Consider the following 54,332-nt stretch of genomic DNA (forward strand, 5'->3'; position numbering starts at 1 on the left):
GGTGGAACAGCAACTGCCCTCCCGAGCGGGCGAACGGCAGATAACCGAGCTCGTCGAGCACGATCAGGTCGAGCCGCGACAGCTGCGCCGCCAGGGTCCCGCCTTTGCCGATCCGGGTCTCCTCTTCGAGGCGTGTCACCAAAGCAAGTCGGACCCCATCAGGCCATTAAGGGTGGACGGGGCGGAAATGGGGGGCTAACCTGACGCTAGTTGAGCTAAATACGCCCTTCGATTTAGCACAAAGATTAGCACACTAGCGCAAAACTGCTTGAATTTCTCAGGATTTTCAGTATCTTGTGGTAGTCGCTATCTGACTCAAAATCGAGTTCCGCAAGGAGTGCTGGTTCGAGTCCGGCCAGGGGCACCATTCTCGCATCGCTGGCGGATGCTGGGGGGAGAAGCGTTCACCGTGGCCATCATCGAACCGGCGGCGGTGCCCGCATCCGCGCGGCGCGGCCGCCTTTATAGCCAGCTCTATTTTCAGGTGCTCGTCGCGATCGTGGCGGGGGTGCTGGTGGGCGTGCTCTGGCCGGAGACGGGCGCGGCGCTGAAGCCGCTGGGCGATGCGTTCATCAAACTGGTGAAGATGATCATCGCGCCGCTGATCTTCCTGACCATCGTCACCGGGATTGCCGGTATGGGCGAGCTTCGGTCGGTGGGGCGGGTTGCGGGCAAATCCTTCGCCTATTTCCTCTTCTTCTCGACGCTTGCGCTGGTGGTCGGGCTGGTTGTCGCCAATGTCGTGCAGCCGGGCGCAGGCATGAATATCGACCCGGCCACGCTCGACCCCCAGTCAGTCAGCGATTATTCGGCAAAGGCGCACGATCAGACGCTTGTCGGCTTCCTGCTCAATATCATTCCGTCCACCTTCACGGGCGCCCTCGCCGGCGGCGAGATTTTGCAGGTGCTGTTCGTTGCGATCCTGTTCGGCATCTCGCTTTCGCTGATCGGCGAGCGCGGCGCGCCGGCGCTCGCCGTGCTTCAGTCGCTGTCGGCCGCTTTCTTCCGACTGGTGGCGATCCTGATGCGCGCCGCGCCGATCGGTGCGTTCGGCGCGATGGCCTTCACGATCGGCAAGCACGGGGTTGCCAGCCTTGCTAATCTCGCCGCGCTGCTGGCGACTTTCTATCTTACCTCGGCCTTGTTCATATTCGTCGTTCTGGGCGCCGTCGCGGCGTGGAACGGATTTTCGATCCTTCGGCTGATCCGCTATCTGCGCGCCGAGCTGTTGCTGGTGCTTGGCACGTCGTCGTCCGAAGCGGCGCTCCCCAGCCTGATGGAGAAGATGGAGGCCGCCGGCTGTCCCAAGGCCGTCGTCGGGCTGGTCGTCCCAACCGGATATAGTTTCAACCTCGACGGCACCAACATCTATATGACGCTGGCGGCGCTGTTCATCGCGCAGGCGACGGGTGTCGAATTGTCGCTTGGCGATCAATTGCTGCTGCTCGGCGTGGCGATGCTGAGTTCGAAGGGCGCGGCTGGTGTCACCGGTGCGGGGTTCATCACGCTGGCGGCGACGCTGTCGGTCGTCCCGGCCGTTCCCGTGGCAGGCATGGCGCTGATCCTCGGGATCGACCGATTCATGAGCGAGTGCCGGTCGATCACCAACTTCATCGGCAATGCCGTCGCGACGGTCGTTATCGCGCGCTGGGAAGGCGGCCTCGATCGCGAGGCGCTTCGGCTGGCGCTCGACCCGCAACCGGCGAGGGAGCATCGCTGACGTCTTGCGGTGCGCGGCACCGCTGTGCGCGGCCGGACGATTTCACCGATTTTGCATTTAATCCTGCCGATTTGGCACCGTTAAAATATGCAAATTGAGAAATTTATTCATACTCGACAGGCATGCCGGTTTCAGGATTGGCCCGACATGTTGAGAAGCGATTAACTACGGGCCGCGATGACATTGAGTAACAAGCGAAATTTTGATATGAAACACTGTCTCTATTTGGACTCGTTGTAGTTAGACGATGATATATTCACGGTCCCCCGGCGTTGCTCCGAATGAGGATGGCATGAAGAAACCGCTTGTTTCCAGTGCAGCGATAGAGCCGGCCGTCGGTTCGGACGGCGATCGGCGCGGTTCGGACCGTTATCGGACCGTCTGGCGGATCGCGAAGGTCAAGCGCGACGGCGATTTCGGGCTCTGGCGCGTGCGCAACATGTCGGATCGCGGGATGATGCTGGCGGCCGACGTGCCGATTTCGGTCGGTGAACAGCTGGAAATTGCACTGTCGGACGCGGTCGTGGTGTGCGGCAAGGTCGTCTGGTCCGAAGGGGGGCGCTGCGGCGTCGCCTTCGATCAGGAGGTCGATGTCGCCGATGTCCTGAAGCGGTTGGCCGCCGAACAGCGCGCGAGCGGCTATCGCCAGCCGCGCGTGCCGGTGCATACGCTGGCGCAGGTGATCACCGACGAGGGTACGAGCCAGATCGAACTGGCGGATTTGTCACAAAGCGGGGCCGGCTTTGTACATGACGGCTTGCTGGAAGTCGGCAAGGAGCTTGAACTGGTGCTTGCCGGGGACATCCGCCGCAAGGCCATCGTGCGCTGGGCACGGGGCAATCGCGGCGGACTGTGGCTGACCCAGCCGCTCGACCGCACCGATCTGGAAAGCATTCGCCGCTTCCAGAATTGAGCCTCAGGCTGCCCCTTTCACGATCTTCGCCCAGGGGTTGAGGTCGGGTTCGGCGATTTTGGACAGCGTGTTCCGGTCGCGATGCTGGAAGATGTCGTCGCGGCCTTTGACCGCTAGCATCGTGTCCGACACATAGCTCCACGACCCGTCCTCATGAAAGTCGATCGTCAGTTCGTAGCGATCGGTACGGAAGGCGAGATCGAGAAATGTCGTCGAACAGATGCCATATTCGGTCTGTCCCCGCTCGGCCTTGACGACGAGGCGTTTCGCGTCGGGTTTGGCGTGACCCGCCGCGATCGCGATCTGGCCGCGCGGAATGGCCAATGTCTGTAGAATCAGGCCCGTCGATGCCTCGTACAGCCAATAGCCCACCTGATCGTGGAAGGTGATGTCTTCTTCCCGCGTGTTGATGTGAACATGGTAGCGCAGGCCATAAAATAGCTGCGGCCCGTTGGCTTGCGGGTCGATCGGTTGCATCTCGATCCGCTCGTAATATTTGCGTGTCTCGGGGCCGTCGGCCTTGGGATTGACGTCGATGCCGCGCTCACCCTCCCAGATTCCCGCAAGCCGGCGCAGCGGCCCGAGGTTGGCGAGCGTTTCGGGATCGACGTCCTCGGGTTCGGTAAAGATGTCGTCGGGTAGTTCCATCGCATTCCCCCTCGATAGCGATCAGATATCTTCGACCAGCCGCCCGTAAAGTTGCGGCCGACGATCGCGGAAAAAGCCCATGCCGGCGCGATGCTTCGCTGCGCGGTCGAGATCGATCTCCTCGACAAGGACGCCCGTTTCGGCAGCACCGAACGCCTGCGTCAGATCGCCCCACTCGTCGGTGATGAAGCTGTGGCCATAGAAATTCGCATCGCCCTCTGCGCCGATCCGGTTGGCGGCGATCACCGGCATGCAGTTCGAGACGCTATGCCCCTGCATCGCGCGGCGCCACATGCGGCTGGTGTCGAGGTCCGCGTCATAGGGCTCGCTGCCGATCGCGGTCGGATAGAAGAGCAATTCGGCGCCCATCAGCGCCATCGCGCGCGCGCATTCGGGATACCATTGGTCCCAGCAGACGCCGACGCCGATCCGGGCGCCGAACAGGTCCCACACCTTGAAGCCTGTGTTGCCGGGGCGGAAATAATATTTTTCCTCATACCCCGGACCATCGGGGATGTGGCTCTTGCGATAGGTGCCCATGATATCCCCATCGGGGCCGATCATTGCCAGCGTGTTGTAATAGTGCGGGCCGTCCTTTTCGAAGAAGCTGGTCGGGATCGCGACCCTCAGCTTCGCGGCGAGCGCCTGCATCGCGACGACACTGGGATGCTCGGCCGTCGGGCGCGCGGACGCGAACAGCGCCTCGTCCTCGATCTGACAAAAATAGGGTCCTTCGAACAACTCGGGCGGAAGGATGATTTGCGCGCCCTTCGCCGCTGCGTTCTCGACGAGCACAGTCACGGCCTCGATATTCGGATGAACAGGGCCGGGCAGGGGAAGCTGCAATGCGGCGACGGTGATGGTGCGGGTCATGGGGCGGATATAGGCGAGACCGGGCTTCTTGCCAGCCCCAAAGCAGAAGTCGATCTTCCACGTGCGTCATCCAGGCCTTCGCCCGGATGATGGTCGTTTTAGCCCGGAAGTTGCTGGCTGGAGCAATGAAAGCTGCCGCCGCCGACGATAATGCCGCGCGCGGGCACGCCGACGGCACGGCGGTCGGGAAAGAGCGCGGCGAGCGTCTCGACCGCCAGTCGATCATTGGCGACGCCATAGGTAGGGACGACCACGGTCGTGTTGCCGATGTAGAAATTCATATAGCTCGCGGCGACCAGTTCGCCGTCGATTTCGACGCGGCCGGGCGAGGGTAGATCGACAATCTCGACCTCGCCAAACGCCGCCGTCCGCGTGCGCGCGTCGGCATAGATGGCCGCATTGGGATCATCGCTGCCCGTCGCAAGCGGGACCGCGAGCCGGCCCTCGCCGACGAAGCGCGCGAGATTGTCGACGTGACCATCGGTATGGTCGCCGACCAGCCCGTTGCCCAGCCACAACAGCCGGTCGATCCCCAGCGACTGGTGCAGCCTGACCGCGATATCCTCGCGCGTCAGCGTCGGGTTGCGGTTGGTATTGAGCAGGCATTCCTCCGTCGTGACACAGAGGCCGGTGCCGTCGACGTCGATGCCGCCGCCTTCCAGCACCCAATCCTGATCGTCGACGGGAAGGCCCGACCCGGCAGCGAGCGCGGCGCCGACCTCCTGATCGCCCGGCATGACGAACTTTTCGCCCCACCAGTTGAATTCGAAATTGCGGGCGCGGCGTGCCGCGCCCGTGCCCGCGATGATCGGCCCCGTGTCGCGCAGCCAGATGTCGCCGAGCGGCTGGATCAGGATGCGCACGCCCGAATCGACGAGCGCGGCGGCAATATCCGCCTGTGCGTCGTCGTTGACGACCAGCCGCACCTCTTCGCCGCGGCCGCCATCGTGGACGGCGTTGGCGAAGGCGGCGATGTCGGCGCGGGCAGCGTCTATCTGTCCCGCCCACTCATCCCGGAGGTGCGGGAAGCCGATCCACACCGCTTCGTGCGGCGCCCATTCGGCAGGCATGCGCAGCGTCATGGGCGCCTGGTCTTTGGCTATTTCGCCGGGCGCGATTTGTCGCGCGCGGCCCGGAACTCGTCGCCGGCGTTCCAGTTCGGCCATGCGTCGGTCGATGCAAGCATGCGGCCGGCGGCGTAGAAAAGTTTCAGGTCGGCGAGCATGCCGTCCCAATTCTTGATCGCTTCATATTCGTCGGCGGGCGCGTGATAGCGGTTCTTCTCATAGTCTTCCGACGCCTTCTTGCCGGCTTCCTTGCCGCCATCGACCAGGTCTTCGCCAGCGCCGAAGTTGAAGAAGGGCACGCCGAGCTTGGCAAAGCTGAAGTGATCCGAACGATAGTAGAAACCCTTTTCAGGCGTCGGCTCGTCCACGATCGTGACGTTGGCCGCCTTGGCGATCTTTTCGAGATAGACATCCAGTTCCGACTTGCCGCGGCCGACGACGACGATGTCCTTCGCGGGACCGTTCGGATTGAGCGAATCCATGTTCACGCCGCCGACGGTCTGGGCGAGCGGGAAGATCGGGTTTTCGGCGTAATATTTCGAACCGAGCAGGCCCGATTCCTCGGCCGTGACCGCAAGGAAGACAACGCTGCGGTCGGGCGCGCCGGCCTTCTGATAAGCCTGCGCCAGCGTCACCAGTCCGGCGATGCCGCTCGCATTGTCGACGGCGCCGTTGCAGATATCGTCGCCGTTCACGGGCGTGCAGCGGCCGAGGTGATCCCAATGACCGGTATAGAGCACATATTCGTCCGGACGCTTGGTGCCCGGCAGCACGCCGACGACGTTGCGCGACATCTTCTTCGAAATTTCGTTGTCGAAGCTCAGCGATGCCTTCACGCCGGTCAGCGCCACCGGCTTGAAGCCTTTCTTGCCAGCGGCAGCGCGCAGCTTGTCGAAATCCTGACCGGCGCTCGCGAACAATTCCTTCGCTTTGGACAGCTGGATCCAGCCGTTGGCGGCGGTTTCCTTGGCGCCGCCATCCTTGGTCTCCGCAAGGTAATTGGCGCCCGTGTTGCTGCTTTCGACGACGTTCCAGCCATAAGCGGCGGGTTCGGTGTCGTGGACGATCAGCACGGCCGCTGCGCCCTGCCGCGCGGCTTCCTCATATTTATACGACCAGCGCCCATAATAGGTCATGGCGCGACCGTTGAATTCGCCCTTGGTTTCCTTGGTCTGCCAGTCGGGGTCGTTGACGAGGACGACCACTGTCTTTCCCTTCACGTCGAGTCCGGCATAGTCATTCCAGCCTTTTTCAGGGGCGTTGATGCCGTAACCGACGAAGACGACGTCGCTGTCCTTGATGACGGTCCGCGGCTGCACGCGATAGCTGTTGGCGACATAGTCCGTCGCATATTGCAGCGTGACCGGTGCCTTGCCGCCGGTGAAGGTAAGCGGCGTCGCGTTCTTCGGCGTGATCTCGACAAGCGGCACATCCTGCGTCCACTTGCCATTGTTGCCAGGCTTCAGCCCTGCTTCCTCGAACTTCTTGATCAGATAGGCGACGGTCTTTTCCTCGCCTGCCGTGCCGGGGGCGCGGCCCTCATAGGCATCCGATGACAGCTCCTTCGTGACGTCCTGCAGCGTCTGGAGCGACAGTTCGGGGAACTGGACCTCGGGAAGCGAAGCCGCGTCAGGCGCGGCGGCTTTTTCGCCGCCACTGCATGCGGCGACGGACAGAAGGACCGCGACAGCCGCGGTGGTTCGGGGGAAGCGAAGCATGAAATTTCCTTGGCTCATCGTGTTCGATGGCGAGGCTTGTGCCAGACCGTTTCCGATGAAACAAGATTGGCGTCATGCCCCGGTTGGAGTGGGCCGGGCGACCGCCACGAAACCGCCACGATAAAGGGAGGCAGCGAGGCTGCCTCCCTTTCGATCCGTGCGATGATCCTGCGATCAGGCGTAGTTCGGACGAAGCATCGGCTTCCGGCGCCGCAAGAGCCCCCCCATCAGGCCGAAGCCGAGGAAGAACATCAGCCAGGTCGTCGGTTCGGGAACCGCGGCCGCGGTGGGAGCCGCGAACGGCTGGAAGTTGGCGTCGACGACGCCCTTGCTGCCCAGGTTGACGACGAGATTGTCCGCAGCGCCGTGGAACGTGCCGTTCCAGCCGCTGCCGACGCCGATTTCGATACGTTTGATCACCGTGTTGGCGTCGAGGTCGATCGTCGACTTGCCGCCGGCGGTAAACACGCCGCCGTTCATATAGTCTTCGAGCGTCTTGTTATAGACGGGGACTTCGCTTCCGGTCCGCTGATAGAAATATCCGTCGGTGATGTCGGCGTGAATCCAGTTGTCCGGCGTCACCGTCACGCCGTTATAGACGGCTTCCCAGATCAGATATCCGGTCTGCTGCAAGCCGAAAAGCCCGCTGTAGGTGAAGGCGAGACGGATGACCGGCGCGAAATGGGCGGTCGCCGTCGAGCTGGAGTCGCGGAAGAAGTCGAACGAAATGCCGTTGCCCGCAACGATGTCGCCAAGCGTTACGTTTGTCAGATTATAGGTAAAGTCGGCTTTGCCGGCTGCGGCGGTCGTATTGAATTCGAGCGAGCCGGTCTGGCCTGCACCGCCGGGAATATAGGTGTCGGTAATGGCCACGCTGCCCCGGCTGTTGACGTTCGCGGGCTGCCATCCGTTCAAGTTGCCCGGCAGGATTTCGGTCGCCAGCGCGGAGGCCGGCAGCGCTGCTGCGAGCAGGAAAGGTGCAGCGATCAAAGCGAATTTATTCATGATTCCCCCAGCTTAAATTGCGACCTGCCGCCGCCTAGGGGTTAACAATTCTTTCGTCAAACCTAACAAAAGTTCAGAATCGCTTAACCTGTTTCATTTTGAGGCAGACCGACCGGTGGCATCGGCGGAAGTGTGGATGGCATTCCAGCCGCTCCCGCCACGAACATCTTGGAACGAAGCAGGCGAGTTGGCTTCGGCAAATGATTATCCGGCGCGATTTCCGTCGCGGCGTTTCGCACCACTAGGGTTTCAAAACTGCTTGATAATTCCGAGAGCATGATCAGTTTGCGTGTTGAAAACTGAGACGGGGACGCAGGATGATTTCGGGAAAACACGCCATCTGGAGCACGGTGGCAGCTTTGGGCATGGCTTTCGTCCCTGCTGGTGGCGCGCAGGCGCAGGACAAGGACAATGCGGCGCGGTTCGGAGCGCTTGAATCGATTCTGGATGTCAGCTTGTCACCCGACGGCAAACAGCTGGCGTTTATCGAGCAGGGCGTGAAGCGAATGCGCCGTCTTTATGTCGTCGATACGACGGAAGGCGCCCGGCCGCGGCAGATTTTGTCGAGCGACGGAGGGGCGGGGGGCAATCTGAGCTGGTGCGGCTGGGTGACGGCGACCCGGCTTGCGTGCCAGACGTTCGCGCGCGCCCAGGTCGCCGGCGACATCTATGGCGCGACGAACATCATTGCCCTCGATGCGGCGGGCGGAAATCTCAAGGTTCTCAGCAACCGCCGAAACAGCCGTTCGCTCTATTCCGATTTTCGTGGTGGCAGCGTGCTCGATTGGTCGGCATCGGACAATGGGTCGCTGCTGATGACGCGCAGCTATGTTCCCGAGTATGATACGGGGACAAGAATCGCCAGTCGCAGGGAAGGTCTGGGAGTCGATCAAATCGATTCCGTAACAGGGGCTTCGCATCGTGTGGAGGTCCCCAACGACGACGCGATTTTCTATCTTTCCGACGGCCATGGACAGGTCCGCCTGATGGCGACCCAGTCGTGGATGGGCAGCGGTCAGATAAACCCGATCATCCACTTTCTTTATCGTCCGAAAGGCGGAGGAAACTGGAAACCGCTGTCGGATTACGACGTTGCCAGTGAAAAGGGATTTGAGCCGCTCGCGATCGACCCGTCTACCGACCGCGTATTCGGTTTCGACCGCGTGGACGGGCGCAAGGCCGTGGTGGCGATGCCGCTCGATGGCAGCGGCGCGGCGACGACCATCTATGCGCATCCTGAGGTCGATGTCGATGACATCATTCGGATCGGTCGCAACGGCCGGATCGTTGGCGTTTCCTTCGCCACCGACAAGCGTGTTTCGGTGATGACGGACCCTGCGATGGAGCGGATGACCGAGGCGTTGTCAAAGGCGCTTGGAGGAAAGCAGATATTGATCTCCGATGCCTCGGCCGATGAGAGCAAATATCTTGTCCGCGCGAGTTCCGACACCGACCCTGGGCAATATTTCCTCTTCGATCCAAAGGCGAAAATACTGCGGCCGTTGCTTGGTGAGCGTGATGCGCTTGCTTCGCTGACGCTCTCGCCAGTCCAGCCCATCAACTATCCGGCTGCGGATGGCACGATGATACCAGGCTACCTGACGCTGCCGCCTGGTCGCAGTGACGCGAAAGGACTGCCCGCTATCGTCATGCCGCATGGTGGGCCGTCCGCCCGCGACGAGTGGGGTTTCGACTGGATGGCGCAATATTTCGCGCAAAGCGGCTATGCGGTGCTGCAGCCCAATTTCCGCGGTTCGTCGGGCTATGGCGATGCCTGGTATCAGAAGAACGGCTTTCAATCGTGGCGCACTGCGATCGGCGACGTCACCGACGCGGGGCGATGGCTGGTTTCCGCGCAACAGGGGGCTGACCCGGCAAAGCTGTCGATCGTCGGTTGGTCATACGGTGGCTACGCCGCGCTTCAGTCCGGCGTACTGGCCCCCGATTTGTTCAAGGCGATCGTGGCCATCGCACCCGTCACCGATCTGGATCAGTTGAAACGCGAGGAGGCCAGCAAGGGCGGCGGAGAGATCAACGCACGCTTCATCGGCTCCGGCCCCCACATCAAGGAAGGCTCACCGGCCCAGAATGCGGAAGCGATCAAGGTCCCCGTCCTGATGTTCCACGGGAGTTTCGATCAGAATGTCGATATCGCGCAATCGCGAACGATGAAGCGCGCGCTCGATGCGAAGGGCAAGCGCGCCGAATTGATCGAGTATCCCGAGCTGGCGCACAGTCTGGAAACGGGCGAGGCGCGAACGGATATGTTGCGCAAGATATCGGCCTTCCTGCCGCACTGAAACGAAAAGGGGCGGCCCGTTTCCGGACCGCCCCTTTGAAATATGATGTTGAATCCGATCAGCGCGAATAGAATTCCACGACGAGGTTCGGTTCCATCTTCACGGGATAGGGCACTTCATCCAGCGTCGGAACGCGAACGAAGGTCGACTTGGTGCCGTCGATCGCCAGATATTCGGGCAGATCGCGCTCGGGCAGGCTCTGCGCTTCGGCAACCAGCGCCATTTCCTGCGCCTTCTTGCCCAGGGTGACTTCGTCGCCCGGCTTCACGAGGCGGCTCGCGATGTTGCACTTCACGCCGTTCACATAGACGTGGCCGTGGCTGACGAGCTGGCGCGCCGAGAAGATGGTCGGCGTGAACTTCGAGCGATAGACCACTGCGTCGAGGCGGCGCTCCAGCAGACCGATCAGGTTCTGACCGGTGTCGCCCTTCATGCGCGAGGCTTCGAAATAGTTCTTCTTGAACTGCTTTTCGGTGATGTCGCCGTAATAGCCCTTCAGCTTCTGCTTCGCGCGGAGCTGGATGCCGAAATCCGACATCTTGCCCTTGCGGCGCTGGCCGTGCTGGCCCGGGCCATATTCGCGGCGGTTGACGGGGCTCTTCGGGCGACCCCAGATATTCTCGCCCATGCGGCGGTCGAGTTTATACTTGGCGCTCTGGCGCTTCGACATTGTCGTCTCCAATTTGCTGTGTGCCGAAGGATTTCGGCGGTTCCCGGGTCGCACCACATGGGCATGCGCCATGTGCGACCGCCGCTTCACCGGGGTGCGGGGTCCATTGCGAAGGCGCGCGGTTAGACGGGAAGCTGCACGAAGTCAAGCCCGTGGCCCGATGCTGGACGAAGCGAAAAAAGCCGTTAAAGGCAGCGCGCATGACCGCACCCAAATTGCCCCAAGACTGTGAAACGATGCGCGACGTGCGCGCCGGAGTCGATCAGGTCGATCGTGAGTTGGTCGCGATCCTTGCCCGCCGCTTCGGCTATATGGACGCCGCCGCCCGCATCAAGCCCGACCGCGAAAGCGTTCGCGACGAAGCGCGCAAAGCCGAGGTGCTCGACAACGTCGCGCGCGAAGCCGAGGAGGCGGGGCTGGAGCCCGCGCGATTGCGTGCGGTCTGGAACGAACTGGTCGAACAGTCGATCGCGTATGAGGTCGTTCGCTGGGACCGCCTGCGCACAGGCGGCTGATCGCGCCTAATTTGTCGCGCCGCCTTGCGGCTTGTTGCTGTCGGAATTCGCGACTTCGCCCTTGGTCGGCGATGGTTCGACGACCGTGCGGCACACCTTTTTGGGTACCGTGCTGCCGGTCATCTCGATCTTTTGGCAGACTTTTTTCGGCTTCGCCGGCTTGGCCGGCTGGGTTGTCGGGGTGCTATCGGGCGCAGTCGCGCTCGCGACCGCAAGGGTCAATGAAAGTGCAGTAAGCAGCATGAAAATGCTCCAAAAGAGATGGGATCAGACGTCACACGTCCGAACTGGCGCTGTCGGATAACGACGCCTCGTCATAGAATCGCTGAGACGTGCCGGATTCAGTTACCGCCCTTGAACCGGACATCGCCACGAAAATTGGAATCCTGATTGTTCCATTCTTCCTGGGTCTTGCAGATCTTTTTGCGCATGCGTGAACCGGTGTGTTCGTCTTCACGGCAGATTTTTGGGGGTTTGGGCGGTTTGGCGCTCTCAGTCGTCGGTACCGGGGTCGAAGAAGAATCCGGCGCTGCAGCGGACAGTAGAAGCGCGAAGGCGAGCGAAAGCATCATATTCTCCAAAGTCAGATGGGCGCTCGTTATCGCGATCGAGGCGTTCTGCCAAGTGCGGTGACGATTCCGTGCATCATCCTGATATCATTGTGCGACCAACCGGCTTTGGTGAGCATGGTCCGAAGCGTTCGTAGCGTCGCTTCCGTGCGGTCTTCCGGAAAGAAATAGCCGGCAGTGTCCAGATCACGAACGAAATGCTGGATGAGTGCTTCCAACTCGGCATGCGGGGCCGGAGGGTCGAGCGGCGCATCGGGCGGACTCGCCAGCGCGACGCCCTTCGACCATTCATAGGCCATCAGGATCACCGCCTGCGCCAAGTTGAGCGATCCGAATTCGGGATTGATCGGCACCGTGACAATCTTGTGCGCGAGCGCCACGTCGTCCGTCTCGAGCCCCGAACGTTCGGGGCCGAACACATAGGCCGAACGACCGGCGTCCGCGTGCACCTCTTGCGCGGCAGCTTCCGGCGTAAGCACGGGTTTGCTGACACCGCGTTTGCGGACCGTGGTTGCATAGATCGTCGTGCAATCGGTAACCGCGTCGGCCAGCGTATCGAACAGGGTGGCGCGGGCGAGCACGACGTCGGCGCCCGACGCGGCCGGGCCGGCGTCAGGGTTGGGCCAGCCGTCGCGCGGCGCGACCAGGCGCAGCTCGGTCAGCCCGAAGTTGAGCATCGCGCGCGCAGCCTTGCCGATATTTTCGCCAAGCTGCGGCCGAACGAGGACGATGACGGGGGGAGGGGCTTTGTTCGCCAAGGATCAGTTCTTATGTGCGGCCTCGGTAATCGAGGACGCAAATTCCTCGAAATCCTTGGCTTCGGTGAAATCGCGATAGACGCTCGCGAAGCGGATATAAGCGACATTGTCGAAGCCCTTGAGCGCTTCCATCACCATCGCCCCGATCTGCGCGGCCTGCACCTCGTTGTCCCCCGAGGTTTCGAGCTGGCGCTGGATGCCCGACACCAGCCGTTCGATGCGGGCGCCGTCGATCGGGCGTTTCCGGCACGCGATCTGGACGCTGCGCATCAGCTTCTCGCGGTCGAACGGCTCGCGTCCGCCGCCTGCCTTCAGGACGGCCACGTCACGGAGCTGGATGCGCTCAAAGGTCGTGAAGCGCGCACCGCAATCCTCGCACTGGCGACGACGGCGGATGGCGGCGCCATCCTCCGTCGGCCGGCTGTCCTTCACCTGACTGTCTTCATGGCCGCAATAAGGACAACGCATGGATCAGCGTTTCACCCGCGTATAAAGGGCGATCGCCGCCCCCGCGAACAGCCCGACCGGCCAGCTGACGACTGGAAGCACGGCCCCCGCGATCGCACCGACGACGCCGCCGGTCAGCACAGGGCGCGTCGACGGGTGGTCCATTCCCTGCTTGCCCATCGCCTTGACCTCTTCGATCGTCAGCTCGACAAGTGTCGGTTCTTCGGGGGTTTGGCGCGCCATTTCCCTTATCCCTGATAGATCGGGAAGCGTTGGCACAGCGTGCGCACGCGGCCGCGGACATTCGCTTCGACATCGGCGTCGCCCTGTTCGCCCTTGTCGCGCAGCGCCTCAAGAACGTCGGCGACCATGTCGCCGATTTCCTCGAACTCGGCGACACCGAAGCCGCGCGTGGTGCCTGCGGGCGAGCCGACGCGAATGCCGCTGGTCTTGACCGGCGGCAACGGATCGAAAGGAACACCGTTCTTGTTGCAGGTGATGGCGCTCCGCTCGAGCGCTTCGTCGGCATCGCGGCCGGTGATGCCGAGCGGGCGAAGGTCGATCAGCGCGAGGTGCGTGTCGGTGCCCCCCGCGACGACATCGGCACCGCGCGCCTTCAGGCGGTTCGCCAGCGCCTGCGCATTGGCGATCGTCGCTTTCGCATAGTGCTTGAACTCGGGACGCAGCGCTTCGCCGAACGCGACGGCCTTCGCGGCGATGACATGCATCAACGGGCCGCCTTGCAGGCCCGGGAAGACAGCCGAGTTGATCCGCTTGGCGATGGCTTCGTCGTTGGTCAGGATCATGCCCCCGCGTGGGCCGCGCAACGTCTTGTGCGTCGTGGTGGTCACGACATGGGCATGTTCCATCGGCGAGGGGTGCGCGCCGCCGGCGACGAGGCCCGCGAAATGGGCCATGTCGACCATCAGCAACGCGCCGACGTCATCGGCGATCGCACGGAACCGCGCGAAGTCGAGCGTGCGGGGATAGGCAGAGCCGCCGGCGATGATCAGCGCCGGGCGATGCTCCTTCGCCAGCGCCTCCACCTGATCGAAATCGACGAGGTGATCGTCGGCGCGGACGCCATATTGTACCGCGTTGAACCATTTGCCCGAGAGGGCGGGCGCCGCGCCATGGGTCAGGTGACCGCCGGCGTCGAGGCTCATCCCGAGGATCGTTGCGCCCGGCTTAGTCAGCGCCAGCATCACGGCGCCGTTGGCCTGTGCGCCCGAATGCGGCTGGACGTTGGCATAGCCGCAGTCGAACAATTGTTTCGCGCGGTCGATCGCCAGCGTTTCGACCTCGTCCGACGGCGCGCAGCCCTGATAATAGCGCTTGCCGGGGTAACCCTCGGCATATTTGTTCGTGAAGACCGATCCCTGCGCCTCCAGCACCGCCTTCGAGACGATGTTTTCCGACGCGATCAGTTCGATCTGATACTGCTCCCGCTCCATTTCATGCTTCATCGCGGCGGCAACGGCCGGGTCGGTCGCGGCGACGCCATCGGTGAAATAGCCGGCCGATTTGATGGGCTTGTCGAGCGTTTCGGTGGTCATCGGCTGATCTCCAGTTGGGGCGGGTTGGAAAGCTTGTCGACGCGGCGCGCATGGCGGTCGCCGGCGAAGTCGGTGGTCAGAAAGGCGGCTATGCAGGCTTTCGCCATGTCGATGCCGGTCAGGCGGGCACCCAGCGCAAGGACGTTCGCGTCATTATGCTCACGCGAAAGCCTTGCCGACAGCGGTTCGGATACGAGCGCGCAGCGGCAGGCCGGGTTTCGATTGACCGAGATCGAGATGCCGATACCCGAACCGCACAGCGCGACGCCGCGTTCGGCGCTGCCGTCGGCAATGGCGGACGCGAGGCGATAGCCATAATCGGGATAATCGACGCTTTCGGGACCATTGGTGCCCAGATCGGCAACATCATGCCCCTCGGCACGCAACCAGTCGGCGAGCACGGCTTTCAGCTCGTAAGCAGCATGGTCAGAGGCAATCGCGATGCGCATCGGCGCGGCTCCCGCAGATCAAAGGGAATCGATGAGCGCGCTTTAGGCGAAGCTTTCAGGATTGACCATAAGCGAGGTGGCAAATTTGTGCCGTCAGCGATAAGGCGACGGCATGTCTGATACGATCATGTCCGTGCTGATGCTGGCCGGCGTCGCGCTGACCGGCGGGGCGATCTATATCTTCCGGACCGGCGACCGGAAACGCGCGTTGCTGATGCTGGTCGCGGCGCTGGTGATGTTCGCCAACCTCGCCATCTGGTTGGTCCCGACACAGTAGAAAGATCCTCCCCGCGGTGCAGCCGTGGGAGGGGGGCCGTCGCCGCAGGCGATAGTGGAGCGGCGGCAAGATCGCGCCATGCCCCTCCGTCAGCCCTTCGGGCTGCCACCTCCCCATGGCTGCGCCACGGGGAGGGTAGAGTGGCTAGCGGATCGGCGAGTCGGGTGCGAGCCGCATATCCAGATAGTTATCGAGCGACTTCATCAACTGGTCGAGCTCATGCTCGAAGAAATGATTGGCGCGCGGGATCTCGTCGTGATGGATCGTGATGCCCTTTTGCGTGCGCAGTTTATCGACCAGCTTCTGGATCGCGGCCGGGGGGACGATCTCGTCCTGACCACCCGCGACGATGATGCCAGACGACGGGCAGGGCGCGAGGAAGCTGAAATCATACATGTTGGCCGGCGGTGCGACCGACAGGAAGCCGCGAATCTCGGGGCGGCGCATCAAAAGCTGCATGCCGATCCAGGCGCCGAAGCTGAAACCCGCGACCCAGGTCGTCTGTGCCTCGGGATGGATCGACTGCACCCAGTCAAGCGCCGAGGCAGCGTCGCTGAGTTCGCCGATGCCGTTGTCGAACGTGCCCTGGCTGCGGCCCACGCCGCGAAAGTTGAAACGCAGCACCGCGAAACCGCGCGCGACGAAGCTTTTGTACATCGCCTGGGTGATGCGGTCGTTCATCGTGCCGCCACCCTGCGGATGCGGATGCAGGATCAGCGCGACCGGCGCGCGCGGGCGCGGCGGGGGCGAAAAACGGCCTTCGATGCGGCCCTCGGGACCGGGGAAAATGACGTCGGGCATGGGCGCACCTCTTATCTTTTTTGAGCTCAAGGCCGAATCGCCGGCTGGCGGGGTGGCGGAGCGAAGCGGCGCCTATACAGAGAACAGGTCTCGACTTGCAACTTTTGCGAATCGTTCGCAATAATGGGCTGTTTGACCGGCGTTCGCGATCGCCGATCCGGTCCGGGATGACGACCAGTCCGCGCGGTCATACGGGCATCGCTCGACACCAACGGGATTAGCGGGCAAATGCCGCGAATGATCTACCTCGACTATCAGGCGACGACGCCGCTTGCCCCGGAGGCGCGCGAAGCGATGCTGCGCTGGCTGGCGGGGCCGGGCGAGGGAGAAGGTTTCGCCAATCCGTCGAGCACCCACAAGGGAGGGCGCGCCGCCGCCGCCGCCGTCGAGGTGGCGCGCGATCAGGTCGCGGCGTTGCTGCCGAAGGGCGGACGTGTGTTCTTTACATCGGGCGCGACCGAGGCGCTCAACTGGGCGTTGTTCCGCGGCGCACAGGCAAAGCCCGGCGGGGTCGCGGGGCTCAGCATCGAACATGCCGCCTCGCTGCAATGCCTCGAACGGTTGAATGCGGCGATCCTGCCCGTGGATAGCAAGGGCGTGGCCCTGCCGCCCGATGCCGCGCTGATTCCCGAAAACGGTCTCGTCGCGACGATGTTGGTGAACAACGAGGTCGGGACGATCCAGCCTGTCGCGGACTTCGCCGCCGCCGCGCATGCCAGGAACAGCCTGCTGCTCTGCGACGCGGTGCAGGGCTATGGCCGCGTCGCCATTCCCGACGCGGCCGACCTGATCGCAATCTCGGCGCACAAGATCCACGGGCCAAAGGGCATCGGCGCGCTCTGGGTTCGCGACGGCGTCGATCTGGAACCGCTGATGTTGGGCGGCGCGCAGGAACAGGGAATGCGATCGGGGACCGTATCCCCGGCACTCTGCGCCGGTTTCGGGGCCGCCGCAGCGCTGGCGGCCGAGCGTTTCGATGCGGATGCCGCGCATGTCGAGCGCCTGTGGTCGCTCGCGGAGGAAATGCTGCCCGAATGGACGCTCAATGGCGCGGCGCACCCGCGCTATCGCGGCAACTTCAATGTCCGGCGCGAGGGGGTGAACGGCCTTCGCCTGATGTCCGACGCCCGCAATGTCGCCTTCTCGCTCGGGAGCGCGTGTGGTAGCGGATCGGGCAAGGTCAGCCACGTGCTGCGCGCGTTGGGGGTCAGCGAAGCCGACGCACGCGCCTCGATCCGTCTGGGTTGGGGGCGCTATACGAGCGAAGCGGAGCTCCGCGACGGATTGAACGCGATCAAGGATGCGGCGCGGCTGCAGGGAGTGAATTGAGTGCGCGTCACCTTCGTTCATGCTGACGGCAAGGGGTGTACCGAAGCGGAGGTGGCGCCCGGCGACATTCTCCTCGATGTGGCGCAAGCACAGCTCATGCCGCTCGAAGGAACGTGCGAAGGCCAGATGGCCTGCTCCACCTGCCATGTCATCGTCGCCAAAGAGGATTTCGACCGCTTGCCGCCGGCCAGCGAGATGGAGGAAGACATGCTCGACCTTGCGGCGGGGGTGCGGCGGACAAGCCGGCTGGCGTGCCAGATTGTCCTGACCGAGGACATGGACGGGCTGACCGTCCATATTCCGGCCGAAAGCCGCAACATGCAGGGGCCGCGCTGACCGGGGACTGATGACGGGGGCAACAAGGGGAGGCGGCAAGCATGCGACACCTGTTGGCGTTTCTTGTCGGGCCGCTGTGTCTGACGGCCTGCGGTGACAAGTCTGGCACGCCCCCCGATGCCGCGCCGCCGGTTGCCTTTGTCCGCCAGACGGCGGACGCGGTCGATCACGGCGCACGGGTGGCGAATGTCCTTGGCTGCACCGGCTGCCACGGTGCGGACCTTGCCGGAGAGGATTGGAGCGACCCGGAGTTCGCGATCATGTGGACGTCGAACCTCAGCCGCTTCGTACCGACGGTGACCGATGCCCAGCTTCGGACAGTCATCACCCACGGGAGGCGTCCCGACGGGACGGCATTATGGGGCATGCCCTCGCATCTCTTCACCCGGTTGGCGGAGCGTGACATGGCGGCCCTTGTCGTCTTCCTGCGCAGCAAGGCCCCGACCGGCGCGGAGCATCCGCGGCCGGTGTTCAAGGCGCTGGGGCAAAAGGAGATTGCGGAAGGCCTGTTCAAATCCGCGCCGGTCGAAGTCGCCGAACAGGGCGGGCTCTGGCCGCCCGATGCAGGGGCCGATCACGCGCTGGGCCGCTATATCGTTCGTGCGACATGTGCGGAATGTCACACGATGACCCTGCGCGGCGGCACGCCCTATCCCGGCGCCGAACCGCGCCCCGATCTGCGGATCGCCGCCGCCTATGACGACGCGGCGTTCAATCGCATGCTGCGCACCGGCATCGCGCCGGGGGAACGCAAGCTCGCGTTGATGGGCGAGGTTGCGCGGGGTCGGTTCCGCCATCTGACCGACGCCGAAATCGCCGCGATCCTTGCCTATCTGCGTGCGGTGGCGGCGAAAGATCCCTGATCGCGCGCACGCTTGCATTTCCGCTTTCGCGCCGCCATATGCGCGGCGGGAGTCGGGCGGACGCCGTCTTCGCCAACCCGGTCAGGTCCGGAAGGAAGCAGCCGCAACGAATTCGCGGCGGGTCGTTCCGGCTCCCACCCTCACCACAATTCGATCGAGTTGCGCAGCTTGCGCTTATAGGCGGGGCGAAAGCGCTTGATGGCGCGCAGCCGACGATAGGGCAGTCGGGTCGCAAATTTGCTCAGTTCATGGGCAGCATCCGTGTCGCCCAGCCGTGCGGCACGACGAAGCCATAGACGATATCCCTGCAGATCGTTCCGCGCAAAACAGTCCATCGCCATATGCTGTGCGGCGTTGGCATCGCCGCCTCGCCATGCCCTTCGATACCAATATGGTGCGAAGGCCGGATGGCCGAAACCGACGCCTTCCAAAGCAAAGTCGCACGCATGAGTGACCTGTCCATGACGATGGCCGCTGCAGGCCAGCGCGTTGAAAAGCGGTCTGCAGTGTCCGTTCTTCAATCCAGCCTGAATATGCAGGGCGCGGTCGTAAAGAGCGTCGAGTTTGACCATGTCGCGAAACATGGGATCGTGATGCATCTTGCTTTCGACAAAGGCAAGCTGACCCCCTAAGACGGGCGGATGAGCGATTCCGCCGATGACGATACCCCGATGCTGGGGATGGACCTGCCCGCCACCGCTCCACCTGCGTCGTCGGGGCCGTATCGCGTTCTCGCCCGCAAATATCGCCCGCAAACCTTTGCCGAATTGATCGGCCAGGATGCGATGGTGAAGACGCTGGGCAACGCGATCGCGCGCGACCGGCTGGCGCATGCCTTTCTGATGACCGGGGTGCGCGGGGTCGGCAAGACATCGACGGCGCGCCTGATCGCCAAGGCGCTGAACTGCATCGGGCCAGACGGGCAGGGCGGCCCGACGATCGATCCATGCGGCATCTGCGAACCGTGCCGCGCGATTACCGAAGGGCGTCATATCGACGTGATCGAGATGGACGCCGCGTCGAACACCGGGGTGGACGACGTGCGCGAGATTATCGAGGCGGTACGCTATGCCGCGGTCTCTGCGCGTTACAAGATCTATATCATCGACGAAGTGCACATGTTGTCGCGTAATGCCTTCAACGCACTGTTGAAAACGCTCGAAGAACCGCCGCCGCACGTCAAATTCCTGTTCGCAACCACCGAAGTGAACAAGGTGCCGGTGACGGTGCTGTCACGCTGTCAGCGCTTCGACCTTCGCCGCATCACCCCCGACATGCTGTTCGCGCACTTCAGCGCAATCCTGCAAAAGGAGGGCGTCGAGGCCGAAGCGCCCGCGATCTGGTTGATCGCGAGCGCTGCCGAGGGATCGGTTCGCGACGGATTGTCGATACTCGACCAGGCGATCGCGCACGCCGATCTGGAGGCCGGAGCGGGTGGCGGCACGATCAGCGCCGATCAGGTGCGGACCATGCTTGGGCTGTCCGACCGGACGGCGATCACGCAGTTGATGGCGGCGATCCTCGAAGGCGACAGCGGTGGCGCGATCGACCTGGCGCGCGCGCAATATGCGTTGGGGATCGAACCGGTCGCGATGGTGCGCGGGTTGATGGACCTGACCCATGCCGTCACGCTGGCCAAGGTGGCGCGGCACGAGGATCCTGCGCTTGCCGAAAGCGACCGGGAGCGCATCGGCGACTGGGCCATGAAGCTGGGCTTCGCGCCGCTCAATCGCCTCTGGCAATTGCTGCTCAAGGGGCATGACGAGGTTCTGCGCGCGAACAATCCGCTCGAACATCTCGAAATGCTGTTGCTGCGCGTGATCTATGCCGCTTCGCTGCCCGATCCGGGCGAACTTGCCAAGTTGCTTGAGGCAGGCGGCGGGGCGACGATACCGCCCGCCGCGCCGGCGAGCGCGGGCGGGCGGGAAACCATGGCGGCCGAACCGGCGTCCGGGACGCCCGAGACAGCGCCGGTCGAGTTCCCGGCGTCAGCACTTACCATTGCGCAGATTCATCACCTTCTCGAAACGACCGGAAACCATCAGCTTGCGCGGCAAGTCTATGACGATCTCAAGCTTTTGCAGCTGGAACCGGGACTGCTTGTCTATGCGCCCGTGTCGGCGCTCGACGCGGGGTTCGCACGCAGCCTTGGCGAGGCGCTCCTCGCCGCGACAGGCAGCCGCTGGCAGGTGCGGGCGGGTGAGGGGGAGGGGCGGCCGAGCCTTGGCCAGATGCGCCAGGTAAAGCTTGCCGACAATGATGCCCGGATTCGCGAATTGCCTGTGGTAAAGGCCGCTCTGGCCGCTTTTCCGGACGCAAGGCTTGTCGAAGGCGACAACAACCAGCATAGGTCCCAATCATGAAATCGATCGAAGAAATGATGAAGGCGGCGCAGGAAGCCGCCGCCACCGTTCAGGCCCAGATGCAGGAAGCGCAGGCGAAACTCGACAACGTCGAGGTCGAAGGCGTCTCGGGCGGCGGGCTGGTCCGGATTACCGCCAGCGCGAAGGGCCGGATCAAGTCGATCCAGATCGATGACAGCCTGATCGTTCCGTCGGACAAGCAGATGCTGGAGGATCTTCTTGCCGCGGCGTTCAACGACGCCCGCGAAAAGGCCGACCGCGCGAGCAACGAGGAAATGGGCCGGATGACCAGCGGCCTTCCGCTTCCCCCAGGCTTCAAATTGCCGTTTTGATACCCTTTCGCCGGGATGACGGATTGTGATCGGGGTGCGAACGGTCCACGTTCAGCACAGCGACATTGAATGCGCGGCAAGTTACGCCATATTAGCGATGAACACCCTATAAGAAGGGCGGTGCTGCCGACGTTGGGGCCCGCCCAGGAGCCGTAATGACGCAATCTTTCCCTTTGTTGCCGCTGCGCGATATCGTCGTTTTCCCCCATATGATCGTCCCGCTGTTCGTCGGTCGCGACCGTTCGGTCGCCGCGCTCGAAGCCGCGATGGAAGCCGACAAGGAAATCTTCCTCGTCGCCCAGCTCGATCCCGGCGAGGACGATCCGCAGCGCGATGACCTGTATGAAACCGGCGTGATTGCGACGGTTTTGCAGCTTCTGAAGCTGCCCGACGGCACTGTCCGCGTGCTGGTCGAGGGCAAGGAGCGTGCGAAGCTCATGAGCCTTGCGAATGAGGGCAAGGCGGTGGTGGCGACCGTCAAACCGATCGCCGACACCCACGACGACAGCGTCGATACGGCCGCGTTGATGCGATCGGTGGTCGATCAGTTCGAAAGCTATGCCAAGCTGAACAAGAAGATGCCCGCCGAGACGGCGGTGCAGCTTTCGCAGATCGAGGATGCGTCGCGTCTGGCCGATTCGGTCGCGGGGAACCTCAACATCAAGGTTTCGGACAAGCAGGCGCTGCTCGTCGAGGATGCGCCTGCGAAACGGCTGGAAATGGTCTTCGCCTTCATGGAAGGCGAACTGGGCGTGTTGCAGGTCGAAAAGAAGATTCGCGGTCGCGTGAAGCGGCAGATGGAAAAGAGCCAGCGCGAATATTATTTGAACGAGCAGCTCAAAGCGATCCAGCGCGAACTCGGCAATGACAATGGCGAGGGCGGTGACGATCTGGCGGAACTCCAGCTCAAGATCGACAGCCTCAAGATGTCGAAGGAGGCCAAGGCCAAGGCCAATGCCGAGATCAAGAAGCTGCGTGCCATGGCGCCGATGTCGGCCGAAGCCACGGTCGTGCGCAACTATCTCGACACGCTGATCGGCCTGCCGTGGGGCAAGAAGTCGAAGCTGAAGAAGGATATCGCGAAGGCGCAGGCCGTCCTCGACGACGACCATTATGCGCTCGAAAAGGTCAAGGACCGGATCGTCGAATATCTGGCGGTACAGGCGCGCACCAACAAGCTGAAAGGTCCGATCCTGTGTCTCGTCGGCCCGCCGGGCGTGGGCAAGACCTCGCTCGGCCGCAGCATCGCAAAGGCGACGGGCCGCGAGTTCGTGCGCCAGTCGCTGGGCGGCGTGCGCGACGAAGCCGAAATCCGCGGCCATCGCCGCACCTATATCGGCTCGCTGCCGGGCAAGATCGTGACGAACCTGAAAAAGGCGGGCACGATGAACCCGCTGTTCCTGCTCGACGAGATCGACAAGCTGGGTCAGGATTTTCGCGGCGATCCGGCGTCGGCCTTACTGGAAGTGCTCGATCCAGAGCAGAATGCGAAATTCCAGGACCATTATCTGGAAATCGACGTCGACTTGTCGGACATCATGTTCGTCACCACTGCGAACTCGCTGAACCTGCCGCGGGCTTTGCTCGACCGCATGGAGATCATCCGGCTTGAAGGCTATACCGAGGATGAGAAGGTCGAGATCGCGAAGCTGCATCTGATCGAAAAGCAGATCGAGGCGCACGGCCTGAAGGCGGGCGAATTCGAACTGACCGACGAAGGCCTCCGTGACCTTATTCGCTATTATACGCGCGAGGCGGGCGTTCGTACGCTGGAACGCGAGATCGCGCGTCTGGCGCGCAAGGCGCTGCGCAAGATCCTCGAAGGCAAGGCCGAGCAGGTGACCGTTTCGCCCGATAACCTGGCCGAATTCGCGGGCGTGCGGAAATTCCGCCACGGCGTCACCGATCGCGAAGATCAGGTCGGCGCCGTCACGGGGCTTGCCTGGACCGAAGTCGGCGGCGAACTGCTGACGATCGAAGCTGTCACCGCGTCGGGGAAGGGGCAGGTCCGCACCACGGGCAAGCTTGGTGAAGTGATGACGGAATCGGTTCAGGCCGCGCTTTCGTTCGTCAAGGCGCGTGCGCCGGCCTATGGCATTCGCCCCAGCCTGTTCGCCCGCAAGGACATCCATATCCATCTGCCCGAAGGCGCCGTCCCGAAAGATGGTCCGTCGGCGGGCGTCGGCATGGTCACGGCGATGATTTCGACCCTTACCGGCATTGCGGTGCGCAAGGATGTCGCGATGACCGGCGAAGTGACGCTGCGTGGCCGCGTGCTGGCGATCGGCGGGCTCAAGGAAAAGCTTCTTGCCGCGCTGCGCGGCGGGATCACGACCGTCCTCATCCCCGAAGAGAATGAAAAGGATCTGGTCGAGATTCCGGCGAATATCACTGAAAAGCTGAAGATCATTCCGGTCAGCCACGTCGATGAAGTGCTTGCCGTAGCCCTCGTCAGCCCGGTCGAACCGATCGAGTGGACCGAGGCTGACGAACTTGCCGCTTCGCCGCCGGTTTCGCCCGGAGGCGACCCCGAAACCGCGATTCGGCACTGAGTCATCGGTGCCGGACGCGATTTCGTCCTGAATTCGTCGCAAAATCGTAGTTTTGGGTCGTTTTGCGTCCCTTTTTGCTTTGACAAGACAGGGTCAAACAGCGTTAGTGGCGCGCCATGGCTTCGGGCCATGAATCATTTATCCAACCATAATGCAGGGGTTCCTTAGGCATGAACAAACAAGACCTGATCGCCGCCGTCGCTGACTCGAGCGGCCTGACCAAGGGCGACGCGAGCAAGGCCGTCGAAGCTGTCTTCGACGCGATCACGGGCTCGCTCAAGAAGGGCGGCGAAGTCCGTCTCGTCGGCTTTGGCACGTTCGCCGTCAGCAAGCGTAAGGCTTCGACCGGCCGCAACCCGCGCACCGGCGAAACGATGACCATCGCGGCGTCGAACCAGCCGAAGTTCAAGGCCGGCAAGGCCCTCAAGGACGCCGTCAACTAAGGTTGGCAGGTATCTTTTGGTAAAACGCATCGGGCCGTGGCGAAAGCTGCGGCCCGATTTGCATCTGCGGGCGAAATTTCGGCAAATGGGCGTTGCATTACCCGTGCGAGCGGCTATGGCCGTCCGGCTTTCGGAAGCGTCGGACCCTAGGTCGGCACCGGAACGGGCGCGTAGCTCAGCGGTAGAGCACACCCTTCACACGGGTGGGGTCACAGGTTCAATCCCTGTCGCGCCCACCACGGCCCGGGCGAAGGATCGTCGGCGCGGATATCGCTTGTCAGGCCATTCATCGCCTATTCAATGCATCCGCTCTAGGACCTTGGGCATGTTCCGCACCTTGACCATAACGCTTGCCTCGGCCTTGTTGTTTGCCGGAGGCACACCCGCCGCCGCTCGCGGCGATCGCGATCAGGACAGCCTGCGCGACGCCGCCGCGCAAGGGCAGGTGATCCCGCTCAACCGCCTGATCGCCGAAGTGAAGTCGCGCCCGCCGTATAGCGGCATGAGCTATCTGGGCGGGCCGCAGTTCGACCCGGAACGGATGATCTACGCGCTGAAGTTCATGGACGGGGCGCAGGTGGTCATCGTCTATGTCGATGCCCGAACCGGCCGGATCGTCGGACGCAAACCCTGATATTCGCGAAGTTTCGGATCGATCATCGCAACGACATTTTGCGGTGGACGTTCGGACTTGATACATGTTGTCGCAGAGCGGTCGGACATGATCCGGCGCGCAGAGGAAAGGCGCCCGAATGCGGATTTTGATTGTCGAGGACGAACCCACGCTGGGCCCGCAGCTCAAGGCGACGCTGGAAGGCGCCGGCTATGCCGTCGACCTTGCCACCGATGGCGAGGACGGTCATTTCCTCGGCTCCACCGAAAATTACGACGCAGCGATCCTCGATCTCGGGTTACCCGAGGTCGACGGGCTGACCGTTCTCGACCGCTGGCGGAGGGAGAAGCGCAATTTTCCGGTGCTCGTCCTGACCGCGCGCGACAGCTGGTCGGACAAGGTCGCCGGGCTCGATGCGGGCGCGGACGATTATCTGGCCAAGCCGTTCCAGACCGAGGAACTGATCGCGCGGCTCCGCGCGCTGATCCGCCGTGCCGCCGGCAATGCCTCGAGCGAACTCATCGCCGGCAAGGTCCGCCTCGACACGCGGTCGGGCCGCGTCACCCTGGATGGCGAGCCGGTGAAGATGACCGCGCAGGAATATAAGCTGCTGTCATACCTGCTCCATCACAAGGGCAAGGTGGTATCGCGGACCGAGTTGATCGAGCATATCTACGATCAGGATTTCGACCGCGATTCCAACACGATCGAAGTGTTCGTGACGCGCATCCGCAAAAAGCTGGGGGCAGACATCATCACCACCATTCGCGGTCTCGGCTATCAGCTCGACGATCCGCAATAACGCATGGCAGAGGCCGACGCCGCCACTGCGATAGCGACGGAGGCCGCGAAGCCGGCAGCGCTGACGAGCCGCATCACCGGCTCGCTCGCGCGGCGCATGATCGCGATCGCGACGATCTGGATTTCGGTCCTGCTGATCGGCGGAGGCTTTGCGCTCGACCGTGTGCTGACCGGCGCGATCACGCGCAATTTCGATTCGAGCCTCGAATATGTGCTGATCGCGATGATCCGGTCGTCGGAAATCGGTCCCGATGGCGAGGTGCGGCTGATCGAGCCGTTGGGCGACCAGCGGTTCCTCGAACCTTACAGCGGCCTTTATTGGCAGATCAGCGGTGGCGGGCAGGAACCCTATCGCTCTCGCTCGCTTTGGGAGCGGACGCTGAAGCCGCCGAAGGAGCATATCGACACCGCGCTGCACATCTATAACAGCAACCAGTTTCCCGACGAGGAACTGCGCGTCCTCGAACGCAACGTCATTCTGCCGGGCAGCAAGACGAGCTGGCGTTTCCAGATTGCACAGTCGCGCGAGGCGCTCGACCTTCAGAACGGCGCCGTACGGGCCACGCTGATCCCCAGCCTTGCCTTGCTGGGGCTTGGGCTGATCATTCTGGCCGCGCTCCAGACCTTCTATGGCCTGTTGCCGCTGCGTCATATCCGCCGGGCGATCGCGGCGATGCGCGGCGGGCAGAACCGCCGCGTCACCGCGCCGCTTCCGCTGGAAGTGCAGCCCATGGTCGACGAACTCAATGCGTTGCTCGCGCACAACGAAAAGCAGGCCGAAGAAGCGCGGCTCCACGCCGGCAATCTGGCGCACGCGCTGAAGACGCCGCTGACCGTGTTGGTGAACAGTGCCGCCGGATCCGACACCCCGCTTGCCGAAACGGTTCGGCGCGAGGCCGAGACGATGCAGCGACAGGTCGAACATCATCTGGCGCGCGCGCGCGCGGTCGGGCGCCGCGGTGCCGCACAGGCGCGGGCGAATGTCCGCGACAGTGTCGATAGCGTGTCGCGGGCCGTGGGCCTTCTCTATCCCGACGTCAGGCTCGACGCGGCGGGAGACCGGACGCTGGTTGCGCGGCTGGAGCGCCAGGATCTCGACGAACTGATCGGCAACCTGCTCGAGAATGCCGCGAAATATGGCGGCGGCAGCGTATTCGTCACGATCCAGCGCGACGGCGGCATGGTGGAGGTGCTGGTGGAAGACGATGGCCGCGGGATATCGCCGGCCGATCGCGTTCGCGTCATCGACCGCGGCGTCCGGCTCGACAGCGGCAAGCCGGGAACGGGGCTGGGGCTCGCGATTGTTCGCGACGTTGCCGAAATCTATGGAGGCAGCATCGCGCTTGAAGAGAGCGAGGACCTTGGCGGCCTGCTGGTGCGATTGAGGCTTCCGGCCGGATAGGGGAGCGGGGGCGCCCGGCGCGCGCCGGGGTGTATTTGAGAAATTCCGGCCATCATGGTAAGCTGACCTCGTTGTTTCATGTTCACCTTGGGGGGAAGGGGAATGGGAATGCATCGTTCCGTCAAAGCCGCCGTGATCGTCGGCGCCGGTTTTTCTCTCACCAGTTTCACGCCGCTTCCGGGCTTCTCGGTCGCCGCGCTCGACGCGCTCGACCCGTCGCGGCTCGCGACCTTCCTCTGCGGCGCGGCACGCGGAAGCTCGGCTCTGGCCCGAGAGCTTCTGATCGCATCCGCGTTCGCGGCGCCGCCCGGCGAAGGCAAGGGCATGCCGCTTTTCGCCGACCTGGCGACATCGGCGTTTCCGGTTTCGACCGCCGATGCGCAGGCGCGGCAATATTTCAGCCAGGGTCTGCTCATGACCTATGGCTTCAACCATGCCGGCGCGGTGCGCTCCTTTCGCGAGGCACAGCGCCTCGACCCGAAATGCGCGCTGTGCTGGTGGGGCGAAGCGGTCGCGCTTGGGCCGAACATCAACGCGCCGATGGACGATCGCGATCATGGTGCGGCGCTGGATGCGATGGATCGCGCCATGGCGCTGCGCGGCGATGCGTCGCCGATGGAACGGGCGTTGATCGAAGCCGTTGCGCTGCGTTATTCGCGCGACGCCGCCGCCGATCGAGCGGCCCTCGACGCCGCCTATGCTGACGCGATGCTGGACGTCGCACGCCGCTTTCCGGGTGACGACGATGTCGCGGTGCTGGCCGCGGAGGCCGCGATGGACACGACTCCCTGGAACTATTGGGAAGCGGACAAGAAGACCCCGATCGGTCGCAGCGGGGAAGCGGTGCGGCTGATCGAGACCGTGCTTGCCCGCAATCCCGCGCATGTGCAGGCAAACCATCTTTATATCCACCTGATGGAAGCCAGCGATCCGCAGCGAGCCGAAGCCGCGGCGGATCGGCTGGCAAACCCGCTCGCACCGAGTGCCGCGCATCTCGTCCACATGCCCGGGCATATCTATCAGCTTCGCGGGCGCCATGCCGATTCGATCCGTGTGAATATTGCCGCAGCGCGCGCCGACGAGGCGTTCATCCGCGGCGCCGGCGACAATGGTCTGGTCCGCTATGGCTATTATCCCCACAATATCCATTTCATCGTGACCTCGGCGCAGATGGCGGGCGACGTGCCCACCGCGATCCGCGAGGCACAGCGTCTCGGCAAGGTTCTCGATCCCGAAACCTCCGAGCGGATCGCCTGGATTCAATCGATCGATGCCGCGCCCTATTTCGCCATGGCGCAGGTGGCGGCACCGGGCGCGATACTGGCCATGCCCGCTCCGGATGCCCGGCTCGCCTATCCGACGGCGATGCGCCATTATGCGCGCGGCATCGCCTATGCCAGCCTGCGCGATCGCGCCGGCTTCGACCGCGAACTGGCGGCGATGACACAGGTTCGTGAATCGGCGGCGCTGAAGAATATGATCGATCAGGGCGTCCCGGCGGCCGACCTGATCAGGCTGGCCGAACTCGTCGCCCGCGGCCGTTTCGCCGTCGCCCAGAAGCGCTATGACGAAGCAATCGGCTTTTATCGGCAAGCGATAGAGGTTGAGGCGAATATTCCCTATCAGGAGCCGGCTTACTGGTATTATCCGGTGAAGCAGTCGCTGGGTGCGGCGCTTTTCCGGGCTGGACGCTATGCCGAAGCCAGCGAGGCGTTTCGCGGCGCATTGGTGCAAACGCCCAATAATGGTTGGGCCTTGTACGGGCTTGCGCGGAGCGAGGCCGCCCGCGGCCGCAAGCTGGAGGCGGCCGCGGCGGATCGTGCCTTGTCAAAAGCCTGGCTCGGCGACGTCCGCTGGCTGCGGATGGAGCGCCTTTAGCTTTCAGGCGGAGCCGACCACCAGCCCGCGCTGCACCGCCGGCCGCGCAAGGCCGCGGTCGAGCCAGGCCTGCACATGTCCGAACCGGTCGAAGCCGACGATCTCGGCCGCATCGTAAAAGCCGATCAGGTTGCGCACCCAGCCGAGCAGCGAAATATCGGCAATGCTGTAATCGTCGTCCATGATCCACGTCCGGCCATTCAACCGGTCATCGAGGACGCCGAGCAAGCGCGCCGATTCCGCCGCGTATCGGTCGCGCGGACGTTTGTCCTCATAGTCCCGGCCGGCGAACCTATGGAAGAAACCAAGCTGACCGAAAATCGGCCCCGCGCCCCCCATTTGCCACATCAGCCACTGGATCGCCTGATAGCGTTCGCCGGGATCGGCGGGGAGGAAGCGGCCGGCCTTGTCGGCGAGATAGATCAGGATCGCGCCCGATTCGAACAGGGCGAGCGGTTTGCCGCCGGGTCCGTCGGGATCGTAGATCGCCGGAATCTTCCCGTTGGGATTGAGGGCGAGAAAGGCGGGATCGTGGCTTTCGTTAGCCATGATATCGACGCGATGGGCTTCATAGGGGAGGCCGCATTCCTCCAGCATGATGCTGACCTTCACCCCGTTCGGTGTCGGTGCGCCGAATAATTGCAGCCGGTCCGGATGCGCGGCGGGCCATTTGTCGAAGATCGGATGGGTGGTCATACGCCGGTCTCCCGCAGATGTTCATGATGCCGGATCACTTCGTCGATGATGAAGCGAAGGAATTTCTCGCTGAATTCGGGGTCCAGATCGGCCTCGCGCGCCAGAGTGCGCAGCCGTTCGATCTGGCGCGCCTCGCGGGCGGGATCGGCGGGCGGCAGGTCGATCGTCGCCTTCAGTTCGCCGACGGCTTTCGTGATCTTGAATCGCTCGGCGAGCATATAGACGAGCGCCGCGTCGATATTGTCGATGCTCTGGCGGTAACGGCTCAACTGGTCGTCCATGCGCGGCTCCTCTCGTGGTCCCACCGCTTGGCACCGTGCGGGGCGGTCATGCAAGCCGAAAGTCGTTGCAAAAAAATGGGCGCGCGGCCAAGGCTCGCCCGGTCATGACTGCGGAAATTCACCTGCTCCACGGCGACCGGCCGCCCTCGCTCGACCCGATGATGGCGCTTGTCGCCGCCGACATGAACGAGGTGAATTCGGTCATTCTCGATCGCATGCAGTCGCAGGTGCCGTTGATCCCCGAACTGGCGGGCCACCTGATCGCGGGTGGCGGCAAACGGATGCGGCCGATGCTGACGCTCGCGTGCGGCAAGCTGCTCGACTATCCCGGGCACCGCCACTGCAATCTGGCGGCGGCGGTCGAGTTCATTCACACCGCGACGCTGCTGCACGACGACGTTGTCGATGGGTCGGATCTTCGTCGCGGCCGCAAGACCGCGAACATCATCTGGGGCAACAGCGCCTCGGTGCTGGTCGGCGACTTCCTGTTCAGCCGCGCGTTCGAAGTGATGGTGGAGGACGGGTCGCTCAAGGTGCTGAAGATCCTGTCGCATGCGTCGGCGGTGATCGCGGAGGGCGAGGTCAACCAGCTTTCGGCGCAGCGCCGGATCGAAACCCGCGAAGACCAGTATCTGGCGATCATCAACGCGAAGACCGCCGAATTGTTCGCCGCGGCATGTAAGATCGCCGCAGTCGTCGCCGAACGCGACGATGCGACCGAAGCGGCGCTCGACGCCTATGGCCGCAATCTGGGCATCGCGTTCCAGCTTGTCGACGACGCCATCGATTATGTCTCCGACGCCGAGACGATGGGCAAGGGGGTCGGCGACGACTTTCGCGATGGCAAGGTCACGCTGCCCGTCATCCTGGCCTATGCGCGCGGATCGGCCGACGAGCGCGAGTTCTGGAAGCTGGCGATCACCGGGCACCGGACCTCCGACGAAGACCTCGCCCATGCAAAGGACCTGCTGATCCGGCATGACGCGATCGCCGATACGCTGGCGCGCGCGCGGCATTATGGCCAGCGCGCGGTCGATGCGATCGGCGGTTTCCGAGCCAGCCAGGCGAAGGCCGCGCTCACCGAAGCGGTCGCCTTTGCGGTCGCGCGCGCCTATTGAGGGCGCCGCGGCGATGATGGGCCCAGCGGCGGAAAGCCCCGACGCCTATATCACCGCGCTTTCTGGCTGGCAGCGCGAGCGCGCCGCGATGATGCGCGCCGCGATCATGGCGGCCGCGCCCTTCGAGGAAACGATCAAATGGACGAACCTCGTCTTTCTGGCGAACGGTCCGTGCATCCTGATCCGCGCCGAGGAGCATCGCGTGCTGTTGGGTTTCTGGCGCGGCAAGCGGTTGCGGGACGTCGATCCCCGGATCAAGGCCAGCGGCAAATATGAACTCGGCAATCTGGTGATGACCGAAGCGACGGAGATCACGCCCGATCAGGTGGCGCGGCTCGCCGGTGAGGCGTTTCGCCTCAATGCCACATTGGGCAACCCCGCGGCGCGGACATGAGGCAGGCGCTTCCGATCGATCCGGTGCTGCCCGACATCATGGCGGCGCTGCTCCTCAAACCCAATGTCGTGGTGGTGGCGCCGCCGGGTGCGGGCAAGACGACGCGCGTCGCGCCGGCGATGCTGGACGAGCCGTGGTGCAAGGGAGCCGTCTGGTTGCTGTCGCCGCGCAGGCTCGCGGCGCGCGCCGCCGCCGAACGCATCGCGGAAGAACTGGGCGAGCCGGTCGGCGGGCGCGTCGGCTATGCGACGCGGCTGGACAGCAAACAATCGGGCGACACGCGGCTGCTGGTGATGACGCCGGGGTTGTTCCGCAACCGCATCCTGACCGATCCCGAACTGCAGGGCGTGTCGGCGGTGCTGTTCGACGAGGTGCACGAACGCAGTCTCGACGGCGATTTCGCGCTCGCGCTGGCGATCGATGCCCAGCAAGGGCTACGCGATGACCTGCGGCTTGTCGCAATGTCGGCGACGCTCGACGGGGCGCGCTTTGGCGCGCTGCTCGGCAACGCTCCCGTCGTGAAGAGCGAAGGCAAAAGCTGGCCGCTGGAACTCCGCCACATTGGCCGGCGGGTCGAAGATCGGCTGGAGGCATCGGTGCTGATGGCGGTGCGGCAGGCGATGGCCGACGAGGCCGAGGGCGACATGCTGGCCTTTCTGCCCGGCGCGGCCGATATCGAACGCGCTGCCGCGGCGGTCGAGGCGGCGGGCTTGCCCCTGGTCGTCCACCGCCTTCACGGCCAGATCGATCCGGCGCAGCAACGCAAGGCGCTGGTCCGTGATCCCGACGGCGGGCGCAAGCTGATCCTTGCGACGAGCATCGCCGAAACCAGCCTGACGATCGACGGGGTGCGCATCGTGATCGACGCCGGGCTGGCGCGTCGCCCGCGCTTCGACAAGGCGGCGGGGATCGCGCGCCTCGTCACCGAGCGTGCGAGCCAGGCGTCGGCGACGCAGCGGGCCGGGCGTGCGGCGCGGCAGGGGCCAGGGGTGGCCTATCGGTTGTGGGAAGCCGCCGCGACGGCGGGCATGCCGCCATTCGATCCGCCCGAGATTCACGAAAACGACCTGATGCCCGTCGTGCTCGACTGCGCGAGTTGGGGCATCATCGACCCCCGGCAACTTGGCTGGCTCGATCCGCCATCGCCCGCTGCGATTTCGGAAGCCAAGGCGCGATTGCAGGCGATCGGCGCCCTGGGCGAGGATGCGCGTATCACGAAACATGGCAAGGCGCTCGCGGCGATCCCCCTGCCGGTGCCGCTCGCTCACATGCTGCTGGAGGCTGCGGGAGCGGGCGAAGCCGAACTGGCGGCGCGGCTTGCCATCTTGCTTACCGAACCGGGACTTGGCGGGCGCGGCGTCGATGTGGAAGCCCGGCTGTCGCGGTGGAAAGGCCTCAAGGGCGATCGCTCCGAGGGGGCATGGCGCCTGGCCCGTCGCCTGGCAGGTGTCGGCGATCGGCTGGCGGAGCGCTCGGCCGCACCCGACGGGCGATCGATCGGCGGCTGGATCGCGACCGCCTGGCCCGATCGGGTCGCACGGCAGCGGTCCGGCCAGCGCGGGGAGTATCTGAGCGCGGGCGGCCGCGCCTACCGGCTCGATCCGCTCGATCCGCTCGCAGGCAGCGAATGGCTCGCCATCGCCGATGCGCAGGGGCATGCGGCGGGTGTCCGCATTCTGGGCGCCGCCCCGATCGAGCTTGCCGAGGTCGAGGCGATTTTCGCCGATCGCATCATCGAACATGCGGCGAGCAGCTACGACGCGGCAAACGACCGTGTCGATCATCGCCGCGAACGGCGGCTGGGGGCGATCGCACTGACCAGTGGGCAGGCGGGGCGCAGCGCGGGCGCCGAGAGCGATATCGCGGTGCGGCTGGCGGCGGTGCGCGAAAAGGGTCTGGGGCTGATCGGCTGGGGGCCTGTCTCGCAGGCGCTGCGCCAGCGGGCATCGTTCGCCGGGCTTGACGCACTGTCGGCGCCGGCGCTTGCCGACAGCCTCGATATCTGGCTGGCGCCCTTGCTCGAAAAGTCGCGCGGCCTGCGCGATCTCGGTGACCAGAGGTTGGCCGATGCGCTTGGCGGCATGCTCGACTGGGCGGCGCGGCAATTGCTCGAAAAGCTGGCGCCCGCCGATTTCGCGACGCCTACGGGCAGCCGCCATGCGATCGATTATGGCGCCGACGGCGGCCCGACGGTCAGCGTGCGGGTGCAGGAGATGTTCGGGCTCATGCGACATCCGACGATCGGCGATCCGCCGATCCCGCTCGTTCTCGCCCTGACCTCGCCCGCGCATCGGCCGATTCAGACGAGCCGGGATATCTCCTCCTTCTGGAGCGGAAGCTGGTCGGAGGTCGCAAAGGAAATGCGGGGGCGCTATCCCAAGCATAGCTGGCCGGACGATCCCGCAAACGCCCGGCCGACCTTGCTCACCAAGGCGGCGCAGGCGCGGCGTGAGGCGCAATAGGGTGTCCCATCATCCGTCACACCCCGAACCCGATCCGGGATGGCCGTGAGGATTGGGCGACGGCTTTCCTCTTCCCGCCGCCTGTGCTTCCCGCTAAGGCGGCGACACACTCACCCAGTCAGGACGGCCCCGATGAAAGCGCGTATTTTCCAGAAGCCCAAAAATGCGATGCAGTCGGGCCGCGCGGGAACGCAGCGTTGGTTCCTCGAATTCGCGCCGGCCGAGGCGCGGAAAGCCGACCCGCTGATGGGATGGGCGGGCAGCGGCGACACGCAGCGCCAGCTTCGCCTGGGCTTCGCGACCAGCGATGAAGCGGTCGCCTATGCCGAAAAGAACGGCATCGAGGTGGAGGTCGCACCGACCCCCGTCCGCACGCTGAAGATTCAGGCCTACGCCGACAACTTCCGTTAAAAGAACAACGGCCCCGAAGGGCCGCTGGCATCGGATGTCGCCTCAGGCGTCGCCTTCCGGCTGCAGCAGCTTGTGCAGGTGGACCACGACATATTTCATTTCGGCGTCGTCGACGGTGCGCTGTGCCGCGCTGCGCCACGCCTTTTCGGCCGCCTTATAGTCGGGAAACAGGCCGACGATGTCGAGATTGTGAAGATCGACGAAATCAAGGCCCTGCGGGTCGCTGACGCGCCCACCGAACACGAGGTGCAATTTGCTCATGACTTTTCCTTGCGGATTACCGCTGGGGAGGGGAGGGATGGGCGCCCCTACCAGCGCAGCGCGTTTCGGGCAAGTCCGGCTCAGTCCTCGTCCTTGCGCCCCTTGGGCAGCAGCGAACCAAGCAGCGCGCCGATCGCGACCGCTCCGGCGACGAGCGCCAGCGGCTGTTTTTCGGCAGCGGTCTTGAGCTTGCTGTTCGCGCGCTTTGCCTGCGCCTTGCCCTTTTCATAGGCCTGGCCAGCCACTTCGCGCGCGGCGTCGGCCTGTTCGCGGCCCTTTGCGGCAAGATCGCTCGTCGCGGCGCGGGCCCGGCCATAGCCGTCCTGAATGCGCGCCCGGGCCGCCTCGGCCGTCGCGCGCGCATTTTCCGCGGTTTTCTCGGCAAGTTCACTCGCTTTCGCGCGGGCTTCGCTTGCGGTTTCACTCAGCGGTTTCATTCGGATCCTCCGTGATATCGTCGTCGGCATCCGGCGCGTGGCCGGGGCGTATCTTTTCGATGGCTGTCTCGGCCAGATCCTGCACCTTGCGGGCAAGCTTCGGCGCGTGCTCCTTGATCGGTTCGCGCAGCAGCCATCCGATGCCGGCGATCGCCGCCAGCGCGATCGGCAGGCGGTTGTTCCGGAATTGCTCCCGCACCGAATGCGCGGCCGCATCGACCTTTTCCTCGACGCGATATTTGCCGCGATCGACGAGCGCCTTCGGAGCGAATGCCGCCTTGGCGACATCGAGCCGCCGGTGCAGTTCGCTGCGCTGGAGCATCGAACGCCGCGCGGCGTTGATCAGGCGGTTGCGCGATCGCGGCATCAGTCGTCGGTCCTTTCGATGCCAAGGTCGCGCCGGAATGCCGTGCGGACATCGCCATAGCTATTGTGCGCCCGCCATCCGGCGAAGGCGGCAACAAGAAGCAGGGCGACGACGACGATCAGGGTCGCGAGCAAGGGACCGACATGCGGTGCCAGTGCGAGGATCGCACCGAATGCCAGCGCGAGCATCGCAACGCCCAGGGCGCAGGCGGCGATACCGCCCCACGCCGCCGCCCAGCTCGCGCCATGCAGCGCAAGCTCGCCGCGCGCTTCGAGCAGCGCAAGCTCGGCCTTCGCCGTCGCCGAAAGATTGTCGACGACGTCGCCGACGATCTTTTCCAGCGGCACCGGTGGCGGCGTGACCGGACTGCCGTCCGGTGCATAGCCATGACTGACGCCGTCAAAGCTGCGCTGGTCGGATACGGTCGGAATGTTGGGATCGGGAGACGGCAACCTGCGATCAGTCGTTCGAGCTGCCCTTGAGCAGGCGAGCGAGCACGAATCCGATCACCGCCGCCGCACCGACCGCGACCGCCGGGTTCTTCTTGACCATGTCGCGGGTCGATGCCGCGAGTTCGTCCAGATCCTTCTTGTCGAGCGTCGAAGCGAGGCCCGCGACGGTCGATGCCGCCGAGCGTGCATAATCGCCATATTGCTTGCCGAACTTGCTATCGACGGTGCCGGCGCCATCCTCGAGCAGCTTGGCGAGGCTGCCGACCGCTTCGGCGGCCTTGTCCTTGCCCTTGGTCGCGGCATTCCGCGCCTTTGCCGATGCCTGATTGGCGAGCGTCGTCGCCTCATCCTTCAGCGACGCCGCCTTCTTCGAGGCTTCGGACTTGATCGTGTCGCGCGTCGCGGCAAGCTGGTCGCGGATCGGATGGTCCTTTGCGGACGCCTTCGCGGCTGCGGGCTTGCGCGCCGGCGCGGCCTTGGCGGCGGCGGGCTTGGCAGGCGCCTTGGGCGCGACTTTCTTGGCGGCGGGAGTAGCGGCTTTGGCCATCGGGCACTGTCCTCTTCTTTTATGAGCCTCGTGCCGTCAGGGAGATGACGGTCGTGAGCCCTTTTTGGTCCTGTACGATATATAGCAAGGCTGGACGAATGGTTCCATAGCTTCGCAAAATTCCTATGCGTATTGCGCTATAGCCAAGCCGCCGATAACAGGCGGGCGCCTTTCCCACCCGGCCTGTCGCAGGCCGACTAGCAGGACGACCTTCATGACCGCCATCATCGACATTCACGGCCGCGAAATCCTCGATAGCCGGGGCAACCCGACGGTCGAAGTCGACGTGTTGCTGGAAGACGGCAGCTTCGGCCGTGCTGCGGTGCCGTCGGGTGCCTCGACCGGCGCGCATGAAGCCGTCGAACTGCGCGACGGCGACAAGGCACGGTATCTGGGCAAGGGCGTCACCAAGGCGGTGGCGGCGGTAAACGGCGAGATCGCCGAAACGCTGATCGGCCTCGATGCCGAGGATCAGCGCGAGCTCGATCAGGTGATGATCGACCTCGACGGCACGCCCAACAAGGGCCGGCTGGGCGCCAACGCGATCCTCGGTGTCAGCCTTGCCGCCGCGAAGGCCGCCGCCGATGCGCGCGGACTGCCGCTCTATCGTTATGTCGGAGGCGTTTCGGCGCGGACGCTGCCGGTGCCGATGATGAACATCATCAACGGCGGCGAACATGCCGACAACCCGATCGACGTGCAGGAATTCATGGTCATGCCCGTCGGCGCCGGCAGCATCGCCGAAGCGGTACGCTGGGGCAGCGAGATTTTCCACACGTTGAAGAAGGGGCTGTCGCAAAAGGGCCTTGCGACCGCCGTGGGCGACGAGGGCGGTTTCGCGCCGAACCTTGCCTCGACGCGCGACGCGCTCGATTTCATCGCGGCGTCGGTCGATCAGGCCGGTTTCAAGCTGGGCACCGACGTCGTTCTTGCGCTGGATTGTGCAGCCACCGAATTCTTCCGCAACGGCAAGTACGAGATCAGTGGCGAGGGGCTGTCGCTCAGCCCTGAGCAGATGGCCGATTATCTGGCCGCGCTGGTGAAGGATTACCCGATCAAGTCGATCGAGGACGGGATGAGCGAAGATGATTTCACCGGCTGGAAGGCACTGACCGACCTGATCGGCGACAAGTGCCAGCTCGTCGGCGACGACCTGTTCGTCACCAACCCCGCGCGGCTGTCGCAGGGCATCAAGGACGGCCTCGCCAACTCGCTGCTCGTCAAGGTCAACCAGATCGGCACCTTGTCCGAAACCCTCGATGCCGTCGATATGGCGCACCGGGCGCGCTACACCGCCGTCATGTCGCACCGGTCGGGCGAGACCGAGGATTCAACGATCGCCGACCTCGCGGTCGCGACCAATTGCGGTCAGATCAAGACCGGCAGCCTCGCGCGTTCCGACCGGCTCGCCAAGTACAACCAGCTCATCCGCATCGAAGAAGAACTGGGCGACATGGCGCGCTATCCGGGGATGGCGATTTTTGGGTAACCGCTGCTCTTGATGCGGGTTTTCAGGTGGAAACCCGCATCAGACGCCTTGACGCCGTGAATCAACTCTGATTCAAGGGGGGCGAATGACGCAACGCCACAAATTCCGCAAATCGATGAGCCGGGCCGTCGGTCCCACGGTGGCGCTGATCGCAGTGCTGGCGATGATCGGCTACATCATTTTCGGTCCGACCGGACTCTATGCGTGGGGCGATTACAGCCAGTCGGTCGAAAAGAAGCGCGTCGTGCTGACTGCGCTCGCGAAAAAGCAGACCGAACTCCAGAATCGCGTAAACCTGCTCGACCGCCGGCGGGTCGATCCCGATCTGGCCGATGAGTATGTGCGCGAGAAGCTGGGTGTGATGCATCCCGACGAAATCGCGATTCCGGTGGAGCCCGAAGCAAAGCCCTGACGGCTTTTCGCGCGACCTTGCTGCATACGTAAGTTTTGGCCCGCGCAGTCCCCAAGCGGACGTTGCCAACCCCGCCCCGGCTCTCCTATAGGAGTGGCCTGCCGTAACGGCTAACCGTAAAGGAACCCGCCTTGGCCAAAGCCCCCGCGCGCAAGACTGCTGCGCCGAAAAACACCGTTTCCACCCCGGCTCCCGCGACCAATCGCGAAGCGCCCCGCGATCCCGCTCCCTATGACGCAACACCGGCGGAGCTGGAGAAATTCTATCGCGAGATGCTGCTCATCCGCCGTTTCGAAGAAAAGGCGGGACAGCTTTATGGCCTCGGCCTGATCGGCGGCTTTTGCCACCTGTATATCGGACAGGAAGCCGTCGCCGTCGGTCTGCAATCGGCGCTCGATGGCGACAAGGACAGCGTCATCACCGGATACCGCGACCATGGGCACATGCTGGCCTATGGCATCGACCCCAAGGTCATCATGGCCGAACTGACGGGACGCGCCGCCGGCATTTCACGCGGCAAGGGCGGATCGATGCACATGTTCAGCGTCGAGCATAAATTCTATGGCGGACACGGCATCGTCGGGGCGCAGGTGTCGCTCGGCACGGGGCTGGCCTTCGCGCATAAATATCGCGGCGATGGCGGCATCGCGATGGCTTATTTCGGAGATGGCGCCTCGAACCAGGGTCAGGTGTACGAAAGCTTCAACATGGCGGAGCTGTGGAAGCTGCCGATCATCTTCGTGATCGAGAACAACCAATATGCGATGGGCACGTCGGTCAACCGCTCGTCGGCCGAGGACCAGCTTTATCGCCGTGGCGAAAGCTTCCGCATTCCCGGTATGCAGGTCGACGGCATGGACGTGCTGGCCGTGCGCGGCGCGGCCGAGGCTGCGATCGAATGGGTGCGCGCGGGCAAGGGGCCGGTGCTGATGGAGCTCAAGACCTATCGCTATCGCGGCCATTCGATGTCGGATCCCGCGAAATATCGCAGCCGCGACGAAGTGCAGGCGGTGCGCGACAAGTCCGATGCGATCGAACATCTCAAGAAGCTGATGCTCGATGCGGGGATCACCGAGGACAAGTTCAAGGACATCGACAAGGAGATTCGCCAGATCGTCAGCGACGCGGCGGACTTTGCCGAGAGTGCGCCCGAACCCGATCTTCCCGAACTGTATACCGACGTGCTGGTGGAGCAATATTGAGATGGCCATCGAATTGAAGATGCCGGCCCTGTCGCCGACGATGGAAGAGGGCACGCTCGCCAAGTGGCTCGTCAAGGAAGGTGATGCGGTAAAGTCGGGCGATATTCTTGCCGAAATCGAAACCGACAAGGCGACCATGGAATTCGAGGCGATCGATGAAGGCACGATCGGTCAGATTCTCGTCGCCGAAGGCACCGACAATGTGAAGGTCGGCACCGTGATCGCGACGATTACGGCCGAGGGCGAAACGGCAGTTCCAGCCGCTGCGCCTGCACCGGTCGCCGCCGTGGAAACGCCTGCGCCCGCCGCGGCGCCGGCAGTCGCGCCTGCACCGGCCGCACCCGCGCCAGTGGCCCGCGCCTCTGACCCGTCGCTTCCCGAAGGCACGGCGACGGTTCGCCTGACGGTACGCGAAGCGCTGCGCGATGCGATGGCCGAGGAAATGCGCGCCGACGACCGCGTCTTCGTGATGGGTGAGGAAGTTGCCGAATATCAGGGCGCGTACAAGGTGACGCAGGGCCTGCTCGACGAGTTCGGCGCGCGCCGCGTCATCGACACGCCGATTACCGAATATGGCTTTGCCGGTCTTGGTTCGGGCGCCGCGATGGGCGGGCTCAAGCCGGTCATCGAATTCATGACGTTCAACTTCGCGATGCAGGCGATCGACCACATCATCAACTCGGCGGCCAAGACCAACTATATGTCGGGTGGCCAGATGCGCTGTCCGATCGTGTTTCGCGGTCCCAACGGCGCCGCCTCGCGCGTCGCGGCGCAGCACAGCCAGAACTATGCCCCCTGGTATGCGAGCGTGCCCGGCCTGATCGTGATCTCGCCCTATGATGCCGCCGATGCGAAGGGCCTGCTCAAGGCCGCGATCCGCAGCGAAGATCCCGTCGTGTTTCTGGAAAACGAGCTGCTATATGGTCGCAGCTTCGATGTTCCCGATGTCGCCGACTATGTGTTGCCGATCGGCAAGGCGCGCATAATGCGCGAGGGCGGCGACGTGACGGTCGTCAGCTATTCGATCGGCGTCGGTCTGGCGCTCGAGGCGGCCGATACGCTTGCGGGCGAGGGGATCGAGGCCGAGGTGATCGACCTGCGCACGCTCCGCCCGCTCGACACCGCGACGGTGCTCGAAAGCCTGAAGAAAACGAACCGCCTGGTCGTCGTCGAAGAAGGCTGGCCGACCTGTTCGATCGCCAGCGAGCTTGCGATGGTGGCGATGGAGCAGGGGTTCGACGACCTCGACGCCCCGGTCGTTCGCGTCTGCAACGAGGATGTGCCGCTGCCTTATGCGCACAATCTGGAAAAGGCGGCGCTCGTCGATACGCCGCGGGTTATCGCGGCTGTGAAGGCGATCTGCAATCGCGGCTGAGACGCCGGAGACGGCCCTGTATCCCGACATCCGCGATCCGCGTGTGATGGTGGCGGTGCCTCGCGAGAGGCGCCCTGCCGTCACGACGTTGTGGGCGCTGGCCGAGCGGCTGACCAGACTGCTTCGCGATGCGCGCGAACCGTTGATCGGACAGATAAAGCTCGCCTGGTGGCGCGACATGATGGTCGTGCTCGCGGACGATCCGGCTGCGCTGCCGAAGGGCGAACCGCTGCTTGCGGACCTGCAGGCAAGCTGGGCGGGACAGGGCGGGCTGGATGCGATCGTCGATGGGGCCGAAGCGATGCTGCTTGCCGAGAACGCGGCGGCGCGGCGCGATGCGGGTGCCGGTTTCGGCGCGGCACTCTTCCGGCTTTCGGGCGGTGACGGGGGTGAACGTTGGGGCCTTTTCTGGGCCGCAGGACTTCAGGAGGGCGCCGAGGAGGCGAAAGCGCTGTTCGCCGATGTCCGCGCCTGGCCGCGACCGTCCCGTGCGGTCTTCGAAGGAAATCGGGCCTTGCTGATGCTCGATCGCTGGGCCGCCGCGATTGCCGGGCGCGACGGCGAGCGGCACTGGCGCCGCGAAGGCGGGCTGCTCTTTCGCATCGGCCTGATCGGCCGGTGACGGAATAAATGGCGTCGGGGCTGGAAAAGCCGTCGGCAAACATCTATCTTGCCCGGTACAGAAATAGGGTCGCAGGGGACATAAACGATGTTCAATGGGCTGATCGCCTATCTGGATTCGATCAAGGCGCGCGATCCGGCGCCGCGGTCGCGCTGGGAAATCCTTCTCTACCCGGGGCTTCTCGCGGTGGGGATGCACCGCGTTGCGCATTGGCTGTTCGAGGCGGAGCTGTTTTTCCTCGCGCGGTTCGTGAACCATTTCGCGCGCTGGCTGACCGGCGTCGATATCCATCCGGGCGCGAAGATCGGGCGCCACCTGTTCATCGATCACGGGTTCGGCGTCGTCATCGGCGAGACGGCAGAGATCGGCGACAATGTCTCCATCTATCAGGGCGTGACGCTGGGCGGTACCGATCCCGCGAACGGCGTAGGGGGTAAACGCCATCCGACGCTGGCCGACGATGTGATCGTGGGGTCCGGCGCGCAAATCCTGGGACCGATCACCGTCAACCCGCGCGCGCGCGTCGGGGCGAACGCCGTGGTGACCAAGGACGTGCCCGAGGGGGCGGTGATGGTCGGCATCCCGGCGCGATCGACCCTGCTCGACGCCAGCGAATATGCGCGCGAATTCGTTCCCTACGGTACGCCGTGCAGCGAGACCTTCGATCCCGCGACGCAAAAGATCGAGATCCTGCAATGCCAGCTTGAACTGATGCAGAAGCAGTTGACCGAATTGATCGAGGAGCGCGATGCGCTTGCCGCAGAGGTCGAAGGACCGCGGCGCAAAGGGGGCCGGAAAAGCGCCTGATGGGAACGGTAACGCCCCTGCCGTTCGCGAACAGGGCGGCATCGCAGCAGACCGGTTTCGAGCGCCCCGAACTGATGCGCATCCTCGACCTGTATGGCCGGATGGTCGCGGCCGGGCATTGGCGCGACTATGCCATGGATTTTCATCGCGACGCGGCGATCTTTTCCGCCTTTCGCCGCGCGGCTGAACGTCCCGAGTACCGTATAGAAAAACGCCCCGCCTTGCGGAGCCGGCAGGGCATGTGGACCCTTGTCTCCGAAGCCGGGGCAGTTCTCAAGCGCGGGGACGAGCTGTCTAACGTGCTCGCCCCTGTGGAGCGCAAGCTTATGAAGCTGGTTGGGGACTGATCGAACGGATCGTGGCCGGCAGCTGATTGGCAACGTCCTCGGGCAGCAAGCCGACAACCGCCGCGCGGGCGTTCTGCCAGAAGGCGGAAAGCAGCAGCAGGGCAGAACCGATGACGAACGCCGTCAGCGCCACGTTGAGCTCGACGGCGCCAAAGGTGCGGAACAACTGCGTCATCGCGAAAAGAACATAGGCGAGCGCCGAGACGAGCAGCGCGCGGCGGTCGATCGCAAGCGCCAGCAGTCCGAACGCGATATAGATCGCCAGGACGAGCATGGCCGCAGCGCTGCCGATGTCGTCGCCGCGCGTCACGCCCAGCAGGTGGAAGATCGGATGAACGATCATCGGCGCGGCCAGCAGATGAAGCCAGAAGGCGACATCGCTGCGGCGCGTCTGGCGCACCCGGTCGCTGCGGTCCCACCACATCGCCAGCGTGAAGACGCCCAGCCCGGCGATCAGCACGAGGATCATCGGCAGGGTGCCGTCGGGGCTGTCGACGCCCGCGATCGCAAGGACAATGGCGACCGCCGTGGCGGCGAGCGCGGCCGTTCCGGCGGCGACGGTGATCGGCACCATGAAACGCTTCCAATGGAGCCATGTCGCGGCGGCGGTCACGGCGGCGATGGCGCCGACGAGGACCGCGCCGGTCGTCTCGTCAAGCCGGTTGCCGAAGATCGCTTCGCCATGCTTGACCAGAAAACCGATCATCGTCGCGCACACACCGGCGGAAAATGCCAGGACAAGGACGATGCTGGGCAGCGCCATCCGGCGCTTGCGAGTGAAATATTCGGCGAGGAACCAGGCTGAACCTGCGACGAATGCGCCGGCGAGGGCGGGGTGAATCGATTCCCCGATCCAACCCACCGCGACGAGCAGGATTACCGCCGCGATGCTGACGAAAATATCGTTGAAGCCGGTGATGAGGCGGAACGATTCTTCATCCGCCGCCGGAGCGGAACGGACCGACGCGACGTGCGACCGAAAGGCCGTCGCGGCCTCCGGCGTCAGCACCTTCGCATCGACCGCAGCTTGCAGGTCGCTTTCACTATACATCGGGGTCGTCCTTTTTAGACCGATCCCCCTTGCCCCACAGCGCTTATGGCATGGCCGTGTTGCTGTGTCAATACAGTGATGCGCCATGTCCTCCCCGGCGCCTTGCGACGGGGAGGAGTTGCCGTCAACCGAGCGCCTGCAAGGCCTTCATCACCGCCATCGACTGTTCCGCGCCCGACTGGGGTACGGTTTCGCCGTTGCGGTCGATGATCCTGTCCCACGCCGCGGCGACGCCTTCGGGCGTCCGGTCGCCTTCGGGAAGTGCGATGCCCGGCGTCATCGTGACATAGGCGGCATGGAATGCGCCCGCGCCCGCGCCCACGATCATGTTCGTCGGCGCGTCCTCGCTGACGAGATAGAGCGCGGCGGGCACCACATTTTCGGGCGTGAACTTTTCGAACAGTTCGGGCGGGAAGATGTCTTCGGTCATCCGCGTACCCGCGACGGGGGCGATCGTGTTGCAGCGGATGTTGTATTTCGCGCCTTCGAGGTGGAGCGTCTTGGTCAGGCCGGCGAGGCCAAGCTTCGCCGCGCCATAATTGGCCTGCCCGAAGTTGCCATAAAGCCCGGTGGACGAAGCGGTCATCAGCAGGCGGCCGTAAGCCTGTTCGCGCATGATGTCCCAGACCGCCTTTGTCACATTCGCGCTGCCAAGCAGGTGGACCTTCACGACCAGGTCGAAATCGGCCGGTTCCATCTTCGCAAAGCTCTTGTCGCGCAAGATGCCGGCATTGTTGATGACGATATGAACGCCGCCCCATTCTTCCTTGGCCTTGGCGACCATTTCGACCATCTGGTCATATTCGGTGACGCTGCCGCCGTTCGACATCGCGGCTCCGCCCGCGGCGCGAATTTCCTCGACGACTTGCAGCGCGGCATCCGAATGCCCGGTCCCGTCGCGGCTGCCGCCAAGGTCGTTGACGACGACCTTCGCTCCCCGGCGTGCGAGTTCGAGCGCATAGGCGCGGCCAAGGCCGCCGCCGGCGCCGGTGACAATGGCAACGCGCCCGTCAAATTTGATCGTCATGATGATCTCCCGGAAGGGGCGACTTTGGAACAGTTGCCCGAAAAAACCGAACCGTCCTTACTGGCTCGCGGCTCGCAGGCAAGGGGGCGAATGAAAACGTAATCTGAAACAAAAATGTCATGCAAATGACGTGCATCTGTCATCTCGGCGTCATAACAGCGCCGCGAGATTGTCACCTTTCGCAACGGAGCAATTCCCTGATGCGCCAGCTTCTTTTCGCAACATCGGCTTTTGGTCTGGTGCTGATGTCCGTTCCGGCGCTGGCCGCCGAGGGTGCGGGGGGCAAGGAATTGTCCGCCGCTGAGCCTGTGAAGCCGGAAAAGAAGTCGGAGTGGGAAATCAAGCCGCGCTGGCGCCTGCAATATGATTGGGCAAATGTCAGCGGGCCGGCCGGGCTTGCTGGAACCGGCAATTCCGAAGAGATTCGCCGCGCCCAGCTGGGCGTCGACATCAAGATGCCCGGAGGATTCTCGGCGCGCGTCGAGGGTGAATTTACCGCCGACCCGATCGAATTCGTCGATGCCTTTGTCGCGTGGAACGGCAAGGGCTTCAACGTGACGGCGGGTCAGCAGAAATTCTTCACGCCGCTGGATGACACGACAAGCGATCTCAACACCAGTTTCACCGAGCGCGCGGCGTTCGTGACCGCGTTCAATTTCGCCCGCCGGACCGGGGTGTCGGCGGGATATGCCAAGGGCGCGTTCCAGATCAATGCCGGGGTCGCGACCGACGCGCTGATCCAGCTCGACGACGTCGATGACAACAGCGTGTCCGCCGACGTGCGCGCGGTGTGGATGCCGCAGATCGGCAAGACGAAGCTGCATCTGGGCGCGGCCTATCACTGGAAGGATCGCAAGGATTCCGCGCTTGCGCCGGTTCGTTATCGCCAGCGTCCGCTCGCGCATTCGGTCGAGACGCGCTACATCGGGACGCCGGGGCTGCTCGCCGAACGCGAACAGACCTATGGGGTCGAGGCCGCGGCGGTCAACGGCCCCTTCCATTTTGCCGGCGAGGCGTATTGGCAGCATGCGACCCGCACCGGCGCCAGCGACCCGACCTTCTTCGGAGCCTATGCCGAGGTAGGCGTCTTCCTGACAAAGGGCGACAGCCGGCCTTTGAAAGGCGGCGCGTTCGGGGCGATCAAGCCGAAGCGGCCATTGGGACAAAAGGGTGGCATCGGCGCGGTGCAGCTCAATGCGCGTTACGACTATCTCGACCTAAACAGCGCCGGCGTCGTCGGCGGACAGCAGCGCGGCTATATGGCGTCGGTCGTCTGGTCGCCGACCGACTGGATGCGCGTGATGGCCCAATATGCGCGGCTCAACTATCGCGATGCGGCGATCGCGATCGCCGGCGATCGCAACTATGGCGTCGATGTTGTCGGTGCGCGGGTGCAGTTTACATATTGAGCCGCGCGCCGCGCTTTACCGTTTCTTGATGGCCGTACGTAAGGCGGCCATGCATGTGGCTGAGAACCTATCTGATCGTGACGGGCGTCGGAGCGTTTCTGGCGCTGGCGATGCCGGGGCTGGTCGTTATCGGGATGTTCCTTCTGGTCATTCCCGGCCTCGTCCTTGCCCTGATGCCCACAGCCTTTCTTTACGGCGTCGGTTTTGCGGTCGCGCGATGGCTGATCCGGAGCCGTCTTTCGGGCCTCCCGCTCAATCTCCTGTCGGCGGCCGCGACGCTGGCGCTGTTCTGGGCCATCCCGCAGCCGGGGTTGTTGTCCGCGAAGGCAGAGCTCGCCGGACTGCGGCAGCCGGACGTACGCGCCGGCACGCGGATCGGTTTTGCAGGCAACATCCTCATCAGGGGGCCGTTCGAGGCCAAATGCGATTCGCTGTGTGCGGCCTTGCTCAAAACTCCCGGCGTCACATCGGTCCGCATCGAGCCGGTGCGCGGTCGCCCGGCGATCTATCGGATTGCGCCCGACACGGCGACGGGCCAGCGCGCCAAGGCCACCGGCTATGGCCTGATGGATGGCTCGGGCAAATATGATGCCGGCGATCCGTTCCTCCGGCAACGGGCGCTGGAATCGGAATGGAACCTGATGCTGGCGACCGGCAAGGCGCTGCTGGTGGATGACGATGCGCCGCAGGCGGACTTTGTCATCGCGATCGAGGACGGCTTCGTGCGCAAATCCGAACCCGGATCGCGCGACCCGGATTGGTCGTTTCGTCCGTCGGTTCCGCGCCGCAAGGCGCTGACGGTCACCAACGCCGCCGGGCGGGTATTGCTGCGACGATCCATCCTGTCGATCTATGCTGCTGCGGCGCCTCTGACGATCGGCACGTCGGGCGGGATCGAGAATTTCCGGTTCGGCTGGCAGCGCACGCGGCTGGGCGACGGGCGCGAATATGATCAGATTCCGGTGGAACGCCTGCTGATCGAGCACAGTAACATCGCACGCGGCGTCGACGTCGCGGCGGCGCAGGCGAAGACGCGGGAACAACTCGCCCGCGCGCTCGCCGACCCCGCCCGGGCGGTGGACGATCCCGCGTTCGCGCTGGCGAACCAGTGGATGGACTCATTCCGCAAGGGTGATGAGCCGCTTGGCGCCGACGACCGGCGCTTGCTGGTCCACATTCTGGCGGACCCGCGGGTGTCATCGTCGGATGGATTGTGGGCGATCGTCAAGCGCATCGACGGCGATACCGCCGAGTTCCGGCGGCTCGCCGCGCGGCGCTATCTGGCCGCCGGGGACAAGAAGGCGGCGCGGCATTGGGTCAATGCCTTCGCCGCGCTTCCCGACGGAGCCTATTCCGACCCCTTGCCCGAGGAGCGGGAGATCCTCGCGGATCCGGCGGTGAGCCGCTATGCCACGGGCCTGATCAAGCGACAGGGCGATCGGGGCGCGAAGGCGGTTCCCGATCTGTTGCGGTTGTTGCGCGAATTCTCGGTCTATGATCCCGGTGAATATGGCTATGGGGACCTGACCGAAGCCGTCAACGCCGTCCGCAGCGGCCTTCGCCGTATCGGTCCGGCGGCGTCATCCGCGCGCCCGGAGATCGAAACTCTGCTTGCCTCGCCGGGTCTGGACCGCCGCTACAAATCTTCCGGCAGGGAGGATTGGGACGTGTTGCTGGCGGTACTGGGGCGGCCGGTGGATAGCTTCGCAAAGCCGGAAAATCGTTCGGGTACGGAGGCTGGCTATCGCGAACGCATCGCCGAACGCGCAGCCAGACCCTATGATCCGCGCCGGGATTGATCCGCCGCCTCAGCCCTTGCCGGCGTCGAGCGAATAGCCGGCCGACCGGACCGTGCGAATGATATCGGCGGTGCCTGGCAGGTTGATCGCCTTGCGAAGGCGGCGGATGTGGACGTCGACGGTGCGCAGTTCGATGTCGCTGTCCTGTCCCCAGACGCTGTCGAGAAGCTGCCCGCGCGAGAAGACGCGGCCGGGATGTTCCATAAAATGGCGCAGCAGGCGGAACTCGGTCGGCCCCATCGCGACGATCTGGCCGCCGCGAACGACCTTGTGCGCCACCGAATCGAGTTCGATGTCGGCATAGGCCAGCAGCTCGCCCGCGAGCGCGGGGCGCAGGCGGCGCAGAACCGCCGATACGCGCGCAACCAGCTCGCGCGGGCTGAACGGCTTGGTGACATAATCGTCGGCGCCGGTTTCAAGACCGCGAATACGATCCTCTTCCTCGCCGCGGGCGGTCAGCATGATGATCGGCACGTTCGCCGATTTCGGGTTGCGGCGCAGGCGCCGGCACACCTCGATGCCGGGCAGGCTCTCGATCATCCAGTCGAGCAGGACGATGTCGGGAACGCGCTCCTCGACCAGGATCAGCGCCTGTTCGCCGTCGGGCGTCTGGCGGACCGAAAAGCCTTCGCGCGCGAAATGCCAGACGATCAGTTCGGCGATCGCCTCGTCATCCTCGATCAACAGCAGGTCGGGCTGTGGCATTACCCTTGCTCCTGCTCCGCGGCGCCATCTTCGGGCTGTTCGCCGCGCTCACGCTCCTCCATGCGCTCGCCGGTCACGACATAATAGACCATCTCGGCGATGTTCGTCGCGTGATCGCCCATGCGTTCCAGATTCTTGGCGACGAACAGCAGGTGCGCGCTTTCGGAGATATGTTTCGGATTTTCCATCATGAAGGTGACGAGCGTGCGGAAGATGCTGTTGTAGAAATCGTCGACATTCTTGTCGCGCACCGTCACACGGACCGCCAGTTCGGCGTCGCGCGCGGCAAAGCTGTCCAGCGCGTCGTGGATCAGCTCGGCGACGATCGACGACATCGACATCAGCAACGGGATCGCCTCGATCGACCGGGTCTGGTCCATCAGCGCGACACGCTTGGCAATATTCTTGCCATAGTCGCCGATCCGCTCGACGACCGAGACGATCTTGAGCGCGGCGATCATTTCGCGCAGATCGTCCGCCATCGGCGCGCGCAGGGCGATGGTCTGGACCGCGAGCTGTTCGACCTCGGCCTCCAGGGCATCGATCTTCCTGTCGCCCTCGACGACCTGGGCGGCGAGGTCGAGGTCGCCCTTGTTGAGCGCGGTCATCGCCTGGAGCAGCGCCTGCTCGGCGCGCCCGCCCATCTCGCTGATCAGGCCGCGCAGACGGTTCAGGTCTTCGTCAAAGGCCTTGACGGTGTGATCGTTGACTACTGCCATCGTTCGTTCCTTTCGCGGCTACGGATCAACCGTAGCGGCCGGTGATATAATCCTTGGTGCGTTCCTGCCGCGGGTTCGTGAAGATGTCGGTGGTCTTGCCATATTCGACCAGCGTCCCGAGGTGGAAAAAGGCGGTGCGTTGCGACACGCGGGCCGCCTGCTGCATATTGTGGGTGACGATCACGATCGCATATTTGCCGCGCAGTTCGTGGATCAGTTCCTCGATCTTCGCGGTTGCGATCGGGTCGAGCGCCGAACAGGGTTCGTCCATCAATATGACTTCGGGGTCGACCGCGATCGCGCGCGCGATGCACAGCCGCTGCTGCTGCCCGCCCGACAATGCGGTGCCGCTTTCGCCGAGCCGGTCCTTCACCTCGTCCCACAAGCCAGCGCGGACGAGCGCGCGCTCGACGATGACGTCGAGGTCGGCCTTGGCCGGTGCAAGGCCATGGATGCGCGGACCATAGCCGACATTGTCATAGATCGATTTGGGGAAGGGGTTCGGCTTCTGGAACACCATGCCGACGCGGGCGCGAAGCTGTACCACGTCCATCGACGGCGCGTAGATATCCTCGCCATCGAGTTCGATCCGTCCGGTGACCCGGGCACTGGCGACGGTGTCGTTCATCCGGTTGAGCGAACGCAGAAAGGTTGACTTGCCGCAGCCCGACGGGCCGATGAAGGCGGTGACAAGGTCGGTGCCGACGTCGATCGACACGTCCTTGATCGCCTGTTTCTCGCCATAGAAGACGTCGACCCCGTGGGCCTTCATCTTGGGGTCGGTGATGGTCAGATCGTCGTTTGTTGTGGTCAAAGGGGTCATTTTCACCAGCGTTTTTCGAACTTGTTGCGGAGATAGATGGCGAGAGCGTTCATCGACAGCAGCACGACAAGCAGCACGACGATCGCTGCGGAGGTTTTCTCGACAAAGCCCCGGTCGACTTCGTCGGACCAGAGAAAGATCTGCATCGGCAGCACTGTCGAGGGCGAGCAGATGCCGCCCGGCACATCGCCGATAAAGGCGCGCATCCCGACGAGCAGCAGCGGAGCGGTTTCGCCCAGCGCTCGTGCCATGCCGATGATCGTGCCGGTCAGGATGCCGGGCAGGGCGAGGGGAAGGACGTGGTGGAATACCACCTGCACCGGGCTGGCGCCGACCCCCAGCGCCGCATCGCGGATCGAGGGCGGCACCGACTTGATCGCATTGCGGCTGGCGATCACGATCACCGGCATCGTCATCAGCGCCAGCGTCAGTCCGCCGACGAGCGGACTGGCCTGACAGAGGCCGAACCAGTTGATGAACACCGCGAGCGCGAGCAGGCCGAAGATGATCGAGGGCACCGCCGCGAGGTTGTTGATCGACACTTCGATAAGGTCGGTCCAGCGGTTCTTGGGCGCATATTCCTCCAGATAGAGGGCCGCGAGAACCCCGGTCGGAAAGGCGATCAGGAACGCGATGAAGATCGTCAGGATCGAGCCCTTGAGCGCCCCCCAGATGCCCGCGACCGCGGGGTCCGTGGCGTCGGCGTTCTTGAAGAAGGGCCAGTGGATGCCGGTCGACAGCTTGCCGTCCTTCTCCAGTGCCGCGACCCTGGCGCCGAGGGCACCCTTTGCGCCTTCCTTGGCGGCGATATCGACTTCGGACGCGGTGGGAAGGTGAAAGACGGTCCGCCCCTTGAGCAGGGCGGGATCGTCCTTGATCGCGGTGCGCACTTCCTTCCAGGCGTTCTCCGAAACCAGCTTCGCCCCGTCGTGGCCCAGCGCCTCATCGGCGGCGAACGCGACGATGTCGGACAGGCCGGCGTTCGCGATCACCTGATCGGCGTCGGGATCCGAAAGGCGTGCAGGATCGATCGTCAGCGGCATCGCCTTGAAGTCGATGGGAACCTCGACATTCGTATAGGTAAAGCCGCGCAGGCCGCCGCCGACCATCACCACCAGCAGAAAGGCGAGGAACGCCCCCGACAACAGCACCGCGCCCAGCCCGAACAGCCTGAAGCGACGCTCGGCGCCATAGCGGCTCGCGATGCGCTTTTGCATCGCCGCGCCTTTCCAGTCGGTGGGGCGACCAAATGTGTCAGCGCTTCTATTCATAAGCTTCGCGATACTTTTTGACGACGCGCAGCGCGACGATGTTGAGCAGCAGCGTGACGAGGAACAGCACAAGGCCCAGCGCGAACGCGGCCAGCGTTTTCGCGCTGTCGAATTCCTGGTCGCCGGTCAGCAGCTTGACGATCTGCGCCGTCACCGTGGTGACGCTGGCAAAGGGATTGGCGGTCAGGTTCGCGGAAAGACCCGCTGCCATCACGACGATCATCGTTTCGCCGATCGCGCGGCTGACCGCCAGCAAGATACCGCCCATCACGCCGGGCAGCGCGGCGGGGATCAGCACCTGGCGGATCGTCTCGTTCGGCGTCGCGCCGAGTGCCAGCGATCCGTCGCGCATCGCCTGCGGGACCGCGTTGATGCTGTCGTCGGCCATCGACGAGACAAAGGGAATGATCATCACCCCCATCACGATGCCCGCGGCCAGCGCGCTTTCGGTGGAGGCGTTGGGAATCCCCAGCATCACCGCAAATTCGCGCAGCGCCGGCGCGATCGTCAGCGCGGCGAAATAGCCGTAAACGACGGTCGGTACGCCGGCGAGGATTTCCAGCAGCGGCTTCACCCAGCGGCGGACCGCGGGTGCGGCATATTGGGTGAGGTAAACGGCGGTCATCATGCCGATCGGGATCGCGACGATCATCGCGATGATCGCGCCGATCAGGATCGTGCCCCAGAACAGCGGGATGCCGCCAAAGGTGTCGTCCTGCGGCGCGCCGCTGGTCGGCGCCCAATGGGTTCCGAACAACAGTTCGGTCGGCGGCACGAGGCGAAAGAAGCGGATCGATTCAAAGAGCAGCGACAGGACGATGCCGAAAGTCGTCAGGATCGCGACAAGCGACGCGACGAGCAGCAACGCCATGACGATCTTTTCGACCCTCGTTCGCGCGCGGAAATCGGGGCGGATGCGCGTGAAGGCATAGAGGCCGCCGGCCAGCGCGAGCGCCAGCATCGCCGCGATGCCGATCCAGGCATAGCTGTGTGTTGCGTCGGCATAGGGCCGGACCAGCGCCGCCGCGGCGGGAATGCGTACTGTCGCCTGATGGCCCTCGGCCACATTGCGTGCGTCGGACAGGATCGCCCCGCGCTCGAAACCGAAGGCGGGCAGGTTCTGCGCCGCGTCGGAGGCCAGGACGCTGTTGGTGATCAGCGCGGGCGACACGCTCGACCACACCGCCAGGAAGATCGCGGCCGGGGCGAACAGCCACAGCGCGACATACCAGCCATGATATTGCGGCCGCGAGTGCAGCTTGGCACCCGTACGTCCCGCGAGCAGCGCCGATCGCGCCCGGCCGGCAAGCCAGCCGATCAGGGCGAGACCCGCTATCAGAAGCAGAAGGGCGGCGGCGTTGAAGGTCACGTGTCTCTCATCAAACCGTTCCCGTCATTGCGAGAAGCGTAGCGACGGAGCAATTTCCAGCCATCGAAATGCTGGACGCTCGCCGGATATTGCTTCGCTTCGCTCGCAATGACGATTAAAAAGGGGCGGTGGCCGGACCGGACGAAGCCGCCCGGCCACCATCGCGAGCAACCTTATTTCAGCACCGACCCGTCGAGCACGGTCATATTCTTGGCATTGGCCGTCGCCGTATCGGCGATCGCCTTCGGCGAAACGACCAGCCCCTTCGGCGCCAGATAGCCGCCTTCGGCCGAACCCTTCAGGAATTCCGCGACATATTCGGCCAGACCGGGGATCACGCCGACATGCGCCTTCTTGACATAGATGAACAGCGGACGCGATCCCGGATAGCTGCCGTCGGCGATCGCGGCATAGGTCGGCGCGACACCCTGTACGGGCACTGCCTTGATCTTGTCCTTGTTAGCGTCGAGATAGCTGAAGCCAAATATGCCGAGGCTGGTCGGGTTCTTGTCCAGCTTCGAGATGATGAGATTGTCGTTCTCGCCCTGCTCGACATAGAAGGGCGCGCCGCGCAGCGTCGTGCAGGTCGCCTCATGCTTGTCCTTGTCGCTTTCCTTCAGCGCCTTCATGTCCGGATTGGCGTCGCAACCCTTGCCCAGGATCAGCTCCTTGAACGCATCGTAAGTGCCGCTGGTCGATGGCGGACCAAAGACCGAGATGGCGACCGCGGGGAGGGCGGGGTTCACGTCCTTCCACGTCTTCGCGGTGTTCGGCTTGCCATAGGGGTTCGCCGCGAGTGCTTTGTACACATCTTCTTCCGACAGCTTGAAGCCGGGGCCGCGCTGCGCTTCGCCCAGTGCGATACCGTCGATGCCGACCTGGATTTCGACGATGTCCTTGACGCCATTCTTGGCACAGGTGTCGAATTCCTTCTTCTTTATGCGGCGCGAGGCGTTCGCGATGTCGGGCGTGTCACCGCCAACACCGGCGCAGAACCGCTCGAAGCCGCCGCCGGTGCCGGTGCTGTCGATCTTCGGCACCTTGTTGCCGGTGGCTTCCGCGAACTTTTCGCCGACGGAGGTGGCAAAGGGATAGACGGTCGAGGAACCGACCGCGCTGATATAATCACGCGCGCCGCCACCCGAGGACGCCTGATCCTGGCACGCGGAAAGCGCCAAGGCGCACGTCGCGGCGCCGGCGATAAGGGCAAATTTCTTCACCATGAGACAATCCTGTCGGGGGTCGTTACCGAACCAAGCCACCACCCCCGCGGCGACTCGC

General features: G+C 64.1%; 59 protein-coding genes, 1 tRNA gene, 1 other RNA gene and 1 pseudogene. 31 read left to right on the top strand and 31 right to left on the bottom strand.

The annotated features are described in order from the left end of the window. Positions 1-148 (bottom strand): annotated as a pseudogene (locus JNM03_RS08650) (ATP-binding protein); the annotation flags it as partial. A 267-nt stretch (positions 149-415) separates the two neighbouring features. Between JNM03_RS08650 and JNM03_RS08655 the strand changes: the two are divergent. Both JNM03_RS08655 and JNM03_RS08660 read left to right on the top strand, forming a co-directional pair. Next, a complete protein-coding gene (locus tag JNM03_RS08655; protein WP_294036242.1) occupies positions 416-1,720 on the top strand; it encodes a dicarboxylate/amino acid:cation symporter in 1,305 nt (434 codons plus the stop codon). Positions 1,721-2,012: 292 nt separating this feature from the next. Further along, positions 2,013-2,633: a PilZ domain-containing protein gene (locus JNM03_RS08660; RefSeq protein WP_294036054.1), complete on the top strand. Its 621-nt coding sequence runs from the start codon at positions 2,013-2,015 to the stop codon at positions 2,631-2,633. A gap of 3 nt (positions 2,634-2,636) precedes the next feature. Here JNM03_RS08660 and JNM03_RS08665 read toward each other — a convergent pair whose 3' ends face one another. From JNM03_RS08665 to JNM03_RS08685, 5 genes are all read right to left on the bottom strand, one after another. After that, positions 2,637-3,281 carry a heme-binding beta-barrel domain-containing protein gene (locus tag JNM03_RS08665; RefSeq protein WP_294036055.1) on the bottom strand — a complete coding sequence of 215 codons (645 nt, stop codon included), beginning with the start codon at positions 3,279-3,281 and terminating at the stop codon, positions 2,637-2,639. Positions 3,282-3,302: 21 nt separating this feature from the next. Beyond that, positions 3,303-4,154 (bottom strand): N-carbamoylputrescine amidase, encoded by an 852-nt coding sequence (aguB, locus tag JNM03_RS08670; RefSeq protein ID WP_294036056.1) that lies wholly within the window; start codon positions 4,152-4,154, stop codon positions 3,303-3,305. A gap of 98 nt (positions 4,155-4,252) precedes the next feature. Then, on the bottom strand, positions 4,253-5,236 hold the full coding sequence (locus JNM03_RS08675) for an agmatine deiminase family protein (RefSeq protein ID WP_294036057.1): 984 nt from the start codon (positions 5,234-5,236) through the stop codon (positions 4,253-4,255). 17 nt (positions 5,237-5,253) lie between these two features. Next, positions 5,254-6,939, bottom strand: coding sequence for a M28 family metallopeptidase (locus tag JNM03_RS08680; protein WP_294036058.1), 1,686 nt, complete (start codon positions 6,937-6,939; stop codon positions 5,254-5,256). A gap of 174 nt (positions 6,940-7,113) precedes the next feature. After that, positions 7,114-7,944 (bottom strand): PEPxxWA-CTERM sorting domain-containing protein, encoded by an 831-nt coding sequence (locus tag JNM03_RS08685; RefSeq protein ID WP_294036059.1) that lies wholly within the window; start codon positions 7,942-7,944, stop codon positions 7,114-7,116. Positions 7,945-8,309: 365 nt separating this feature from the next. Here JNM03_RS08685 and JNM03_RS08690 point away from each other — a divergent pair, with 365 nt between their 5' ends. Then, positions 8,310-10,244 carry a S9 family peptidase gene (locus JNM03_RS08690; RefSeq protein WP_294036060.1) on the top strand — a complete coding sequence of 645 codons (1,935 nt, stop codon included), beginning with the start codon at positions 8,310-8,312 and terminating at the stop codon, positions 10,242-10,244. Between the two features lie 58 nt (positions 10,245-10,302). Here the strand turns inward: JNM03_RS08690 and rpsD are convergent, their stop codons facing one another. Beyond that, a complete protein-coding gene (rpsD, locus tag JNM03_RS08695; protein ID WP_294036061.1) occupies positions 10,303-10,914 on the bottom strand; it encodes a 30S ribosomal protein S4 in 612 nt (203 codons plus the stop codon). 200 nt (positions 10,915-11,114) lie between these two features. Between rpsD and JNM03_RS08700 the strand changes: the two genes are divergently transcribed. Continuing rightward, complete coding sequence (locus JNM03_RS08700; RefSeq protein WP_294036062.1) at positions 11,115-11,429, top strand: chorismate mutase; 315 nt, start codon at positions 11,115-11,117, stop codon at positions 11,427-11,429. A 6-nt stretch (positions 11,430-11,435) separates the two neighbouring features. Here JNM03_RS08700 and JNM03_RS08705 read toward each other — a convergent pair whose 3' ends face one another. The 7 genes from JNM03_RS08705 to rpiB all read right to left on the bottom strand — a co-directional run bounded on the left by JNM03_RS08705 (position 11,436) and on the right by rpiB (position 15,208). Next, entirely contained in the window at positions 11,436-11,672 is a 237-nt protein-coding gene (locus tag JNM03_RS08705; protein WP_294036063.1) for a hypothetical protein, read from the bottom strand. A gap of 98 nt (positions 11,673-11,770) precedes the next feature. Next, positions 11,771-12,001, bottom strand: a complete 231-nt coding sequence (locus JNM03_RS08710; protein WP_294036064.1) for a hypothetical protein — start codon at positions 11,999-12,001, stop codon at positions 11,771-11,773. Between the two features lie 26 nt (positions 12,002-12,027). Next, the gene (locus tag JNM03_RS08715) at positions 12,028-12,756 is read right to left on the bottom strand and encodes an RNA methyltransferase (RefSeq protein WP_294036065.1); all 729 of its coding nucleotides are present in this window, start codon (positions 12,754-12,756) and stop codon (positions 12,028-12,030) included. A 3-nt stretch (positions 12,757-12,759) separates the two neighbouring features. Continuing rightward, positions 12,760-13,224 (bottom strand): transcriptional regulator NrdR, encoded by a 465-nt coding sequence (gene nrdR, locus JNM03_RS08720; RefSeq protein ID WP_294036066.1) that lies wholly within the window; start codon positions 13,222-13,224, stop codon positions 12,760-12,762. A 3-nt stretch (positions 13,225-13,227) separates the two neighbouring features. Continuing rightward, positions 13,228-13,446 carry a hypothetical protein gene (locus JNM03_RS08725; RefSeq protein ID WP_294036067.1) on the bottom strand — a complete coding sequence of 73 codons (219 nt, stop codon included), beginning with the start codon at positions 13,444-13,446 and terminating at the stop codon, positions 13,228-13,230. Positions 13,447-13,451: 5 nt separating this feature from the next. Further along, positions 13,452-14,759, bottom strand: a complete 1,308-nt coding sequence (gene glyA, locus JNM03_RS08730; RefSeq protein WP_294036068.1) for a serine hydroxymethyltransferase — start codon at positions 14,757-14,759, stop codon at positions 13,452-13,454. Further along, entirely contained in the window at positions 14,756-15,208 is a 453-nt protein-coding gene (gene rpiB, locus JNM03_RS08735) for a ribose 5-phosphate isomerase B (RefSeq protein WP_294036069.1), read from the bottom strand. Before rpiB ends, glyA begins: the two co-directional genes overlap by 4 nt. A 112-nt stretch (positions 15,209-15,320) precedes the next feature. Here rpiB and JNM03_RS08740 point away from each other — a divergent pair, with 112 nt between their 5' ends. Beyond that, positions 15,321-15,485 (top strand): hypothetical protein, encoded by a 165-nt coding sequence (locus JNM03_RS08740; RefSeq protein WP_294036070.1) that lies wholly within the window; start codon positions 15,321-15,323, stop codon positions 15,483-15,485. A gap of 144 nt (positions 15,486-15,629) precedes the next feature. Here JNM03_RS08740 and JNM03_RS08745 read toward each other — a convergent pair whose 3' ends face one another. Then, positions 15,630-16,286: an alpha/beta hydrolase gene (locus tag JNM03_RS08745; protein WP_058453864.1), complete on the bottom strand. Its 657-nt coding sequence runs from the start codon at positions 16,284-16,286 to the stop codon at positions 15,630-15,632. A 237-nt stretch (positions 16,287-16,523) separates the two neighbouring features. Here JNM03_RS08745 and JNM03_RS08750 point away from each other — a divergent pair, with 237 nt between their 5' ends. From JNM03_RS08750 to ffs, 4 genes are all read left to right on the top strand, one after another. After that, positions 16,524-17,615 (top strand): aminotransferase class V-fold PLP-dependent enzyme, encoded by a 1,092-nt coding sequence (locus tag JNM03_RS08750; protein WP_294036071.1) that lies wholly within the window; start codon positions 16,524-16,526, stop codon positions 17,613-17,615. Further along, positions 17,616-17,951, top strand: coding sequence for a 2Fe-2S iron-sulfur cluster-binding protein (locus tag JNM03_RS08755; RefSeq protein WP_294036072.1), 336 nt, complete (start codon positions 17,616-17,618; stop codon positions 17,949-17,951). It abuts the gene before it with no gap. 41 nt (positions 17,952-17,992) lie between these two features. Next, entirely contained in the window at positions 17,993-18,814 is an 822-nt protein-coding gene (locus JNM03_RS08760) for a c-type cytochrome (protein WP_294036073.1), read from the top strand. 44 nt (positions 18,815-18,858) lie between these two features. Then, positions 18,859-18,956, top strand: an RNA gene (gene ffs / locus JNM03_RS08765) — signal recognition particle sRNA small type. Here the strand turns inward: ffs and JNM03_RS08770 are convergent. Continuing rightward, a complete protein-coding gene (locus tag JNM03_RS08770; protein WP_294036074.1) occupies positions 18,955-19,386 on the bottom strand; it encodes a hypothetical protein in 432 nt (143 codons plus the stop codon). The two genes, ffs and JNM03_RS08770, sit on opposite strands and share 2 nt — an antisense overlap. Before the next feature lie 108 nt (positions 19,387-19,494). Between JNM03_RS08770 and JNM03_RS08775 the strand changes: the two genes are divergently transcribed. The 9 genes from JNM03_RS08775 to JNM03_RS08815 all read left to right on the top strand — a co-directional run bounded on the left by JNM03_RS08775 (position 19,495) and on the right by JNM03_RS08815 (position 29,198). Further along, the gene (locus JNM03_RS08775) at positions 19,495-21,177 is read left to right on the top strand and encodes a DNA polymerase III subunit gamma/tau (RefSeq protein WP_294036243.1); all 1,683 of its coding nucleotides are present in this window, start codon (positions 19,495-19,497) and stop codon (positions 21,175-21,177) included. Continuing rightward, positions 21,174-21,509: a YbaB/EbfC family nucleoid-associated protein gene (locus tag JNM03_RS08780; RefSeq protein ID WP_294036075.1), complete on the top strand. Its 336-nt coding sequence runs from the start codon at positions 21,174-21,176 to the stop codon at positions 21,507-21,509. Before JNM03_RS08775 ends, JNM03_RS08780 begins: the two co-directional genes overlap by 4 nt. Before the next feature lie 155 nt (positions 21,510-21,664). Beyond that, positions 21,665-24,061, top strand: a complete 2,397-nt coding sequence (lon, locus tag JNM03_RS08785; RefSeq protein WP_294036076.1) for an endopeptidase La — start codon at positions 21,665-21,667, stop codon at positions 24,059-24,061. 170 nt (positions 24,062-24,231) lie between these two features. Continuing rightward, the gene (locus JNM03_RS08790; protein ID WP_037510426.1) at positions 24,232-24,504 is read left to right on the top strand and encodes an HU family DNA-binding protein; all 273 of its coding nucleotides are present in this window, start codon (positions 24,232-24,234) and stop codon (positions 24,502-24,504) included. A gap of 164 nt (positions 24,505-24,668) precedes the next feature. Then, positions 24,669-24,743 (top strand) — tRNA-Val (locus tag JNM03_RS08795). A gap of 86 nt (positions 24,744-24,829) precedes the next feature. Beyond that, positions 24,830-25,138 (top strand): hypothetical protein, encoded by a 309-nt coding sequence (locus JNM03_RS08800; RefSeq protein WP_294036077.1) that lies wholly within the window; start codon positions 24,830-24,832, stop codon positions 25,136-25,138. 118 nt (positions 25,139-25,256) lie between these two features. After that, positions 25,257-25,919: a response regulator transcription factor gene (locus JNM03_RS08805; RefSeq protein ID WP_294036078.1), complete on the top strand. Its 663-nt coding sequence runs from the start codon at positions 25,257-25,259 to the stop codon at positions 25,917-25,919. A 96-nt stretch (positions 25,920-26,015) separates the two neighbouring features. Then, complete coding sequence (locus JNM03_RS08810) at positions 26,016-27,320, top strand: HAMP domain-containing sensor histidine kinase (RefSeq protein ID WP_294036244.1); 1,305 nt, start codon at positions 26,016-26,018, stop codon at positions 27,318-27,320. A gap of 108 nt (positions 27,321-27,428) precedes the next feature. Beyond that, positions 27,429-29,198 (top strand): tetratricopeptide repeat protein, encoded by a 1,770-nt coding sequence (locus tag JNM03_RS08815; protein WP_294036079.1) that lies wholly within the window; start codon positions 27,429-27,431, stop codon positions 29,196-29,198. Positions 29,199-29,201: 3 nt separating this feature from the next. Here JNM03_RS08815 and JNM03_RS08820 read toward each other — a convergent pair whose 3' ends face one another. Next, positions 29,202-29,894 (bottom strand): glutathione S-transferase N-terminal domain-containing protein, encoded by a 693-nt coding sequence (locus JNM03_RS08820; RefSeq protein WP_294036080.1) that lies wholly within the window; start codon positions 29,892-29,894, stop codon positions 29,202-29,204. Next, positions 29,891-30,175 carry a chorismate mutase gene (locus tag JNM03_RS08825; RefSeq protein ID WP_294036081.1) on the bottom strand — a complete coding sequence of 95 codons (285 nt, stop codon included), beginning with the start codon at positions 30,173-30,175 and terminating at the stop codon, positions 29,891-29,893. The genes JNM03_RS08820 and JNM03_RS08825 overlap by 4 nt, the downstream gene beginning before the upstream one ends. A 104-nt stretch (positions 30,176-30,279) precedes the next feature. Between JNM03_RS08825 and JNM03_RS08830 the strand changes: the two genes are divergently transcribed. The 4 genes from JNM03_RS08830 (at position 30,280) to JNM03_RS08845 (ending at position 34,560) form a co-directional block, all read left to right on the top strand. Then, on the top strand, positions 30,280-31,293 hold the full coding sequence (locus JNM03_RS08830; protein ID WP_294036082.1) for a polyprenyl synthetase family protein: 1,014 nt from the start codon (positions 30,280-30,282) through the stop codon (positions 31,291-31,293). 13 nt (positions 31,294-31,306) lie between these two features. After that, a complete protein-coding gene (locus JNM03_RS08835; protein WP_294036083.1) occupies positions 31,307-31,687 on the top strand; it encodes a DUF1801 domain-containing protein in 381 nt (126 codons plus the stop codon). Further along, the gene (hrpB, locus tag JNM03_RS08840) at positions 31,684-34,149 is read left to right on the top strand and encodes an ATP-dependent helicase HrpB (RefSeq protein ID WP_294036084.1); all 2,466 of its coding nucleotides are present in this window, start codon (positions 31,684-31,686) and stop codon (positions 34,147-34,149) included. The genes JNM03_RS08835 and hrpB overlap by 4 nt, the downstream gene beginning before the upstream one ends. Before the next feature lie 132 nt (positions 34,150-34,281). Next, positions 34,282-34,560: an ETC complex I subunit gene (locus JNM03_RS08845; protein ID WP_294036085.1), complete on the top strand. Its 279-nt coding sequence runs from the start codon at positions 34,282-34,284 to the stop codon at positions 34,558-34,560. A gap of 42 nt (positions 34,561-34,602) precedes the next feature. Here the strand turns inward: JNM03_RS08845 and JNM03_RS08850 are convergent, their stop codons facing one another. From JNM03_RS08850 to JNM03_RS08870, 5 genes are all read right to left on the bottom strand, one after another. Beyond that, positions 34,603-34,821 (bottom strand): DUF4170 domain-containing protein, encoded by a 219-nt coding sequence (locus tag JNM03_RS08850; protein ID WP_294036086.1) that lies wholly within the window; start codon positions 34,819-34,821, stop codon positions 34,603-34,605. Positions 34,822-34,901: 80 nt separating this feature from the next. Next, positions 34,902-35,258 (bottom strand): hypothetical protein, encoded by a 357-nt coding sequence (locus JNM03_RS08855; protein ID WP_294036087.1) that lies wholly within the window; start codon positions 35,256-35,258, stop codon positions 34,902-34,904. Beyond that, positions 35,242-35,625: a hypothetical protein gene (locus JNM03_RS08860; protein ID WP_294036088.1), complete on the bottom strand. Its 384-nt coding sequence runs from the start codon at positions 35,623-35,625 to the stop codon at positions 35,242-35,244. The genes JNM03_RS08855 and JNM03_RS08860 overlap by 17 nt, the downstream gene beginning before the upstream one ends. Next, on the bottom strand, positions 35,625-36,077 hold the full coding sequence (locus JNM03_RS08865) for a phage holin family protein (protein WP_294036089.1): 453 nt from the start codon (positions 36,075-36,077) through the stop codon (positions 35,625-35,627). The genes JNM03_RS08860 and JNM03_RS08865 overlap by 1 nt, the downstream gene beginning before the upstream one ends. 7 nt (positions 36,078-36,084) lie before the next feature. Further along, positions 36,085-36,624 carry a hypothetical protein gene (locus JNM03_RS08870; RefSeq protein WP_294036090.1) on the bottom strand — a complete coding sequence of 180 codons (540 nt, stop codon included), beginning with the start codon at positions 36,622-36,624 and terminating at the stop codon, positions 36,085-36,087. 214 nt (positions 36,625-36,838) lie between these two features. Here JNM03_RS08870 and eno point away from each other — a divergent pair, with 214 nt between their 5' ends. The 7 genes from eno (at position 36,839) to JNM03_RS08905 (ending at position 42,878) form a co-directional block, all read left to right on the top strand. Continuing rightward, entirely contained in the window at positions 36,839-38,113 is a 1,275-nt protein-coding gene (gene eno / locus JNM03_RS08875; RefSeq protein WP_294036091.1) for a phosphopyruvate hydratase, read from the top strand. Between the two features lie 85 nt (positions 38,114-38,198). Further along, positions 38,199-38,525 carry a septum formation initiator family protein gene (locus JNM03_RS08880; RefSeq protein WP_294036092.1) on the top strand — a complete coding sequence of 109 codons (327 nt, stop codon included), beginning with the start codon at positions 38,199-38,201 and terminating at the stop codon, positions 38,523-38,525. Between the two features lie 131 nt (positions 38,526-38,656). Beyond that, positions 38,657-39,727: a pyruvate dehydrogenase (acetyl-transferring) E1 component subunit alpha gene (gene pdhA / locus JNM03_RS08885; protein ID WP_294036093.1), complete on the top strand. Its 1,071-nt coding sequence runs from the start codon at positions 38,657-38,659 to the stop codon at positions 39,725-39,727. 1 nt (position 39,728) lies between these two features. Next, on the top strand, positions 39,729-41,102 hold the full coding sequence (locus JNM03_RS08890; protein WP_294036094.1) for a pyruvate dehydrogenase complex E1 component subunit beta: 1,374 nt from the start codon (positions 39,729-39,731) through the stop codon (positions 41,100-41,102). A gap of 46 nt (positions 41,103-41,148) precedes the next feature. After that, the gene (locus JNM03_RS08895) at positions 41,149-41,724 is read left to right on the top strand and encodes a hypothetical protein (RefSeq protein WP_294036095.1); all 576 of its coding nucleotides are present in this window, start codon (positions 41,149-41,151) and stop codon (positions 41,722-41,724) included. Positions 41,725-41,811: 87 nt separating this feature from the next. Further along, entirely contained in the window at positions 41,812-42,531 is a 720-nt protein-coding gene (cysE, locus tag JNM03_RS08900) for a serine O-acetyltransferase (RefSeq protein WP_294036096.1), read from the top strand. Beyond that, entirely contained in the window at positions 42,531-42,878 is a 348-nt protein-coding gene (locus JNM03_RS08905; protein ID WP_294036097.1) for a DUF2794 domain-containing protein, read from the top strand. The genes cysE and JNM03_RS08905 overlap by 1 nt, the downstream gene beginning before the upstream one ends. Here the strand turns inward: JNM03_RS08905 and JNM03_RS08910 are convergent. Both JNM03_RS08910 and JNM03_RS08915 read right to left on the bottom strand, forming a co-directional pair. Then, the gene (locus tag JNM03_RS08910; RefSeq protein ID WP_294036098.1) at positions 42,856-43,929 is read right to left on the bottom strand and encodes a hypothetical protein; all 1,074 of its coding nucleotides are present in this window, start codon (positions 43,927-43,929) and stop codon (positions 42,856-42,858) included. The genes JNM03_RS08905 and JNM03_RS08910 overlap by 23 nt on opposite strands. Positions 43,930-44,053: 124 nt before the next feature. Further along, positions 44,054-44,956, bottom strand: a complete 903-nt coding sequence (locus JNM03_RS08915; protein ID WP_294036099.1) for an SDR family oxidoreductase — start codon at positions 44,954-44,956, stop codon at positions 44,054-44,056. Positions 44,957-45,156: 200 nt separating this feature from the next. Here JNM03_RS08915 and JNM03_RS08920 point away from each other — a divergent pair, with 200 nt between their 5' ends. Further along, complete coding sequence (locus JNM03_RS08920; protein WP_294036100.1) at positions 45,157-46,365, top strand: porin; 1,209 nt, start codon at positions 45,157-45,159, stop codon at positions 46,363-46,365. Between the two features lie 53 nt (positions 46,366-46,418). Beyond that, positions 46,419-48,164, top strand: a complete 1,746-nt coding sequence (locus JNM03_RS08925; RefSeq protein ID WP_294036101.1) for a hypothetical protein — start codon at positions 46,419-46,421, stop codon at positions 48,162-48,164. Positions 48,165-48,173: 9 nt separating this feature from the next. On the opposite strand, the gene phoB is transcribed toward JNM03_RS08925, so the two are convergent. From phoB to JNM03_RS08955, 6 genes are all read right to left on the bottom strand, one after another. Then, positions 48,174-48,869 carry a phosphate regulon transcriptional regulator PhoB gene (phoB, locus tag JNM03_RS08930; protein WP_294036102.1) on the bottom strand — a complete coding sequence of 232 codons (696 nt, stop codon included), beginning with the start codon at positions 48,867-48,869 and terminating at the stop codon, positions 48,174-48,176. Beyond that, a complete protein-coding gene (phoU, locus tag JNM03_RS08935; RefSeq protein WP_294036103.1) occupies positions 48,869-49,588 on the bottom strand; it encodes a phosphate signaling complex protein PhoU in 720 nt (239 codons plus the stop codon). Before phoU ends, phoB begins: the two co-directional genes overlap by 1 nt. Before the next feature lie 25 nt (positions 49,589-49,613). Continuing rightward, entirely contained in the window at positions 49,614-50,411 is a 798-nt protein-coding gene (gene pstB / locus JNM03_RS08940) for a phosphate ABC transporter ATP-binding protein PstB (protein WP_294036104.1), read from the bottom strand. Positions 50,412-50,413: 2 nt separating this feature from the next. Beyond that, entirely contained in the window at positions 50,414-51,628 is a 1,215-nt protein-coding gene (gene pstA / locus JNM03_RS08945) for a phosphate ABC transporter permease PstA (RefSeq protein ID WP_294036105.1), read from the bottom strand. 46 nt (positions 51,629-51,674) lie between these two features. Beyond that, the gene (gene pstC / locus JNM03_RS08950) at positions 51,675-53,051 is read right to left on the bottom strand and encodes a phosphate ABC transporter permease subunit PstC (protein ID WP_294036106.1); all 1,377 of its coding nucleotides are present in this window, start codon (positions 53,049-53,051) and stop codon (positions 51,675-51,677) included. A gap of 173 nt (positions 53,052-53,224) precedes the next feature. Next, positions 53,225-54,274 (bottom strand): substrate-binding domain-containing protein, encoded by a 1,050-nt coding sequence (locus JNM03_RS08955; RefSeq protein ID WP_294036107.1) that lies wholly within the window; start codon positions 54,272-54,274, stop codon positions 53,225-53,227. Positions 54,275-54,332: the final 58 nt, after the last annotated feature.

The sequence above is a fragment of the Sphingopyxis sp. genome, assembly GCF_016793825.1.
Classification (GTDB): Bacteria; Pseudomonadota; Alphaproteobacteria; order Sphingomonadales; family Sphingomonadaceae; genus Sphingopyxis.

What these genes read in the sequence shown, in the direction of transcription:
- JNM03_RS08660 (WP_294036054.1), top strand. Translation starts at nt 2,013, where the DNA reads ATGAAGAAACCGCTTGTTTCCAGTGCAGCGATAGAGCCGGCCGTCGGT.
- JNM03_RS08665 (WP_294036055.1), bottom strand. Translation starts at nt 3,281, where the DNA reads ATGGAACTACCCGACGACATCTTTACCGAACCCGAGGACGTCGATCCC.
- aguB (WP_294036056.1), bottom strand. Translation starts at nt 4,154, where the DNA reads ATGACCCGCACCATCACCGTCGCCGCATTGCAGCTTCCCCTGCCCGGC.
- JNM03_RS08675 (WP_294036057.1), bottom strand. Translation starts at nt 5,236, where the DNA reads ATGACGCTGCGCATGCCTGCCGAATGGGCGCCGCACGAAGCGGTGTGG.
- JNM03_RS08680 (WP_294036058.1), bottom strand. Translation starts at nt 6,939, where the DNA reads ATGCTTCGCTTCCCCCGAACCACCGCGGCTGTCGCGGTCCTTCTGTCC.
- JNM03_RS08685 (WP_294036059.1), bottom strand. Translation starts at nt 7,944, where the DNA reads ATGAATAAATTCGCTTTGATCGCTGCACCTTTCCTGCTCGCAGCAGCG.
- JNM03_RS08690 (WP_294036060.1), top strand. Translation starts at nt 8,310, where the DNA reads ATGGCTTTCGTCCCTGCTGGTGGCGCGCAGGCGCAGGACAAGGACAAT.
- rpsD (WP_294036061.1), bottom strand. Translation starts at nt 10,914, where the DNA reads ATGTCGAAGCGCCAGAGCGCCAAGTATAAACTCGACCGCCGCATGGGC.
- JNM03_RS08700 (WP_294036062.1), top strand. Translation starts at nt 11,115, where the DNA reads ATGACCGCACCCAAATTGCCCCAAGACTGTGAAACGATGCGCGACGTG.
- JNM03_RS08705 (WP_294036063.1), bottom strand. Translation starts at nt 11,672, where the DNA reads ATGCTGCTTACTGCACTTTCATTGACCCTTGCGGTCGCGAGCGCGACT.
- JNM03_RS08710 (WP_294036064.1), bottom strand. Translation starts at nt 12,001, where the DNA reads ATGATGCTTTCGCTCGCCTTCGCGCTTCTACTGTCCGCTGCAGCGCCG.
- nrdR (WP_294036066.1), bottom strand. Translation starts at nt 13,224, where the DNA reads ATGCGTTGTCCTTATTGCGGCCATGAAGACAGTCAGGTGAAGGACAGC.
- JNM03_RS08725 (WP_294036067.1), bottom strand. Translation starts at nt 13,446, where the DNA reads ATGGCGCGCCAAACCCCCGAAGAACCGACACTTGTCGAGCTGACGATC.
- glyA (WP_294036068.1), bottom strand. Translation starts at nt 14,759, where the DNA reads ATGACCACCGAAACGCTCGACAAGCCCATCAAATCGGCCGGCTATTTC.
- rpiB (WP_294036069.1), bottom strand. Translation starts at nt 15,208, where the DNA reads ATGCGCATCGCGATTGCCTCTGACCATGCTGCTTACGAGCTGAAAGCC.
- JNM03_RS08740 (WP_294036070.1), top strand. Translation starts at nt 15,321, where the DNA reads ATGTCTGATACGATCATGTCCGTGCTGATGCTGGCCGGCGTCGCGCTG.
- JNM03_RS08745 (WP_058453864.1), bottom strand. Translation starts at nt 16,286, where the DNA reads ATGCCCGACGTCATTTTCCCCGGTCCCGAGGGCCGCATCGAAGGCCGT.
- JNM03_RS08750 (WP_294036071.1), top strand. Translation starts at nt 16,524, where the DNA reads ATGATCTACCTCGACTATCAGGCGACGACGCCGCTTGCCCCGGAGGCG.
- JNM03_RS08760 (WP_294036073.1), top strand. Translation starts at nt 17,993, where the DNA reads ATGCGACACCTGTTGGCGTTTCTTGTCGGGCCGCTGTGTCTGACGGCC.
- JNM03_RS08770 (WP_294036074.1), bottom strand. Translation starts at nt 19,386, where the DNA reads ATGGTCAAACTCGACGCTCTTTACGACCGCGCCCTGCATATTCAGGCT.
- JNM03_RS08775 (WP_294036243.1), top strand. Translation starts at nt 19,495, where the DNA reads ATGGACCTGCCCGCCACCGCTCCACCTGCGTCGTCGGGGCCGTATCGC.
- JNM03_RS08780 (WP_294036075.1), top strand. Translation starts at nt 21,174, where the DNA reads ATGAAATCGATCGAAGAAATGATGAAGGCGGCGCAGGAAGCCGCCGCC.
- lon (WP_294036076.1), top strand. Translation starts at nt 21,665, where the DNA reads ATGACGCAATCTTTCCCTTTGTTGCCGCTGCGCGATATCGTCGTTTTC.
- JNM03_RS08790 (WP_037510426.1), top strand. Translation starts at nt 24,232, where the DNA reads ATGAACAAACAAGACCTGATCGCCGCCGTCGCTGACTCGAGCGGCCTG.
- JNM03_RS08800 (WP_294036077.1), top strand. Translation starts at nt 24,830, where the DNA reads ATGTTCCGCACCTTGACCATAACGCTTGCCTCGGCCTTGTTGTTTGCC.
- JNM03_RS08805 (WP_294036078.1), top strand. Translation starts at nt 25,257, where the DNA reads ATGCGGATTTTGATTGTCGAGGACGAACCCACGCTGGGCCCGCAGCTC.
- JNM03_RS08810 (WP_294036244.1), top strand. Translation starts at nt 26,016, where the DNA reads ATGATCGCGATCGCGACGATCTGGATTTCGGTCCTGCTGATCGGCGGA.
- JNM03_RS08815 (WP_294036079.1), top strand. Translation starts at nt 27,429, where the DNA reads ATGCATCGTTCCGTCAAAGCCGCCGTGATCGTCGGCGCCGGTTTTTCT.
- JNM03_RS08820 (WP_294036080.1), bottom strand. Translation starts at nt 29,894, where the DNA reads ATGACCACCCATCCGATCTTCGACAAATGGCCCGCCGCGCATCCGGAC.
- JNM03_RS08825 (WP_294036081.1), bottom strand. Translation starts at nt 30,175, where the DNA reads ATGGACGACCAGTTGAGCCGTTACCGCCAGAGCATCGACAATATCGAC.
- JNM03_RS08830 (WP_294036082.1), top strand. Translation starts at nt 30,280, where the DNA reads ATGACTGCGGAAATTCACCTGCTCCACGGCGACCGGCCGCCCTCGCTC.
- JNM03_RS08835 (WP_294036083.1), top strand. Translation starts at nt 31,307, where the DNA reads ATGATGGGCCCAGCGGCGGAAAGCCCCGACGCCTATATCACCGCGCTT.
- hrpB (WP_294036084.1), top strand. Translation starts at nt 31,684, where the DNA reads ATGAGGCAGGCGCTTCCGATCGATCCGGTGCTGCCCGACATCATGGCG.
- JNM03_RS08845 (WP_294036085.1), top strand. Translation starts at nt 34,282, where the DNA reads ATGAAAGCGCGTATTTTCCAGAAGCCCAAAAATGCGATGCAGTCGGGC.
- JNM03_RS08850 (WP_294036086.1), bottom strand. Translation starts at nt 34,821, where the DNA reads ATGAGCAAATTGCACCTCGTGTTCGGTGGGCGCGTCAGCGACCCGCAG.
- JNM03_RS08855 (WP_294036087.1), bottom strand. Translation starts at nt 35,258, where the DNA reads ATGAAACCGCTGAGTGAAACCGCAAGCGAAGCCCGCGCGAAAGCGAGT.
- JNM03_RS08860 (WP_294036088.1), bottom strand. Translation starts at nt 35,625, where the DNA reads ATGCCGCGATCGCGCAACCGCCTGATCAACGCCGCGCGGCGTTCGATG.
- JNM03_RS08870 (WP_294036090.1), bottom strand. Translation starts at nt 36,624, where the DNA reads ATGGCCAAAGCCGCTACTCCCGCCGCCAAGAAAGTCGCGCCCAAGGCG.
- eno (WP_294036091.1), top strand. Translation starts at nt 36,839, where the DNA reads ATGACCGCCATCATCGACATTCACGGCCGCGAAATCCTCGATAGCCGG.
- JNM03_RS08880 (WP_294036092.1), top strand. Translation starts at nt 38,199, where the DNA reads ATGACGCAACGCCACAAATTCCGCAAATCGATGAGCCGGGCCGTCGGT.
- JNM03_RS08890 (WP_294036094.1), top strand. Translation starts at nt 39,729, where the DNA reads ATGGCCATCGAATTGAAGATGCCGGCCCTGTCGCCGACGATGGAAGAG.
- JNM03_RS08895 (WP_294036095.1), top strand. Translation starts at nt 41,149, where the DNA reads ATGGTGGCGGTGCCTCGCGAGAGGCGCCCTGCCGTCACGACGTTGTGG.
- cysE (WP_294036096.1), top strand. Translation starts at nt 41,812, where the DNA reads ATGTTCAATGGGCTGATCGCCTATCTGGATTCGATCAAGGCGCGCGAT.
- JNM03_RS08905 (WP_294036097.1), top strand. Translation starts at nt 42,531, where the DNA reads ATGGGAACGGTAACGCCCCTGCCGTTCGCGAACAGGGCGGCATCGCAG.
- JNM03_RS08910 (WP_294036098.1), bottom strand. Translation starts at nt 43,929, where the DNA reads ATGTATAGTGAAAGCGACCTGCAAGCTGCGGTCGATGCGAAGGTGCTG.
- JNM03_RS08915 (WP_294036099.1), bottom strand. Translation starts at nt 44,956, where the DNA reads ATGACGATCAAATTTGACGGGCGCGTTGCCATTGTCACCGGCGCCGGC.
- JNM03_RS08920 (WP_294036100.1), top strand. Translation starts at nt 45,157, where the DNA reads ATGCGCCAGCTTCTTTTCGCAACATCGGCTTTTGGTCTGGTGCTGATG.
- JNM03_RS08925 (WP_294036101.1), top strand. Translation starts at nt 46,419, where the DNA reads ATGTGGCTGAGAACCTATCTGATCGTGACGGGCGTCGGAGCGTTTCTG.
- phoB (WP_294036102.1), bottom strand. Translation starts at nt 48,869, where the DNA reads ATGCCACAGCCCGACCTGCTGTTGATCGAGGATGACGAGGCGATCGCC.
- phoU (WP_294036103.1), bottom strand. Translation starts at nt 49,588, where the DNA reads ATGGCAGTAGTCAACGATCACACCGTCAAGGCCTTTGACGAAGACCTG.
- pstB (WP_294036104.1), bottom strand. Translation starts at nt 50,411, where the DNA reads ATGACCCCTTTGACCACAACAAACGACGATCTGACCATCACCGACCCC.
- pstA (WP_294036105.1), bottom strand. Translation starts at nt 51,628, where the DNA reads ATGCAAAAGCGCATCGCGAGCCGCTATGGCGCCGAGCGTCGCTTCAGG.
- JNM03_RS08955 (WP_294036107.1), bottom strand. Translation starts at nt 54,274, where the DNA reads ATGGTGAAGAAATTTGCCCTTATCGCCGGCGCCGCGACGTGCGCCTTG.